48 protein-coding genes (2 of these 48 running past the window's edge) are annotated in these 57671 nt (G+C 61.0%); 28 read left to right on the top strand and 20 right to left on the bottom strand.

What is annotated here, in order from left to right:
• Both ASD95_RS15400 and ASD95_RS15395 read right to left on the bottom strand, forming a co-directional pair.
• Positions 1 to 571 carry the beginning of an ATP-dependent DNA helicase gene (locus ASD95_RS15400; RefSeq protein ID WP_056724779.1) on the bottom strand. It extends 1718 nt beyond the left edge of the window, so the window shows 571 of its 2289 coding nt (coding positions 1-571); it begins with the start codon at positions 569 to 571; its stop codon lies beyond the left edge, outside the window.
• A complete protein-coding gene (locus ASD95_RS15395) occupies positions 568 to 2235 on the bottom strand; it encodes a VRR-NUC domain-containing protein (RefSeq protein ID WP_056724777.1) in 1668 nt (555 codons plus the stop codon). The genes ASD95_RS15400 and ASD95_RS15395 overlap by 4 nt, the downstream gene beginning before the upstream one ends.
• A 195-nt stretch (positions 2236 to 2430) precedes the next feature.
• Between ASD95_RS15395 and ASD95_RS15390 the strand changes: the two genes are divergently transcribed.
• A complete protein-coding gene (locus tag ASD95_RS15390; RefSeq protein WP_056724775.1) occupies positions 2431 to 2655 on the top strand; it encodes a YgdI/YgdR family lipoprotein in 225 nt (74 codons plus the stop codon).
• A 137-nt stretch (positions 2656 to 2792) separates the two neighbouring features.
• The gene (locus tag ASD95_RS15385) at positions 2793 to 3470 is read left to right on the top strand and encodes an MliC family protein (protein ID WP_056724773.1); all 678 of its coding nucleotides are present in this window, start codon (positions 2793 to 2795) and stop codon (positions 3468 to 3470) included.
• Between the two features lie 45 nt (positions 3471 to 3515).
• On the opposite strand, the gene ASD95_RS15380 is transcribed toward ASD95_RS15385, so the two are convergent.
• The 4 genes from ASD95_RS15380 to ASD95_RS15365 form a co-directional block, all read right to left on the bottom strand.
• Positions 3516 to 4601 (bottom strand): polyamine ABC transporter substrate-binding protein, encoded by a 1086-nt coding sequence (locus ASD95_RS15380; RefSeq protein WP_056724771.1) that lies wholly within the window; start codon positions 4599 to 4601, stop codon positions 3516 to 3518.
• Between the two features lie 74 nt (positions 4602 to 4675).
• Complete coding sequence (locus ASD95_RS15375) at positions 4676 to 5017, bottom strand: cupin domain-containing protein (RefSeq protein WP_056724769.1); 342 nt, start codon at positions 5015 to 5017, stop codon at positions 4676 to 4678.
• Positions 5018 to 5045: 28 nt separating this feature from the next.
• Positions 5046 to 6452 carry an NAD(P)/FAD-dependent oxidoreductase gene (locus ASD95_RS15370; protein WP_056724767.1) on the bottom strand — a complete coding sequence of 469 codons (1407 nt, stop codon included), beginning with the start codon at positions 6450 to 6452 and terminating at the stop codon, positions 5046 to 5048.
• A gap of 50 nt (positions 6453 to 6502) precedes the next feature.
• Entirely contained in the window at positions 6503 to 7318 is an 816-nt protein-coding gene (locus ASD95_RS15365; RefSeq protein WP_056724765.1) for a helix-turn-helix domain-containing protein, read from the bottom strand.
• 265 nt (positions 7319 to 7583) lie between these two features.
• Here ASD95_RS15365 and ASD95_RS15360 point away from each other — a divergent pair, with 265 nt between their 5' ends.
• Positions 7584 to 7856, top strand: a complete 273-nt coding sequence (locus ASD95_RS15360; protein ID WP_008050083.1) for a DUF1652 domain-containing protein — start codon at positions 7584 to 7586, stop codon at positions 7854 to 7856.
• A gap of 60 nt (positions 7857 to 7916) precedes the next feature.
• On the opposite strand, the gene ASD95_RS15355 is transcribed toward ASD95_RS15360, so the two are convergent.
• Positions 7917 to 10391: a UvrD-helicase domain-containing protein gene (locus ASD95_RS15355; RefSeq protein ID WP_056724763.1), complete on the bottom strand. Its 2475-nt coding sequence runs from the start codon at positions 10389 to 10391 to the stop codon at positions 7917 to 7919.
• Positions 10392 to 10670: 279 nt separating this feature from the next.
• On the opposite strand from ASD95_RS15355, the gene ASD95_RS15350 reads away from it, so the two are divergent.
• Positions 10671 to 11366 carry a pirin family protein gene (locus tag ASD95_RS15350; RefSeq protein ID WP_056724761.1) on the top strand — a complete coding sequence of 232 codons (696 nt, stop codon included), beginning with the start codon at positions 10671 to 10673 and terminating at the stop codon, positions 11364 to 11366.
• 79 nt (positions 11367 to 11445) lie between these two features.
• Here the strand turns inward: ASD95_RS15350 and pgm are convergent, their stop codons facing one another.
• From pgm to ASD95_RS15330, 4 genes are all read right to left on the bottom strand, one after another.
• On the bottom strand, positions 11446 to 13092 hold the full coding sequence (gene pgm, locus ASD95_RS15345; protein ID WP_056724759.1) for a phosphoglucomutase (alpha-D-glucose-1,6-bisphosphate-dependent): 1647 nt from the start codon (positions 13090 to 13092) through the stop codon (positions 11446 to 11448).
• Positions 13093 to 13203: 111 nt separating this feature from the next.
• Complete coding sequence (locus ASD95_RS15340; protein ID WP_056725106.1) at positions 13204 to 14604, bottom strand: aminotransferase-like domain-containing protein; 1401 nt, start codon at positions 14602 to 14604, stop codon at positions 13204 to 13206.
• A gap of 40 nt (positions 14605 to 14644) precedes the next feature.
• Complete coding sequence (locus tag ASD95_RS15335) at positions 14645 to 16135, bottom strand: hypothetical protein (protein WP_056724757.1); 1491 nt, start codon at positions 16133 to 16135, stop codon at positions 14645 to 14647.
• Positions 16136 to 16688: 553 nt separating this feature from the next.
• Positions 16689 to 17711, bottom strand: coding sequence for a zinc-dependent alcohol dehydrogenase family protein (locus tag ASD95_RS15330; RefSeq protein WP_056724755.1), 1023 nt, complete (start codon positions 17709 to 17711; stop codon positions 16689 to 16691).
• A 270-nt stretch (positions 17712 to 17981) separates the two neighbouring features.
• Here ASD95_RS15330 and ASD95_RS15325 point away from each other — a divergent pair, with 270 nt between their 5' ends.
• The 16 genes from ASD95_RS15325 (at position 17982) to ASD95_RS15250 (ending at position 34560) form a co-directional block, all read left to right on the top strand.
• A complete protein-coding gene (locus ASD95_RS15325; protein WP_056724753.1) occupies positions 17982 to 18896 on the top strand; it encodes a LysR family transcriptional regulator in 915 nt (304 codons plus the stop codon).
• Between the two features lie 162 nt (positions 18897 to 19058).
• The gene (locus ASD95_RS15320; RefSeq protein WP_236709744.1) at positions 19059 to 19730 is read left to right on the top strand and encodes a GntR family transcriptional regulator; all 672 of its coding nucleotides are present in this window, start codon (positions 19059 to 19061) and stop codon (positions 19728 to 19730) included.
• A gap of 114 nt (positions 19731 to 19844) precedes the next feature.
• Positions 19845 to 20777, top strand: a complete 933-nt coding sequence (locus ASD95_RS15315) for a 4-hydroxyproline epimerase (RefSeq protein ID WP_056724749.1) — start codon at positions 19845 to 19847, stop codon at positions 20775 to 20777.
• Positions 20774 to 21889 carry an NAD(P)/FAD-dependent oxidoreductase gene (locus tag ASD95_RS15310; protein ID WP_056724747.1) on the top strand — a complete coding sequence of 372 codons (1116 nt, stop codon included), beginning with the start codon at positions 20774 to 20776 and terminating at the stop codon, positions 21887 to 21889. The genes ASD95_RS15315 and ASD95_RS15310 overlap by 4 nt, the downstream gene beginning before the upstream one ends.
• Positions 21882 to 22118 (top strand): 2Fe-2S iron-sulfur cluster-binding protein, encoded by a 237-nt coding sequence (locus ASD95_RS15305; RefSeq protein ID WP_056724745.1) that lies wholly within the window; start codon positions 21882 to 21884, stop codon positions 22116 to 22118. Before ASD95_RS15310 ends, ASD95_RS15305 begins: the two co-directional genes overlap by 8 nt.
• Positions 22115 to 23371: an NAD(P)/FAD-dependent oxidoreductase gene (locus ASD95_RS15300; RefSeq protein ID WP_056724743.1), complete on the top strand. Its 1257-nt coding sequence runs from the start codon at positions 22115 to 22117 to the stop codon at positions 23369 to 23371. Before ASD95_RS15305 ends, ASD95_RS15300 begins: the two co-directional genes overlap by 4 nt.
• Before the next feature lie 74 nt (positions 23372 to 23445).
• Positions 23446 to 24195 (top strand): AraC family transcriptional regulator, encoded by a 750-nt coding sequence (locus ASD95_RS15295; RefSeq protein WP_056724741.1) that lies wholly within the window; start codon positions 23446 to 23448, stop codon positions 24193 to 24195.
• Between the two features lie 344 nt (positions 24196 to 24539).
• The gene (locus tag ASD95_RS15290; RefSeq protein WP_046042020.1) at positions 24540 to 25358 is read left to right on the top strand and encodes an ABC transporter substrate-binding protein; all 819 of its coding nucleotides are present in this window, start codon (positions 24540 to 24542) and stop codon (positions 25356 to 25358) included.
• A 10-nt stretch (positions 25359 to 25368) separates the two neighbouring features.
• Positions 25369 to 27147 (top strand): cis-3-hydroxy-L-proline dehydratase, encoded by a 1779-nt coding sequence (lhpI, locus tag ASD95_RS15285; protein ID WP_056725104.1) that lies wholly within the window; start codon positions 25369 to 25371, stop codon positions 27145 to 27147.
• The gene (locus tag ASD95_RS15280) at positions 27140 to 27805 is read left to right on the top strand and encodes an amino acid ABC transporter permease (protein WP_056724739.1); all 666 of its coding nucleotides are present in this window, start codon (positions 27140 to 27142) and stop codon (positions 27803 to 27805) included. The genes lhpI and ASD95_RS15280 overlap by 8 nt, the downstream gene beginning before the upstream one ends.
• A gap of 10 nt (positions 27806 to 27815) precedes the next feature.
• Positions 27816 to 28466, top strand: a complete 651-nt coding sequence (locus ASD95_RS15275) for an amino acid ABC transporter permease (RefSeq protein ID WP_056724737.1) — start codon at positions 27816 to 27818, stop codon at positions 28464 to 28466.
• Positions 28459 to 29181: an amino acid ABC transporter ATP-binding protein gene (locus tag ASD95_RS15270; protein ID WP_008018646.1), complete on the top strand. Its 723-nt coding sequence runs from the start codon at positions 28459 to 28461 to the stop codon at positions 29179 to 29181. Before ASD95_RS15275 ends, ASD95_RS15270 begins: the two co-directional genes overlap by 8 nt.
• Before the next feature lie 115 nt (positions 29182 to 29296).
• Positions 29297 to 30325: a trans-3-hydroxy-L-proline dehydratase gene (locus ASD95_RS15265; RefSeq protein WP_056724735.1), complete on the top strand. Its 1029-nt coding sequence runs from the start codon at positions 29297 to 29299 to the stop codon at positions 30323 to 30325.
• A 126-nt stretch (positions 30326 to 30451) separates the two neighbouring features.
• Positions 30452 to 31369, top strand: a complete 918-nt coding sequence (locus tag ASD95_RS15260; protein WP_056724733.1) for a dihydrodipicolinate synthase family protein — start codon at positions 30452 to 30454, stop codon at positions 31367 to 31369.
• 73 nt (positions 31370 to 31442) lie between these two features.
• On the top strand, positions 31443 to 32840 hold the full coding sequence (abaF, locus tag ASD95_RS15255; RefSeq protein ID WP_056724731.1) for a fosfomycin efflux MFS transporter AbaF: 1398 nt from the start codon (positions 31443 to 31445) through the stop codon (positions 32838 to 32840).
• Positions 32841 to 32979: 139 nt separating this feature from the next.
• The gene (locus ASD95_RS15250; RefSeq protein WP_056724729.1) at positions 32980 to 34560 is read left to right on the top strand and encodes an aldehyde dehydrogenase (NADP(+)); all 1581 of its coding nucleotides are present in this window, start codon (positions 32980 to 32982) and stop codon (positions 34558 to 34560) included.
• Positions 34561 to 34708: 148 nt separating this feature from the next.
• Here ASD95_RS15250 and ASD95_RS15245 read toward each other — a convergent pair whose 3' ends face one another.
• The gene (locus ASD95_RS15245) at positions 34709 to 35716 is read right to left on the bottom strand and encodes an Ldh family oxidoreductase (RefSeq protein WP_056724727.1); all 1008 of its coding nucleotides are present in this window, start codon (positions 35714 to 35716) and stop codon (positions 34709 to 34711) included.
• 314 nt (positions 35717 to 36030) lie between these two features.
• On the opposite strand from ASD95_RS15245, the gene mexE reads away from it, so the two are divergent.
• The 3 genes from mexE to ASD95_RS15230 are packed head-to-tail and all read left to right on the top strand — an operon-like array spanning position 36031 to position 41897.
• The gene (gene mexE, locus ASD95_RS15240; protein ID WP_056724725.1) at positions 36031 to 37284 is read left to right on the top strand and encodes a multidrug efflux RND transporter periplasmic adaptor subunit MexE; all 1254 of its coding nucleotides are present in this window, start codon (positions 36031 to 36033) and stop codon (positions 37282 to 37284) included.
• Between the two features lie 12 nt (positions 37285 to 37296).
• A complete protein-coding gene (locus tag ASD95_RS15235; RefSeq protein ID WP_056724724.1) occupies positions 37297 to 40476 on the top strand; it encodes an efflux RND transporter permease subunit in 3180 nt (1059 codons plus the stop codon).
• The gene (locus ASD95_RS15230; protein ID WP_056724721.1) at positions 40476 to 41897 is read left to right on the top strand and encodes an efflux transporter outer membrane subunit; all 1422 of its coding nucleotides are present in this window, start codon (positions 40476 to 40478) and stop codon (positions 41895 to 41897) included. The genes ASD95_RS15235 and ASD95_RS15230 overlap by 1 nt, the downstream gene beginning before the upstream one ends.
• Positions 41898 to 42098: 201 nt before the next feature.
• Here ASD95_RS15230 and ASD95_RS15225 read toward each other — a convergent pair whose 3' ends face one another.
• From ASD95_RS15225 to ASD95_RS15215, 3 genes are read right to left on the bottom strand one after another with little or no spacing between them, the layout of a single operon-like run.
• The gene (locus ASD95_RS15225; RefSeq protein WP_056724719.1) at positions 42099 to 43046 is read right to left on the bottom strand and encodes an HlyD family secretion protein; all 948 of its coding nucleotides are present in this window, start codon (positions 43044 to 43046) and stop codon (positions 42099 to 42101) included.
• A gap of 4 nt (positions 43047 to 43050) precedes the next feature.
• Positions 43051 to 43251 carry a DUF1656 domain-containing protein gene (locus ASD95_RS15220; RefSeq protein WP_056724717.1) on the bottom strand — a complete coding sequence of 67 codons (201 nt, stop codon included), beginning with the start codon at positions 43249 to 43251 and terminating at the stop codon, positions 43051 to 43053.
• Positions 43241 to 45376, bottom strand: coding sequence for an FUSC family protein (locus ASD95_RS15215; protein WP_056724715.1), 2136 nt, complete (start codon positions 45374 to 45376; stop codon positions 43241 to 43243). Before ASD95_RS15215 ends, ASD95_RS15220 begins: the two co-directional genes overlap by 11 nt.
• 184 nt (positions 45377 to 45560) lie before the next feature.
• Between ASD95_RS15215 and ASD95_RS15210 the strand changes: the two genes are divergently transcribed.
• From ASD95_RS15210 to ASD95_RS15200, 3 genes are all read left to right on the top strand, one after another.
• The gene (locus ASD95_RS15210; RefSeq protein WP_056724713.1) at positions 45561 to 46616 is read left to right on the top strand and encodes a tetratricopeptide repeat protein; all 1056 of its coding nucleotides are present in this window, start codon (positions 45561 to 45563) and stop codon (positions 46614 to 46616) included.
• A 116-nt stretch (positions 46617 to 46732) separates the two neighbouring features.
• Complete coding sequence (locus tag ASD95_RS15205; protein ID WP_056724711.1) at positions 46733 to 48235, top strand: ATPase domain-containing protein; 1503 nt, start codon at positions 46733 to 46735, stop codon at positions 48233 to 48235.
• The gene (locus tag ASD95_RS15200) at positions 48232 to 49902 is read left to right on the top strand and encodes a response regulator (protein WP_056724709.1); all 1671 of its coding nucleotides are present in this window, start codon (positions 48232 to 48234) and stop codon (positions 49900 to 49902) included. The genes ASD95_RS15205 and ASD95_RS15200 overlap by 4 nt, the downstream gene beginning before the upstream one ends.
• A gap of 4 nt (positions 49903 to 49906) precedes the next feature.
• Here the strand turns inward: ASD95_RS15200 and ASD95_RS15195 are convergent, their stop codons facing one another.
• From ASD95_RS15195 to ASD95_RS15175, 5 genes are all read right to left on the bottom strand, one after another.
• The gene (locus ASD95_RS15195) at positions 49907 to 50284 is read right to left on the bottom strand and encodes a response regulator (RefSeq protein WP_007970583.1); all 378 of its coding nucleotides are present in this window, start codon (positions 50282 to 50284) and stop codon (positions 49907 to 49909) included.
• Between the two features lie 77 nt (positions 50285 to 50361).
• Positions 50362 to 51543 (bottom strand): hybrid sensor histidine kinase/response regulator, encoded by a 1182-nt coding sequence (locus tag ASD95_RS15190; RefSeq protein ID WP_056724707.1) that lies wholly within the window; start codon positions 51541 to 51543, stop codon positions 50362 to 50364.
• Positions 51537 to 52130, bottom strand: a complete 594-nt coding sequence (locus ASD95_RS15185) for a chemotaxis protein CheB (RefSeq protein ID WP_056724704.1) — start codon at positions 52128 to 52130, stop codon at positions 51537 to 51539. Before ASD95_RS15185 ends, ASD95_RS15190 begins: the two co-directional genes overlap by 7 nt.
• A complete protein-coding gene (locus ASD95_RS15180; protein ID WP_056724701.1) occupies positions 52127 to 52960 on the bottom strand; it encodes a CheR family methyltransferase in 834 nt (277 codons plus the stop codon). Before ASD95_RS15180 ends, ASD95_RS15185 begins: the two co-directional genes overlap by 4 nt.
• Complete coding sequence (locus ASD95_RS15175) at positions 52960 to 56451, bottom strand: response regulator (protein WP_056724699.1); 3492 nt, start codon at positions 56449 to 56451, stop codon at positions 52960 to 52962. Before ASD95_RS15175 ends, ASD95_RS15180 begins: the two co-directional genes overlap by 1 nt.
• A gap of 246 nt (positions 56452 to 56697) precedes the next feature.
• Here ASD95_RS15175 and ASD95_RS15170 point away from each other — a divergent pair, with 246 nt between their 5' ends.
• Complete coding sequence (locus ASD95_RS15170; RefSeq protein WP_056724696.1) at positions 56698 to 57060, top strand: response regulator; 363 nt, start codon at positions 56698 to 56700, stop codon at positions 57058 to 57060.
• A 74-nt stretch (positions 57061 to 57134) separates the two neighbouring features.
• A protein-coding gene (locus tag ASD95_RS15165) for a glycosyltransferase (RefSeq protein WP_056724694.1) crosses the window boundary here: on the top strand, positions 57135 to 57671 show its start. Its footprint extends 762 nt past the window's final position; the window shows 537 of its 1299 coding nt (coding positions 1-537); it begins with the start codon at positions 57135 to 57137; its stop codon lies beyond the right edge, outside the window.

Below are 57671 nucleotides of genomic sequence, written 5' to 3'. Positions count from 1 at the left end.
CCAGATGGCGCTGCCCTGGTCGAAAACCGGCATGGGGAAAGGCCAGGCCCTGGGCGGCCAGATTGCGCCCTTCACGATGGGCGACTTCCTGTTCGGCCCATTGCAGGAACAGCGCGCAATGCCGCTCGAAGAATTGTTGCAGCTCGATGGCGTCGAAAGGCTCGACCAGGCAGGTTTCCTTTTCGCTGACGATGTCGAAGTACACCAGAGCCAGATTGATCCGAGCCAGATCCAGTTTCCGGCACATCAACCAGCCATAGATTTTCACCTGGGCCCAATGCAATTGACGGTGGTTGGCCGGTTGCTTGCTCAAGTCGCCGCGGTAGGTCTTGACCTCTTCCAGGCAATTTTGCCCGGGGTCATAGCCATCCGCCCTGCCCTTGACCGTCAAGGTCTGATACTGGCCCTCAAGGGCGACTTCGCTTTGGTAGCCCTCGCTGCGCCGGGAGGCCACCGTACGGTGACCGACGATACCTTCCTGTGCGGTCGGTGACGGAGTGAAGCGCAGGTCGAGGTCGCCGACCTTGGCGGTGAACTCGCACAGCGCCCGCACCGCAATGCTGTAGCTCAATCGCCCTGCTCCGTCCATTGCACATGGCACACGGCAATGGGCATCTGGTGTTCGTGACAGAATTCCAGCCAGCGCAACTGGTTGTCCTGCAGGCGATCGCCCGGGCCTTTGACTTCGATCATGCGGTAGGTCTTTTGCTGCGGCCAGAACTGGATCAGGTCCGGCATGCCGGCGCGATTGGCCTTGATGTCCAGCAAGAGGCGGTTGAACCAGTGCTTGAGGTGCTCGGCCGGGAGGCAATCGAGGGCTTGTTCCAGCAACTCTTCGCTGAGCACGCTCCAGAACACGAACGGCGACTGCACGCCCCACTTGGCGGCATAACGTTCGCGAATGGTCTGCCGGTAGCGCCCGTCGTCAAGTTCGGCCAGGCACGCCTGAAACAGTTCGGCCCGGCGGACCTGGAAGTCTTCGCTGAGCAGATCCACCGGCCCGCGCTGGAATGGGTGAAAAAACGCCCCCGGCAACGGCGCGAAGATCGCTGGCCAACACAGCAGGCCAAACAGTGAATTGACCAGGCTGTTTTCCACATAGTGCACCGGTGCCGACTCTTGCCCCAGATGCGCCTGAACGTAGAACTCCACCGATAACGCCGGGTCTGTCCTGGGCAATTGCAGGTCCAGACGCTGCATTGCCCGAGGCGCTGCCCGCTTGATGGGCGGCCCGCCGAGCTTGCGCCGCAGGCGTGGCAGCACACGCAGCAGCTGCTGGAGTTCGGCTGCGCTTTCCGGTGCCTGTTCGGCCTGCTCGGCCAGGTCCATGGCCTGCTCAAACTGACCGCTGCGTTCCAGCACGCGAATGATCCGCGCCCGCGCACCCGGATAAGCGCATTCGCGGTACAGGCTCAGGGCCATGGAGAAATCCGCGATGCGTTCGCAGTACTGGGCCATCTGGAACAACAGCTTGCCGCGCCGGCGTTGCAACCACGGATTATCCAGCGCCAGGCCCTTGATTCGCTCGGCCACCTCTTCCAGCGCTTCACCGGCTTCGAATTGTTGCTGGTACGCGTGCAGGAGGACGCAGGCATCCACGTCTTCGCGGCTGCGCAAGCCACGGGACTCGGCGCAGAATTCGACTTTTTCGTAGGTGTAGATACCGAGGTCCGCCAGCACGAACTCCGACCAGTCCTGATACAGGTTGCCGAAAAACATCAGGCGCAGGCGATCGCACAATTGCATGATGGTCAGGCTGAACAGGCGCTCGTCCAGGGTCGGGCACCAGTCGTTGAAGCTTTTTACCTGGGGAAACTGCTCGCACAGCGCTGGCAACCAATCGGCTTTCTTGCCTTTGGGTTGATCGATTGCCGGGCCAAAGGCCTGGAGGATTTCACCCTTGAGCAGCACCTCGAACAGTGCTTCGACCGTCAACGGCATTCGCTCATCGACCCAACCGAGCGCTAACAGCGGCCCGACGGCGCTGCCGGTATCGCCGATTTCCTCGTAATGCAGTTTGCTCACCCTGAAATGAACGCCCTTGCGCATGACCATTCTGACCAGCAGTGCCTGCGATTCACGGGGCAACCGCTTAAACTGATTAATGAAACGCAGTTCGTCGACGCTCAGCACATCGGCAAAGCGCTGCTCAAGCCAATCAAGCACTTGCATGAAGTTGTTCAAGTAGTAGAACGGGTCGTCGAGGGGATTTGCGGTCACTGGAAAATGGGCCATGTCGAGGGGTACTGGTTATGCATACAGATACCAGTTCCACGCCGCGTGGCGCAATCGGAAAAGGATAAATGGCGGCGCTGTACGGAATTTTCCCCGGGCAGTAGAACTTTCTGCCCCCTGGCGGCACCAACCGCCATACAGATGCAGTGACAGCCTCGGGCTGATGGCGCTGCTTTAAACGAACGGGAGGTGATCATGGACATCAAGACATTGGGCTTGCCCCTGGCTGCAGCGGCCCTGCTGGCGCTGGCCGGTTGCTCGACGCCAACGGTGGTGACGCTGCAGAACGGCACTCAATACCTGACCAAGGACATGCCGAAGACCAAAACCAAGGACGGGTTCTTTGAGTTTGAGGACATTTCCGGAGCGATGGTGAAAGTCAGGGCCGATGAAGTGGCGACGATTCGTGAGGAAGACTGACGTTTCTCCTGGCACGATGTGGCAGGTTTCGAGCACTGCTTTACACTCGATAGACCCCGTGCGACCGAATGACTGTGCAGCGCTTCGACACAGGCGTTGCAATACGGGCTTCACGCAAAGACTCAGGTGACGCCGAAATGAAAATGGTCATGCCACTTCTGGCCTCTGTGCTCGCCGTCAGCACGTGCGTGACGGCGAGCCTGTGTGATGCCGCCACAAAGGCAAAACCAAAGCCAAGGCCCTTGCCAACGTACAAAACCAGTTTCGATTGCGCCAATCCCCAGGCCTCCGCCGAAAGGCTTATCTGTCATGACGCCCAACTGGCGAGCATGGATCTGGAACTCAATCGCCTTTATCTCCTGGCACTCTCTGACGACCATTCAGTGCCGCGCCCGAATAAAGTCGAGATTGATCAGCGATTCTGGATTGAGTCACGCAACCAGTGTGGTGGCGGGCCGCAAGACAAGGCGTGCGTCATCCGAAGTTATGCCGAGCGTGCGTTCCAACTGCGCCAGGGTTCGGCCATTGCGCGAACCAAGGACCCCAGCAGGCTCACCGAAGGGCCGTTGGCTTATCGTTGCGCGGGGTTTAACGCATTGGTTGCCGCGACCTTCTTTACGGTCGAACCGGGCGTGGTGCTCCTTAAATGGGCCAACACCTCGGTGACCTTGAACCAGGTGCCGAACAATTCCGGAACCCAGTACACGGGCAAGGACTACAAAGGCAGCTACAGCTTCTGGCAACTCGGCGATGACGTGTTTTTCCAGATACCCGGCTCAGGCCAGATGAGTTGCGCAGCCGAGCCGGTCAGCTGATAAGGGTGGCAACGGGACGTCCTGTCCCGAATGCCTGACCAGGTTTCAGCTGCCGGTGCGAATCTTGTTCCACACTCGTGTGCGAATCCGGTCGATATTTAACGGCATGGCTTCCAGGGCAAACAGCTTGCCCATCATTTCCGGACTTGGGTACACCTTGGTGTCGTTCTTGATGGCCGGGTCGATGAGGCTGTCGGCCTGTTCATTGCCATTGGCGTAATGCACATGGTTACTGATGCCGGCCATGACGTCCGGGCGCAGCAGGTAGTTCATGAAGGCGTAACCGGCCTTTTCATCCGGGGCATCGACCGGCATGGCAACCATGTCGAACCAGATCGCGGCGCCCTCCTTGGGAATCGAATAGCCGATGTCGATACCATTCCTGGCTTCCCTGGCGCGGTTCTCCGCCTGCAGGATGTCACCGGAGAAGCCGACCGCGACGCAGATATCGCCATTGGCCAGGTCGCTGGTGTACTTGGACGAGTGGAAGTAGCTGACATACGGCCGCACCTTCATCAGCAGGGCTTCGGCCTTCTTGTAGTCTTCCGGGTTCTTGCTGTGATGGGGCAGCCCGAGGTAGTTCAACGCCGCCGGTAGCAGCTCCGGACCGTTGTCGAGGATGGCCACCCCGCACTTCTGCAACTTCTGCATGTTCTCGGGCTTGAAAATCAGGTCCCAGGAGTCCACCGGGGCGTTGTCCCCCAGCACGGCCTTGACCTTGGCGATGTTGTAACCGATGCCGGTGCTGCCCCACAGGTACGGGAAGCCATGCTCGTTGCCCGGATCGTTGGTCTGCAACGCCTTGAGCAACACAGGGTTGAGGTTCTTCCAGTTCGGCAGCTGACTCTTGTCGAGTTTCTTCAGCGCGCCGCCTTCAATCTGCCGGGCCATGAAGTGGTTGGACGGGAACACCACGTCGTAGCCGGATTTGCCGGTCATCAACTTGCCATCGAGGGTTTCGTTGCTGTCATAGACGTCATAGGTGACGTCGATGCCGGTTTCTTTCTGGAAGTTTTTCGTGGTGTCTGGCGCGATGTAATCCGACCAGTTGTAGATCTTGACGGTTTCGGCGGCCTGGCTGATCGATGCCACGAGCATCAGCGGGGCCAGGGTCAGTGTCTTTCGGATCATGGGTCGATTCCTGTAGTTTTTTTTGTTGGCAGGCAATCAAAGGATCAGCTTTCAAATTTCAAAGAATTGAAAACTCAAAAAATCAGCACGTAGGTCTTGCGCACGGTTTGCTGGATGTCCCAGATGCCCAGGCTGTTGGCCGGCAACATCAGTGCGTCGCCGGCTTCTATGTGCAGGGGCTCGCCGCCGTCCGGGGTGAAGGTGCAGCGGCCCTGGATGAAGTGACAGAATTCCTGGGCGACGATCTGCCGCCGCCAGCGCCCCGGGGTGCACTCCCAGACGCCGGTCTCGACGCCGTCGTCGCGTTCGACGCTGGTGGTCGACGCCACGGCCACGGTGGTGCCCAGGGGCACGGCGACCGGATTGGATTCGTCCAGTTTCAGGGTTGCGGTGTTCTTGAACTGCGTGATGCTCATGGGAATACCTGTCGATGTAGAAGCGCGTTTAGTGCATGAAACCTTCCATGAAACCGGCGACCCCGCTGGCCAGCTTGCGCCGCCAGGGCGCAGTGGCCGGGTTGGCCAGGGTCTGGTCTTCATGGACAAAGCTGCGGATGATCGCGTTGTAGCCGAGCCAGCGGATTGGCTCCGGCTCCCAGGCCCGCAGTGCGTCGAGGCCGCGCTGGGGGATGACCCACGGCTGGCGCACCAGTTCGGTGTCGCGCCCCAGGATCAGGTCAGCCAGCGTGCGGCCCCCCAGGTTGCTGGCGCCAACGCCCTCCCCGCCATAACCGCCAGACAGGGCAATGCCGTTGGCCCGGTCGCAAAGCATGTGCGGCTGGAAATGCCGGGACATGCCCAGGTTGCCGCCCCAGGAATGGGTGATCTGCACGTTCTTCAACTGCGGGAACAGTTCGCCGAACAGGTAGCGCCGCAGCTGTATTTCGTCAGCGGTCAGGTCGAAGTCGTGGCGCAGCTTGCCGGCGAACTGGTAGCCGCCACGGGCGCCAAAAATCAGTCGGTTATCAGCGGTGCGTTGACCGTAGGTGACCTGGCGACTGGCCTCGCTGAACGCCTGGCCGCGACTCAGGCCGATTTCGTCCCAGGTGGCCGCGGGCAATGGCTCGGTCGCGACAATCAGGCTCTGCACCGGCATCTGGTAACGCCCCAATGGCGGCAGCGTCACGGAGTAGCCTTCCACCGCCGGCACCACCCAGCGACTGTGCACCGAAGCTTTCGCCGTGCGCAGGCTGCCGGACTGCCAATGGGTGACCGGGCTGTTTTCGTAGATTCTGACGCCCAGCCGCTCCACCGCCCGGGCCAGCCCCCGTACCAGCCTGGCCGGGTGGATGGTCGCCACGTGCGGCGCGTAGATGCCGCCGTAAGGTTTCGCGACGCGGATCTGTTGCGCCAGTTGCTCCGGGCTCAACCAGCGATAGTGGCTGTCGTTGAGGCCCTGGCGGTGGAGATCGTCCAGGTAATGACGCAGGCTGGCCTCCTGCTCCGGATAGCGTGCGGCGCAATACAGCACCCCGCCTTTACGGTAATCGCAGTCGATCCCCTCTCGTTCGAGGACAATTTCCACTTCATCCGGAATGCTGTGCAGCAAATCGTAGGAGGCACGTCGTTCTTCGGCTGAGAGATTGGCCAGCAGGCGATCCTCCCCCAGCAAATTACCCATCAGCCAGCCACCATTGCGCCCCGACGCGCCGAAACCGGCGGTTTGCGCTTCGACAATGGCGATGTTCAGGTCTGGTTTGTGCTGCTTGAGGTAGTACGCGGTCCAGAGCCCGGTGTAGCCCGCGCCGATGATCGCGACGTCGACATCCAGGTCCCGCTCCAGCGCCGGACGCGCCAACAGCGGCTCGTCGAGCTGGTCCATCCACAAACTGATAGTGCGCCACGCCGGCATGCAAGACTCCGCCACTCAAACTTCGATGGCGTCGATCCTAGTGCGTGGGCTCAGGCGCTGTCTTGCGCGCGTGCACGCAAAGAAATTTGTTTGACGTAAGCCTTGGGTGACTGGCCGGTATGCTGGCGGAAACAGCTGTAGAACGCCGACAGCGAATTGAATCCGGCAGCGAAGGCCAGTTCATCGATGCGCACTGGCGGTGTGGCGGCATCCAGCGCCGCAAGCAAATGTTGCAGGCGTGCCTGGTTGACGTAGCGGTAGAAGCTCTGGCCCAGCACCTGGTTCAACAGGTAGGAAATCTGGTTGCGGCTGTAGCCACACTCCTTCGCCACCCGTTGCAGATCGAGCTCCGGGTCCAGATATGGCTGTTGACCCTGGAAATACTGCTGCAGGTCATCGGCCATGAAGCTCAACTGGCGCGGCGACAGGCCGAGCCGGCTGACCGCCGGGCGATGGTTGCCGGACGTTTTACTGCCGGGTTGTTCATGCACCAATGAAGCATATTCATTGACCCGCCAGATCAGCCCGTCCTTGACGGTGATCGCTTCGCTGGCGCGGAACGACACCAACCCTTCACCGCCGCGCAGGGTGATGCGGTACTGAATGAACGCGGTATTGCCGTCCAGTCGAATGCGGTCGGAATGCTCCAGCGCCTCATCCGGGTCCCGGGGCATGCTGCTGCGTACGTACTCGCGCAATTCAGCCAGGCCCATGAGCTTGTTCTGGAAGAAATCGTTGTACTGGACCTCAGGGTGATAAAGCGCCATGACGCCGTCCAGATCCCGGTGCTTCCAGCGCAAGTGATAGCGCATGACCGTATCGCCCGTGGCCTGGGTTTGCAGCGGGCCATCATCATCGGCGTGCATTGAACATCTCGACGAAAAAACACCGAGCTTGCCCAACTTGCGCTTTGTCTTCAACGACTAACCGATGATGGCAGGCGCCCGCAAATGGCCGACAAGCGTGAGCTGGATCAAAAAAAACGTTGGCAATCGCCAAACGACCTGAAAAATCCACAATATTTTCACAACCGGATGCTACTTTTAAAACCTGTCACTGGTTGAACCAATGAAGGTTCTTCCCTCCTACCATGAGCTAAAGGAAGCGCTCGATAATGAAGGTGGGCAACACATGAATAAAGGGTTCAGCAAAGTCACGTTTCCAAACGCCTGCCAGCTGATGCGCTGGCATTTTCATCCCATGGGTTTCGAGGCGAGCATGGACGCGCCGGGCAGCATGATTGCCCGTCTGTTTGATCGTGCCACTGGCGAGACCATGATCGCCATTGCCGGCATTCCGTGCGCCACCGTCATGAATGCCGCGGATGTAGAGCGAATAATCGAAGCGGTGGAGGATGAACTTGAAGCTTTCGTACCACCACAAGCCCTCAGAAGTTATGCCTGAAGGCTGAACACCCACAAAAAAGCCCACGTCAGGTGGGCTTTTTTGTGGGTGAACAATCGCTCAAGTAGAAGCTTTGCCCTGCCGATGGTCGACAAAGAACGCCTTGCCCTTGCCGATCCGGTCGGAAGCCTTGGGCATGTTCGCGGCCTGGGTGTCTTGTGCGTCAACGTACCAGTAGCAATGGCTGACGGCGCGGGTAATCCCTACATAGGCCAGCCGCAGGATCTCGTCCTTCTGGGCGTTGTCGTAGGGTTCGCTGTCACCTGCCTTGCCCAGGCCCGCCATGCGGTAAACCTGATTCTTGTAAGGCGAGCTGGTCAGGTGCTGGCAATCGCCCAGCAAAAACACCGCATCGGCCTGGAGGCCCTTGGCACTGTGATAGGTCAGTTGCTTGAGCCTGCGAGCCTCATACGGCAAGCTAGAATCAACATTAACTACAGACTGAATATGCTCTTCTATCAATAACTTATCGCTGCTTTTTCGATAAAGCATCAAGATCGAATCGCCCTTTCGGTAATGCTCCATCAGGCGTTGGGCCATGCCTTGGTCATCACGATCGTGGACGTTCACCGGCAGCAACGCCTTGGGTTCGCCGCTGGCCTTGGCTTTCTTCCCGGCAATCGCCGGTGCTGCACGCACGATGTGCTCGGCGGCATCGATGATGTGTTGGTGGCTGCGGTAGTTGTCGCTGAGCATGACCTTGGTGGTGCTCGGCGACGGAAACTCCTTGTTGAACTCCATGAAGTAGCTCGGCGAACTGCCGCGCCACCCGTAGATGGACTGCCAGTCATCGCCCACACACAGCAGCGAGGAGCGCTGGGCGCCGCGCCCGACGTGCATGGCCGGCCCGCGACTGCGGATCTCTGCCAGGCTGGCCCTGATCCAGGAGACGATCTGCGGCGAGACATCCTGGAATTCATCGATCATCAGGTGCGACAGCGGCCGCAGCAGCTCATCGCCGAGCAGCTTGAGGTTCTCCGGCGAATGCTCGCTGAACAGGGCGAACATCCGGTTGTAGGTCATGATCGGCGGCTTCTGATCCAGCAAGTGATCTTCCAGCGCCCGCCAATAAAGGCTCAAGGCTTCGAAGAAGAACCGGTCGGGATCGTCCTTGGCGAAACTCATCTGGCCTACCGCGCTCGGCACATCCAGCCCGAGGTTTTCGATGAACCCGGCGGCGGCGACAAAGCAATCGAGCAGCGGCGCGGAAGCGAGCTCGCCCTTGACCTTGTAATCGAAGCCCGGCCCGGCGCTGGCATCGCCGGCAAGCGAGGCCAGAACACGTCTGGATGATTCGTAACTATCTAGCCATATCAAAGGCTTACGACAGAAAGCTTGAAACAGGGTGCGCTTTACTGCCCACTCTGCGCGCACCGTCAGCTTGGCGTTCGGTCGCGTAACCTGCGGGTTTTCCCGAGGATCGAACCCCAGCACCACCCAGGCATCCAGGGACGGGATGTGGCCGTGGCAATGGAATGTCGAACCGTTGATATCGAACGACTGGCGATTCGGTTCAATGCCCTTGATCGGCCAGGCACCGGCGCGAAACCACAGGTCCTCGATGGCATCGCACAGTTCTTCATCGCGTTTGGCCGCCAGTTCGGTAACCCCCATGCGTTTCTGCACATCGGGGTGATCGCGCTCCAGTTCCTTGAGTTGCAGGGCATGCCGGGACAGTGGCTTGATCAACTCGCGAAAACGCTCATCGACACTGTGCAGGCGGTGATAGCAGGCGTTGAGCTGTTGGCGTTGAGCGTCGTTGATGCGCAGATCGAACGGATTGCTGTCGGCCTCCTCATCGCCCTGTGCGGCCCGCAGGCTGAGGTTCTCGAAAGCCTGCAAACGCTCGAAACCCGCAAGGCTGCGCACCATCGGCAGGATCCGCGAGTGAAAGGTGCGTACCAGATCACGTGCCTCCTTGAAACTGATCGCGCGGCCCCAGAGCGCAAACAGTTCGATCAGCTTGTTGATGAAGTCCTTGCGCGACTCGCGGGTGAAGGTCACCACCGTCATCGAACTCAGTTCAAAGCCCAGGTAGTGGGTCAACAGCAGGATTCGCAGCACCAACGTGGTCGATTTGCCAGCACCGGCACCCGCGATCACCGAGGTGGACGGCGTATCGCTGAAGATCATTTTCCACTGTGCGGCGCTGGGCTGGGCATGGGCCGGCAACAAGCGGGCGACATCGGCCTTCATGGGCTTCTTCAACTCGGCGCTCAACGGCAGGCGCCAATCGTCGAACAACAGGTCATCGACATTCGGCGGTCGGTGTTCAGTGCAGCGCGAGTCGCGGATCAGCAGGACCTGCCGACCCTCTTCCAGCCCTTCGAGCTTGCCTTCCTTGTAGCCGTAATCGACCCCGGCGCTGTGACCGCTGCGAAAACCGTCGGCCTGGCCATGCAGCCACGACGCACGATGCTGCGCGTGCAGGCGGGTCAGACTGTAGCCGAAGAATCGGGCGAGCAATCGCTTGATCAGCGGCATCTCGGCCAGGGGGCGAAGTTCAGGCGGAAGATCTGGGGTGTGTTGCGGCACGCGGACTGACTCCAGGGTGTGAGGCTGTTGGGCGCTATGGTGTCTGCATTTGCCGTCGAGTTCTAGTCAATTGCTTATGTCTCATTGGCTTATGCGATGAAGTGAAAGCTGGATGACAAAATTTCGAGCTCGTTTTATATCAATCCATTCGATGGGAATGCTGCATTTTTTACGCTTTTTATCGATTGTTACCTGTTGGATGATGGCCGTCATCACTCACCGGTCTCGCTTCGTGGCTCAGGCACCTGGCCCCATGACGAACCTTTCCTGGAGACGATCATGCTTGAACTCAGACCCTTCAACTCCCTCGGCGGCGCTCACCACGGCTGGCTGGATGCCCACCATCATTTTTCGTTCGCCGAATACTACGATGCCAAGCGCATGAACTGGGGCAACCTGCGGGTCTGGAACGACGACGTGATCGCCCCGGGCACCGGTTTCCCGCAACACTCGCACCGCGACATGGAAATCATCACCTATGTCCGCGAAGGCGCCATTACCCACCAGGACAACCTTGGCAACAAGGGCCGCACCGAAGCCGGTGACGTCCAGGTCATGAGTGCCGGCACCGGGATCGCCCACAGCGAGTACAACCTGGAAGCGACGCCGACCCGGATTTTCCAGATCTGGATCATCCCGAACGAGTCCGGCCTGGCGCCGTCCTGGGGCGCCAAGCCGTTCCCGAAAGGCGACCGCGAAGGCTTTGTCACCCTGGCCAGCGGCAAGGAAGGCGACGACCAGAGCCTGCGTATTCGCGCCGATGCCCGGCTGGTAGCGGCCAATCTGAAGGCCGGTGAGTCTGCCGAATACCCGCTGGACAAGGGGCGTCGTGCGTACCTGGTGCCGGCTACCGGGATCATTGAAGTCAATGGCTTGCGTGTACAAGCTCGAGACGGTGTAGCGGTTGCCGATGAGCAAGTGCTGCGGGTGACGGCCATCGAGGACAGCGAGATTGTTCTGGTGGATCTGGCCTGATTCGGTAAATGCCGGGCGGCACAAAAAAAGGGGCGGCCGTGAATGGTCGCCCCTTTTTAGTTGCTGCAGGGTTGTGTGTTTATTTCGCGGAAATGGCACCATCGACCAGCGTTTGCGCCTCGGCCACCAGTTGCTTGAGGTGGTCGTCGCTGACAAAACTTTCGGCGTAGATCTTGTAGATGTCTTCCGTGCCCGACGGACGTGCCGCGAACCAACCGTTCTCGGTCATGACCTTGAGGCCGCCAATGGCCTGGTCATTGCCCGGTGCGTGGCTGAGGATGCTCTGGATCGGCTCGCCGGCCAGCTGGGTCGAGGTGACCTGTTGCGGCGAGAGTTTGCTCAACAGCGCCTTCTGCTCCGGATTGGCCTTGGCGTCGACCCGTACCGAGAACGGCTCACCCAGTTCGTCGGTCAAGGCACGGTACGCCCGGCTCGGGTCGCGACCGGTGCGGGCGGTCATCTCGGCGGCCAGCAAGGCCGGAATCAAACCGTCCTTGTCGGTGCTCCAGACGCCGCCGTCCTTGCGCAGGAACGAGGCACCGGCGCTTTCTTCACCGCCGAAACCCAGGGAACCGTCAAACAGACCATCGGCAAACCATTTGAAACCGACCGGCACTTCGTACAGGCGACGACCCAGGCGCTTGGCCACGCGATCGATCAGGCCGCTGCTGACCACCGTTTTACCTACTGCAGCATCGGCGCGCCATTGCGGACGGTTCTGGAACAGGTAGTCGATGGCCACGGCGAGGTAGTTGTTCGGCGCCAGCAAGCCACCGGACGGGGTGACGATGCCATGGCGGTCGTGGTCCGGATCGCAGGCAAACGCCACATCGAAGCGTTCTTTCAGGCCGATCAGGCCTTGCATGGCGTGGCTGGACGATGGGTCCATGCGGATCTGGCCATCCCAGTCGACAGTCATGAAGCGGAAGGTCGGGTCGACCTCTTTGTTCACCACGTCCAGGTCCAGGCGGTAATGCTCGGCAATCGCCGACCAGTAGCGCACCCCTGCTCCACCCAGCGGATCGACACCCAGGCGCAGCTTGGCGTCGCGGATGGCGTCGAAGTCGATCACGTTGATCAGGTCGGCGACATAGGTGTTGAGGTAATCGTGGCGATGGGTGGTGCCGGCCTTCAGTGCCTGCTCGTAGCTGATGCGCTTGACGCCAGCGAGCTTGTTGGCCAGCAGTTCGTTGGCCTTGGCTTCGATCCACTTGGTGATGTGGGTATCGGCCGGGCCACCGTTGGTTGGATTGTACTTATAGCCACCGCTTTGCGGCGGGTTGTGGGACGGCGTGATGACAATGCCGTCGGCCAGGCCGCTGGTGCGTCCGCGGTTGTAGCAGAGAATCGCATGGGAAATGGCCGGTGTCGGCGTGTACTCGTCACCTTCGGCGATCATTACAGTCACGCCATTGGCCGCCAGTACTTCGAGGGCGCTGGCGCCGGCCGGCGTGGACAGCGCGTGGGTGTCGATGCCGACAAACAGCGGGCCGTCGATGCCTTGAGCTTCGCGGTACAGGCAGATCGCCTGACTGATCGCCAGCACGTGCCATTCGTTGAAACTCAAGTCGAACGAGCTGCCCCGGTGCCCGGACGTGCCGAAGGCAACGCGCTGGGTCGAAATCGCGGCATCAGGCTGGCCGGTGTAATAGGCCGTTACCAGTCGCGGGATGTCGACCAACAATTGTGCCGGTGCCGGTTTACCCGCAAAAGGACTGAGTGTCATGCAAAACCTCTGGAATAGAGTGGTTCAGGAGATGGGTCGCAGTTTACTGGCAGTTGGACCGCAAGGCGATGGAATCGATCCAACACAGTGGCGGTTGTTATTTTTTGTCACTCACTCGATCGATTCCAGGCGCAGCGCATCCCCCAGCAGTCCCAGCGCGGCCGCCAGGTTGTGATCGCCACCGAAGGTATGGCTCAGGCGAAAATGCTGTCCGTGCAGACCGTGGAGGCTGAACAGCTCCCCCGGTGCAATGACCACCTGATGCGCCAGCAGACGCTGGAACACACGACGGACATTGACCCGACGCAAAGAGCGCACCCAGACCGTTGCACCACCTTCTGGCTCGACGAAACGCAAGGCATCACCCAAGCGCTCCTGCAACAACTGGGTCAGTTGATTCTTGCGTTCATTGAGCAGCCGCCGCAGCACCAGCAGGTGTTGATCGATGCGACCGCTGCTGTACAAGCGTGCGATGGCTTTCTGGCGAATCGGCGAGAGTCGGAAGGAACGCAGCAGAAAGTGCCGTTGCAGATCAGCGCTCAAATGCCTTGAAAGCAGATAGCCATAGGGCGCTTCCGGCCCGATGATTTTCTCGAACGTGGAAAACACCATCAGCCGTTCAGGGTCCAGCAAGTCTCGAAAGCGCACGCCGCCCAGGTCGAATCCAAGTTCGCCATAACAGTCGTTCTCCAGCACCCAGCTGTCGTACGCGGCCAACAGTCGGGCAATGGTCTGCCTGTTGTCGTCAGGCGCCAGGCTGCCACGGGGCATGTTGAGGGCCGATGACAACAGCACCAGCCTTACCGGCTCGGTATCCAGGAGCATTTTCAACCGTTCCGGGTCCAGGCCACCATCGGCTTGCACAGGCAATTCGATCACCCGCACACAGGCGGCCTGGAACAAACGCAGGATCGTCCAGTCGCACGGCGATTCGACCACCACCGTGGCGTCTTTCAAGCCCAGCACGGCGATCAGGATTTCCAGTACACCGCGCAGGTCAGCGCCGATATAGACATCGTCGGCGTGCCAGTAACGCATGGGAGACGTGGTGTAGCGTGCTGCCAGGGCGGTACGCAATTCGAGTTCGCCGCAGGGTTGCGAAGGCGACTGCGGCTGGCGGGGATACTGGCGCAGCAACTCCCTCTCCAGCAGCAACAAAGGACTGTCGAGCGGTTGCAGCAACGCCGGTTCATCGGCGCTCAGGACCAGCATCCCCGGGCGCCTGGCATTGACGTAGACCGCTTCCAGCAAGTCGCTGCCGCTGTCCTGCAGGTTGATCGAGGACACCGGCAACGCGTAGTAGCCGGACTTGGCCACCGAATAGACGCGCCCTTCTTTCTCCAGCAGCGAATAAGCGTACTGAATGGTCGAAATCGACACATTGAGGCGCTCAGCCAGATGCCGCAGCGACGGCAGGCGGATGCGCGAATCCCCTTCAGACTCGTTGATCAGGCTGACCAGGTATCGATAAACCGCCTGATAGGCGAAATCCGTTTCTCGTGGACCTTTCATCGGCGAAGGCCAGCCACGCTGGCTGAAAATCCGCCCACGCTCAGTGACCCGCTGACCATTCATCCTCCATCGTGATGCCGGCGTCAGGATCGTCCGGCGTATTGTGCGACGCAGCCCTTTGGATGATTGCCCCTGGCGCCCCGCCATCGACTGCGGGCGTCCACTCCATGCGGTAAAGCTGGCCAATCAGGCTCAGGGGTAATCCACTGACATCAATCATCCATTGCATGATCTGTTCGGCGACCGGGTGCCCCTGCATGGCCTTGTGCAACTCGGGCATGGCCACCAGCATGCCCGGATGGCACTGACGCAGAAAAGGCTCGAGCCCCGCGCCTTTATCGATAAAAGGCGAAAACAGCAGGCACACCAGTTGTGCTTCGCTCAGGCCCAGGTTCTTTTGCGCCTCGGCTGCCGCCCGGGCGCGCAGTTCGGTCATTGTCGCCGGATTGCCGAAGACCTCGATGGCCTGCTCGCACAAACGCTCGGGCACGCGCTTGCGGCGCATCATCACCAGGGCGCGTTGCAGGTATTGCGCAATGCCGGATTCGTAATTGCGGCCCTGCACGTAGCACGCTTGCAACCCCCTGACGTGCGCCGAGATCGACGGGCTGACAAACTCGTTGTCGCTGATCTGCGCGGACAGTTCGTCGGGCTGGAAGCCGAGAAATTCAGTCAGCATTGGCCAGCGTTCTTCCAGGTTGCTGACCAGCAAATCGTGAATGTCGATGCAGGCCGTACGGCGACAGGTCTCGAAGCGCTCTTGCGGACGCCACGGGGCCTGGGCGTAATCGGCGTAGAACCCCTGATAACAGTCGCTGCCCAGTTCATCGAGCAATGCAAACAACCCCGCATAACCGGCCTCGCCCGTGTGGGAAAACTGCAGCCCGGCCTTGGTGGCGGCACGTTTCAAACCCTCGATGAATTGCTTCTGCTGACGCGGCGTGTCACTGATGAGCAACGCGTCGACACCTCCGTCCCAGCGGGCGATTTGTCCGTAGAACTCTCCCGTGGCCAGATAACCGTCATCCCACAGGTCGAACCCGCCGCGCCATTCCCGGCGATGGCCGATCAGCAGCAGGTTCAGGCGGCCGGACTCGCGACCGGCGTCGGAGACCGGCGTCAGATGATTGAACGGCAATACCTCCCGATCATCGACCATCAACACCTCGACCCGGGGATCGTCATAGACAAACAATGCGCTGTTGGTCCGGTGCATGTTTTCCACGGCCGCGCAGTTTGCTCCGTTCAACCGTAACGAGGCGATGCGCAACTGGAATGTCGCCGGTGTACGGGTAGCAATGGTCAACTGCGCAGCACGCAACAGCGCCAGCGTGTAACAGTTGTCACGAGCCCCGGACTGGATCGCCAACACCTTGTAATCGCCAATGCGCTCCATGCCCCCGGCCGCTACCGCCAGGCGCTGAATCAACAATTGCAATGCAGTGCGTTCGGCCCGGGAGAAAAAACCCAGTAATCGCTGCAGCACTTGTTGATAGACATAGTTCATCGCTTGGTCATGGATGCTGGTCATCTTTATTTACCTGATACTCGTAAGTTCAATATCGTGCAGACAGCAAATCCCGTTGGACTGTCGGCGCGAATGGAGTCATGGACTTTATTGCCAAATGCTAACACTTGAATTTTCTTGAAATTATTTGAAACGTTCGCAGCGCCCCCTCGTTTTAAAGACAAAGGAAAGACCGGAGTGCCCAGCTGGCAAGGGCTTGCTCGTTTTAAACGGGAGTCCTAGGAAATGTCCGACAAGGTCCCACAGACACTTAATACAAGAAATAAGGAAGAAAGTTTTCGCTGTCTTTTTGGCAACTAAAAAACAACCAACTAATTTGCAGATTTGCACCGATGGCGCACAGTGAAAAGTTCCAGCCTGATACCCAGCCATGACTCATTCCTTGAGATGAAAGTAATCATTCAATTATCAGGGCTTAGTGGCTGATTAGAAGCTACAGATTACGGGCAAAAACCAGTTCAGTTGCTGGACCGGCCTGCGGATCGACGGGTTTCGGGGGGTTGAAACGAAAGAGTCCGTGCGGGCACGGACTCTTGGGAGGACTGTTGGATAAGTGCTACGCCGGTTCGACCTGCAGCGCGACCCGTTCGCGACACGGGCATTCGTCCATGTAGCGGTGTGCTTCGACAAACTCGGCAAACGGGAAGACCCGGGTCTTGAGCGGCAGCAGAACGCGGTCGGCGGTCAGCTGATTGATGTCGCGCAAGGCACGTTGCAGTGCGGCCTGGTCCTGGGTGATGCCCAGTTCCGGCTTGCCCGTGAAGTTGCCAATGCAGTGGACGAAGAACTGAATATTTTTCTGGAACGCTGCGCAGGCCGGGAAAGGCGTCTGGTTGCCACCTTGCAGGCCGTACAGCACCAGGCTGCCGCGAGGTGCCAGCACATCGCCCAGCAACGACATCTGCGGACCGCCCAAACCATCGAACACCACGTCCACGCCGCGGTTATCGGTGATCTTGTTGATCCGCATCAGCAGATCTTCTTCCTCGGTGACGATCACTTTATCGGCACCCAGCGACAGCAGGTATTCACGTTCCTCCGCGGTCTTGGTCGCGGCGATCACTCGAACACCCAAGGCCTTGCCCAGTTGTACGAACGAAGGTCCGGCGCAATGACTGGCGTCGGTCACCAGGGCGAATTGCCCGGGCTTGACCCGTGCCAGATCGGCATAGGCGAAATAGGCAATCAACAACGGCGTGTAGTGCACGCTGGCTTCAATCGGGCTGAGCACATCCGGATAACGGGTGACCGCCGAGCGTGGCAGAACGATCAGCTCACCGTAGACCGGGTAGTCGTTCGGGCTTTGGGCCGGGAAGCTGGCGACCTTGTCACCGACTTCCAGGTCATCGACGCCATCACCGACAGCGGTGACGATACCGGCCATCTCCTGGCCAAGGCCTGAAGGCAGACGGGCATGGGACGGGGCCAGGTTCTGGCGCCAGAGAGTGTCATACCAACTGATGCCGATCGCTTCGACGCGCACCTGCACTTCGCCCGGTGCAGGCAGAGCCGTCGCATGCTCTTCGCATTTGAGCACCTCGGCTGGACCAAACTTGTGAAAACGGATCGTGCGGGACATCGCAAACCTCGCCAAATGAACCTCTAATGCCTTGAACTCTAGCTGGGCTTTCAACCCAACACTATCTGTGGCTATTAATAGTCGACATGCCTGTCATTGATTCCGCAGCGGCGGCAACATCGTCAAATGTCGTAAGAAACCGAAGCAGCCTATGTAGGAAAAACTGAATTACCCGGTGCAGAGTACCAGCCTTTCCCCGTAATATTCCTGCTGGCCATTGTTCTCATATGGCCGCCCACGTCAAGTTTGCTGACTCTGCCAGGACTCCAGATGAATCGTAATGACCTGCGTCGTGTCGACCTGAACCTGTTGATCGTTTTCGAAACGTTGATGCACGAACGCAGCGTGACCCGCGCTGCGGAAAAACTGTTCCTCGGCCAGCCTGCCATCAGTGCGGCGCTCTCGCGCCTGCGCGGGTTGTTCGATGATCCTTTGTTTGTGCGTACCGGCCGCAGCATGGAACCGTCCGCCAGAGCGGTCGAGATCTTCGCCCTGCTCTCGCCGGCACTGGATTCGATTTCCACCGCCGTCAGCCGTGCGGCCGAGTTCGATCCTGCCACAAGTACCGCCGTGTTCCGCATCGGCCTTTCGGACGACGTCGAGTTCGCCTTGCTGCCCATGCTGCTCAAGCGCCTGCGTGCCGAGTCGCCGGGGATCGTGCTGGTGGTGCGTCGGGTCAACTACATCCTGATGCCGGGACTGCTGGCATCCGGCGAGATCTCCATCGGTGTCAGCTACACCACCGACCTGCCGGCCAACGCCAAGCGCAAGGTACTGCGCCGCAGCCAGCCGAAGCTGTTGCGCGCCGACACCGTGCCGGGGCCGTTGAGCCTGGATGATTACTGCGCTCGCCCCCATGCACTGGTGTCATTCGCCGGCGACCTCAGCGGCTTTATTGACGAAGAACTGGAAAAACTCGGGCGCAAACGGCATGTGGTGCTGGCTGTGCCGCAGTTCAACGGGTTGAGCACCCTGCTCGCGGGCACAGATATTGTGGCGACGGTGCCGGACTACACAGCTGAGGCACTGACCGCCGCGGGCGGTGTGCGGGCTGAAGATCCGCCGCTGCCGGTGCGCAGTTTCGAGTTGCACATGGCTTGGCGTGGTTCGCAGGATAATGATCCGGGCGAACGCTGGTTGCGTTCGCGGATTCAGATGTTCTTCGGGGATCCGGACAGCCTCTGAGAAGGCGACGCAGGCCTGAATGAAAACGGGTGCCTTTACAGGCGCCCGTTTTGTTGTCGCGGGTTGCATGACCGACACTGGGTGCATCGACGTCGAACCGGGGAAGATCAGCAAAAGAATTTCGTATACCCTAGCGCTATCTCACTCCAAATGACCGCCGCCGTGAACTTACCCAAACTCAACGCACCCGACCTTGGTAACACGCCTTCGACTTCGGAAATCATCACCCGCCATCTGCGCGATGCGATTGTCGCCGGGCATTTTGCCGAGGATGAGCCGATCCGCCAGGACGACATCGCCCGCCAGTTCAATGTCAGCAAGATCCCGGTGCGCGAAGCCCTCAAGCGGCTGGAGGCCGAAGGGTTGGTGATGTTCCAGCGCAATCGCGGGGCGATGGTCACGCGGGTTTCCGATGCGGAGCTGGCGCAGATGTTCGAAGTGCGGATGCTGCTGGAGGACAAGATTCTGCGCCTGGCCATTCCGAACATGACCGAAGAGACCTTCGCCCGTGCCGAGCGCATCTGTCAGGAGTTTGTCGGCGAGGACGACGTGGGGCGCTGGGCCGAGCTCAACTGGGAGTTGCATTCCTGCCTGTACGAGCCGGCGCAGCGACCGTTTCTGGTGAGTCTGATCCGTTCGGTCAACGACAAGCTGGAACGTTATCTACGCATGCAGATGAGCTTGTCGGCCGGTAAGGAACGGGCCGATCACGAACACCGCGAGATCCTGGCGGCCTGCCGCGCCGGGGATGTGGACCTGGCGGTGAAGCTTCTGGACGAGCACATTGCCGGCGTCTGCACGACCCTGTTCGAGCACCTGCCCCATAGCCACTGACAGCGACGAATGCTGTGCCGATTTCGTCATCGACACAGACTAAATCCATCAAGCCGACACCCCGCCGCACGGGCCACTCTTGCGTTCACTCAACCGAATGGACGTGGCCCTCCCATGAAACGCATCTCAGTGATCGACTCCCACACCGGCGGCGAACCGACCCGCCTGGTGACCGCCGGCTTTCCTGACCTGGGCACTGGCAGCATGGCCGAACGGCGCAAGGTACTGGCCGAACAGCATGACCAATGGCGCGCCGCCTGTGTGCTGGAACCACGGGGCAGTGACGTACTGGTGGGCGCCCTGCTCTGCACGCCGGTGGACCCTGGCGCCTGTGCCGGGGTGATTTTCTTCAACAACACCGGTTATCTGGGCATGTGCGGCCACGGCACCATCGGCCTGGTGGCGTCGTTGGCGCACCTGGGCAAGATCGGCCCCGGTGTGCACAGCATCGAAACGCCTGTGGGCACGGTGCAGGCAACCCTGCACGAAGACCATTCGGTGAGTGTGCGCAACGTGCCGGCCTACCGTTATCGCAAGGCGCTGGCGGTGCAGGTGCCGGGCATCGGCCAAGTGGTCGGTGATATCGCCTGGGGCGGCAACTGGTTTTTCCTGATCGTCGAGCATGGACTGCGGGTGGCCGGCGACAACCTCGAAGCGCTGACCGCTTACACCTTCGCTGTGCAGCAAGCCCTGGAAGCCCAAGGCATTCGCGGTGAAGACGGCGGTTTGATCGATCACGTCGAGTTGTTCGCCGATGACGATCACGCCGACAGCCGCAACTTCGTGCTCTGCCCCGGAAAAGCCTATGACCGTTCGCCCTGCGGCACCGGCACCAGTGCCAAACTGGCATGCCTGGCGGCCGACGACAAGTTGCAACCGGGGCAGATCTGGCGCCAGGCCAGCGTCATCGGCAGCGAGTTCGAGGGGGCCTACGAACTGCAGGGTGAGCGCATCGTGCCGACCATTCGTGGTCGCGCGTTCATCAGTGCCGAGGCGAGCCTGATCATCGAACAGGACGACCCGTTCGCCTGGGGCATTCGTCCATGAACGAGGGCCAGGTGGCCGATGTGATCGTGATCGGCGCCGGCATTATCGGCGCCGCCTGTGCCCAGGCGCTGGCCCGTCGCGGCTTGCAGGTGCTGGTGCTGGACGCCGGCCTGCACGGCGCCACGGCCGCCGGCATGGGCCACTTGCTGGTACTCGACGACAACCCCGCCGAACTGGCCCTGAGTCAATATTCATTGCAGCGCTGGCGCGAACTGGGCGCGGACCTGCCCGACAGCTGTGCCTATCGCTGCAACGGCACGCTGTGGCTGGCGGCGAATGCCGAAGAAATGGCGGTGGCCCACAGCAAATTCCTGAACCTGCAAGCCCAGGGCGTGGCTTGCGAACTGATCGGCGCCAGTGCCCTGCGCCAGCGCGAACCGGAACTGAGCGAAGGACTGGAAGGCGGTTTGCTGATCAATGGCGACGGCATTCTATACGCCCCGGCGACGGCCGGATGGATGCTCGAAACACCGAACATCCGCCAGCGCCGGGCACGGGTCAATGCGGTCGATGGCAACCGCGTCTGCCTCGATGATGGTCACTGGTTGAGTGCCGATGCCGTGGTGTTGGCCAACGGTATCCAAGCCAACGAACTGTGCCCGGAATTGCCCATCGAGCCGAAAAAAGGCCACCTGCTGATCACTGACCGTTACCCCGGCAGCGTCACCCATACGTTGGTGGAACTGGGTTACGTCACCAGTGCCCACAACGCCACGGGGCCGTCGACCGCCTGCAACATCCAGCCGCGCCCCACCGGGCAACTGTTCATCGGCGCCTCGCGGCAATTCGGCACCACCGACCCGCAGGTCGAAGGCTGGATGCTCGCGAAAATGCTCAAGCGTGCCGCCGAGTACATGCCGGGGCTGGCCCGGCTCAATGGCATCCGTGCCTGGACCGGCTTTCGCGCCGCCAGCCCCGACGGCTTGCCGCTGGTGGGCCAACATCCACAATGTCAAGGCTTGTGGCTGGCAGTCGGTCACGAAGGACTGGGCGTTACCACCGCCCCCGGCACCGCCGATCTACTGGTGGCGCAACTGTTCAACGAAACCCCGCCACTGGCCGCACAACCTTATCTGCCCCAGCGTTTTCTCGGAGAACCGGTCTATGCCTGAATTGTTGCTGGACGGCCACGCCCTGAAAGTCGCCGAAGGCACCAGCGTCGCCGCTGCCCTGGCGTTGGCCAGTGACGGCTGCACGCGCACCTCGGTCAGCGGTCAGCGCCGTGCGCCGCTGTGCGGCATGGGCATTTGCCAGGAATGCCGGGTGATCATCGATGGCCGGCGTCGCCTGGCTTGCCAGACCCTGTGCCGTGACGGCATGCAGGTGGAGACTCGCCCATGAATGAATACGCTGATCTGTTGATCATTGGCGCTGGCCCTGCCGGGATGAGCGCCGCCCTTGCCGCTGCCCGCAGCGGCGCCCGCATTGTCATGCTCGACGATAACCCGCTGCCGGGCGGGCAAATCTGGCGCGACGGACCTCAAGCCAACGTGCCCGGTCAGGCCCGGCGCCTGCGCGAGCGTCTGGCGTCGTGCAACAACATCCGCCATCACGCCGGTACCCGGGTGATCGCCAACCCCGGCGCGAAACAACTGCTGGTGGAAGATGACGACCACGGCTGGTTGATCAGCTACGACAAACTGATTCTGTGCACCGGTGCCCGTGAATTGCTGCTGCCCTTCCCCGGCTGGACCCTGCCGGGCGTCACCGGTGCGGGTGGTTTGCAGGCGCTGATCAAGGCCGGTTTGCCGGTGCAGAACGAGCGCGTGGTGATCGCCGGCAGCGGCCCGCTGTTACTGGCCAGTGCCGCCACCGCCAAACAGCATGGCGCGCAAGTGCAACGCATTGCCGAACAAGCCAGCCTTGGCGCCGTCGCCGGTTTCGCCGCGCAACTGCCGCGCTGGCCCGGCAAATGGCTGCAATCGTTCAGCCTGTTCGACCACCATTACCGCACCGCCACCCACATACTGGCGGCGCTCGGCACCGACCGAGTGGAAGGCGTGCGCCTGCAACAACAAGGCAACATCGTCGAACTGGAATGTGATCGGCTGGCCTGTGGATTCGGGTTGATTCCCAATATCCAGTTGGGTCAGGCACTGGGTTGCGCCATCGAAGATCAAGCCATCGCGGTGGATGCCTGGCAGGCCAGCAACCGCGCCGATCATTATGCGGCGGGCGAATGCACAGGGTTCGGCGGCAGTGAACTGGCCTTGGTGGAGGGTGCGATTGCCGGCCACGCTGCGGTCGGCAATCTGCAAGCCGCCAGGCAATTGTGGCCGCGCCGGGCGCGCTGGCAGGGTTTCGCCAAGGCGCTGAACAGCGCGTTCGCCCTCGACCCGCGACTCAAGTCCCTGGCCCGCCCCGACACCCTGGTTTGCCGCTGCGAAGACGTGCCCTACGCGGCATTGACCGGTCACTCTGACTGGCGCGAAGCCAAACTCGCCAGTCGCTGCGGCATGGGCGCCTGCCAGGGCCGGGTGTGTGGCGGCGCAGTGCAGCATTTGTTTGGTTGGCAGCCCTCTGCACCGCGCCCACCCTTCAGCCCGGCGCGGATCGAAACCTTGATGTCCCTGGACGATATCCCGCCAGCGTGATGACCACGCCAGGGCTTTCGGCCACGCTGGCGAGCCTCTATGATCCCGGGGGTCACCCTCAGACCCCCGGCGCCATGTATCCCTCGCTCACTACCTTTAAACCTTGCGATCTGCCGACGCTGCTGAACAGCCTTCAGCCCATCGCGCCGTTGCTCGATACCCTGTCGGACGTGGTGTTTTTCATCAAGGACGGCGAGGCCCGCTACGCCTTCGTCAACCAGACCCTGGCCCGGCGTTGTGGTTTCAAACACAGGGACGAGCTGCTGGGGCGCACCGCCGAAATGGTCTTCCCGGAACGCTTCGGTCCGCTGTACACCGAGCAGGATCGGCGAGTGCTGTCCAGCGGTCGCGAACTGGCCGATCAGCTGGAGTTGCATTTGTATTATGGCAATCAGCCGATCTGGTGCCTGACCCACAAACTCGCCTTGAAGGATGAACAGGGTCGAATCGTCGGCCTGGCCGGTATCTCCCGCGATCTGCAATCGCCGCAGTCGAACCATCCGGCGTTCCAGAAACTCGCCGCCGTGGATGCCCATATCCGTCGCCACTTCGCCCGCTCCATCAGCCTCGCCGAACTGACCGCCATCGCTGGCTACTCCGTGGCGCAATTGGAGCGGCACTGCAAACGGGTGTTCCAGCTCACCCCGCGGCAAATGATTCACAAGGCACGCCTGGAAGAAGGTTCGCGGTTGTTACTGCACACCGGGTTGCCGATCACCGAGATTGCCTTGCGCTGTGGTTACACCGACCACAGTGCCTTCAGCCGGCAGTTTCGGGCGCTGACCAGTTTGTCGCCGAGCCAGTATCGCGATAATCAGCGCTGAAGATCAAAAGATCGCAGGCTGCGCCAGCTCCTACGCCGACCGCGTACACCCGTGATTAAAGGGCGTACACCAATCCCGTAGGAGCTGCCGAAGGCTGCGATCTTTTGACAGCCAGTGTTCCTTAAAGGGGCGCCCGCGCTACCGCTGCTCCCATATGTAACACCTGCCCCCGATACCTTGGCGTCACCACATCTCGGGTTGCACCGCTATAAAACCTCTACGCCAAGGCCTGACAACTAATTCACCCATCGGACTGGAAATAGGCACGTTGATTGCTATTGTTAATATCGTATACGAAATCCCCAATACGATATTTAACAGCACTCCACATCAACGAGGCCTCTATGAAAAACCCCGCATTTGCCGTAGCCCTCAGCGCTGTTCTCAGTACCTCCTTTATCGCCACTGCCCAGGCCGACAAGCTCGACGACATCATCGGTTCGGGCAAGCTGCGCTGCGCCGTGACCCTGGATTTCCCGCCCATGGGCTTTCGCGATGCCAGCAACTCGCCGGCCGGCTTCGATGTGGACTATTGCCGCGACCTGGCGAAGATCCTCGGGGTCGAGGCCGAAGTGGTGGAAACGCCCTTCCCGGATCGCATTCCGGCACTGGTCTCCGGGCGGGCTGACGTGATCGTCGCATCCACCTCCGACACCCTCGAACGCGCCAAGACCGTTGGCCTCACCGTGCCCTACTTTGCCTTCCAGATGGTGGTGCTGACCCGCGACGACACCGGCATCAACGGCTTCGACGACCTCAAGGGCAAAGCAGTGGGCAACACCAGCGGCACCTATGAGGCCATCGCCCTGGAGAAAGACGTAAAGAACTGGGGCTCGGGCAGTTTCCGAGCCTACCAGTCGCAGAGCGATACCCTGCTAGCGGTCGCCCAAGGCCACATCGATGCCACCGTGGTCACCAACACCGTGGCCGCGGCCACCCTCAAGTCGGGCAAATACAAAAACCTGAAAGTCGCCGGTAACGCCCCGTACGTCATCGACTACGTGTCCCTGGGTGCCAAGCGCAGCGAGTTCGGCCTGCTCAACTACCTCAACCTGTTCGTCAACCAACAGGTGCGCACCGGTCGCTACAAGGAGCTGTTCGTTAAATGGGTCGGCACCGAGATCCCGCCGACCAACCTGACCGTGCCTCAGGTCTATTACTGAGATGTCCGGCATGCCTAGGCCAATTTCTCTGACCGGGCGCAGCCTGGTGGCGGGTGCCGCGCAAGGCGCCCTGCTGTTCGCCGATGTCGGCTTGAGTTTCTGGGGCGGAGTCGATCCCTGCACGGGTGAAGTCATCGACCGCCATCACCCGCTCAGCGGCCAACACCTGGCCGGCCGCGTGCTGGCGATTCCCAGTGGTCGCGGCTCGTGCACCGGCAGCAGTGTGTTGATGGAACTGATCAGCAACGGCCATGCACCGGCGGCATTGGTGCTGGCCGAAGCCGACGAAATCCTGACCTTGGGCGTGCTGGTGGCGCAGACCATTTTTGCCCGTTCCCTGCCGGTACTGTGCATCGGTCGGGAGGCCTTCGCCGCCTTGCGCGGCCAGGCCTTCGCCCGGGTCGAAAATACAACGCTGAGCCTGTTCGATCACCTGCCGGGCGACGCCTGGCAGGCGCTCGACGGCCCACTGCCAAACACTGACAGCACCGCCTCGATCCGGCTCACCGAGCACGATCGGGCGCTGCTCGATGGTCGGCATGGCAAGGCCGCGCAAATGGCCATGCAGATCGTCCTGCGCATGGCCGAACTGCAGGGTGCCGAGCACTTGGTGGATGTCACTCAAGCACACATCGACGGCTGCATTTACACGGGACCTGCGAGCCTGCGCTTTGCCGGGCAACTGGTGCAATGGGGAGCAAAAGTGCGAGTGCCCACCACCCTCAATTCAATTTCCGTCGACCAGCGCCGTTGGCGCGAACTGGGGATCGACCCGGCACTGGGTGAACCGGCCAGTGCCTTGGGCGATGCCTATATGGCGATGGGCGCACAGCTCAGTTTCACCTGCGCCCCGTACCTGCTCGACACTGCACCGAAGGCTGGCGAACAAATCGTCTGGGCCGAATCCAACGCAGTGGTCTACGCCAACAGCGTGCTCGGTGCACGCACCCTGAAATACCCGGATTACCTGGACATCTGCATCGCCCTCACCGGTCGCGCGCCGCTGATCGGTTGCCACCTGGACACGCAACGCAAGGCCCGGTTGCAGATCGAGTTGCCTGCCCTCGGTGAACTGGACGATGCCTTCTACCCGCTGCTGGGTTACCACATTGGTGCCCTGGCCGGCAGTCGCGTGCCGCTGGTGCGGGGACTGGAAAAACGCAAGCCGAGCCTGGACGACCTCAAAGCCTTTGGCGCGGCCTTCGCCACCACCTCTGCGGCGCCACTGTTCCACATCGCCGGGGTCACCCCGGAGGCCATTGACCCGGCGCAGGTGCTGGATGCGGACATTTCCATTGCCGTGGAAAAGATCCGCCTGAAGGACCTGCTGTCGAGTTGGCGCGCACTCAACAGTGCTCGCGATAACCGGGTGGATGTGGTGTCGCTGGGTAACCCGCACTTTTCCCTCAGCGAGTTCGCTCACCTGGCGCGACTGTGCCGGGGACGACAAAGACACCCGGATGTGGTGCTTGCCATCACCTGCGGCCGTGCCGTGTTGGAGCAGGCCCGCGAGGCCGGGCACATCGCCGTGATCCAAGGGTTTGGCGCGACCCTGGTCACCGACACCTGCTGGTGCATGCTCGGCGAACCCGTAATCCCCCTGGCGGCCAAAACCCTGATGACCAACTCGGGCAAATACGCCCACTACGCACCGGGCCTGGTCGGCCGCAAGGTGCACTTCGCCAGCCTTGCCGAATGCGTCGACGCGGCCTGCACCGCAACGGCCAGTGGACGTTTGCCGGCCTGGTTACAACCTGCTGCCCTACTGGAGAGCCCTGCGCATGTTTGACTACAGCTTCCAATGGCGCGCCGCCCTGCGCGCCCTGCCGGACATGCTCGGCGGTGCCATCGTCACCTTCGAAACCGCCGCGCTGTCGATGATCTTCGGCGTGCTGATCGCCCTGGCCCTGACGGTGATGCGCGAGGCCAAACACCCATTACTGCGCGGGTTCGGCAACGGTTGGGTATCGATTGCCCGCAACACCCCGTCGCTGTTCCAGATCTACATCCTCTACTTCGGCCTCGGCTCGCTGAACCTGCACGTCAGTTCCTGGTTCGCCCTGCTGGCCGGGATTACCTTCAACAATGCCGGGTATCTGGCGGAGAACTTTCGCGGCGGCCTCAAGGCCGTGCCGAACACGCAGGTGCGTGCGGCGCGTTCCCTGGGCATGAGTGCCTTCCAGGCCTACCGCATGATCATCGTCCCGCAACTGCTGCGGATCGTGTTCTACCCGCTGACCAATCAGATGGTCTGGGCGGTGTTGATGACGTCGCTGGGGGTGATCGTCGGGCTGAACAATGACCTGACCGGCGTGACCCAGGAATACAACGTCAAAACCTTCCGCACCTTCGAGTATTTCGCCATCGCAGCGGTGCTGTATTACTTGATTGCCAAGGCGATCGTCGCGGCAGCCCGGCTGATGGCCTGGCGGTTGTTCCGTTACTGAGGAGCTGTCCATGTTTTTCACCGATTTTACCTCGAATGACCTGATGTTCCTGCTCAACGGTGCGTGGGTCACGATGCAACTGACGTTCTGGTCGATCATTCTCGGCTCCTTCGCAGGGTTGTTCTTCGGCCTGCTGAGGGCCTTGTTGCCACGGGCCAGCCTGCCGCTGGCCTGGGTGCTGGACGTGTTTCGCAGCGTGCCGTTGCTGATCCAGTTCGTGCTGTTCAACTCACTCAAAAGCATCGTCGGCTTGAACATCAGCGCCTTCAGCGTCGGCTGCATTGTGCTGGGGGTTTACGCGGCGGCGTACTTCACCGAGATCGTGCGGGCCGGCGTGCTGGCGGTGCCGTTCACCGTGCGCCGGGCCAGCCGTTCGCTGGGGCTGAGCTTCTTGCAGGACTTGCGCTGGATCGTCCTGCCGATGGCCACCCGGGTAGCGTTCCCCGGCTGGCTGAACCTAGTACTTGGTGTCATGAAAGACACCGCGCTGGTGATGTGGATCGGCATCGTCGAACTGCTGCGCGCCTCGCAAACCATCGTCACCCGCATCCAGGAACCGTTGCTGGTGCTGTGCATCGCGGGCCTTATCTACTACGTCATGAGCCTGGTGGTCGCACGCCTGGGCGCTCGTCTGGAAAGAAGGTGGCAAGAAAATGATTGAGATCGACAACGTACATAAATCCTTCGGCAACCTCGAAGTGGTCAAGGGCGTCAACCTGACGGTGAACAAGGGCGAAGTGGTGTCGATCATCGGCGGCTCCGGCTCCGGCAAATCGACCTTGCTGATGTGCATCAACGGTCTGGAACCGATCCAGAAAGGCAACATCCGCGTTGACGGCGTCGAGGTCCATCACAGCGCCACCGACCTCAATCGCCTGCGGCAGAAAATCGGCATTGTGTTCCAGCAATGGAATGCCTTCCCGCACCTGACGGTACTGGAAAACGTCATGCTTGCGCCGCGCAAAGTGCTGGGCAAAAGCAAGGCTGAAGCTGAAGAACTGGCGGTCAAGCAACTGACCCACGTCGGTCTGGGCGACAAGCTCAAGACCTTCCCCGGCAAGCTGTCCGGTGGACAGCAGCAACGCATGGCCATCGCCCGCGCCCTGGCCATGTCACCGGACTACATGCTGTTTGACGAAGCCACCTCGGCCCTCGACCCGCAGTTGGTCGGTGAAGTGCTGGACACCATGCGCATGCTCGCCGAAGACGGCATGACCATGGTGTTGGTGACCCACGAAATCCGCTTTGCCCGGGACGTGTCCGACCGTGTGGCGTTCTTCCGCAATGGCCTGGTGCATGAGATTGGTTCGCCGGATCAGGTGATTGGCAATCCGGTGCGTGCGGAGACTGCAGAGTTTCTGAAATCAGTGAAATAGCCACTGTCCCCATCGCGAGCAAGCTCGCTCCCACCCTGATCTGTGTACGCCGCAAACCCTGTGGGAGCGAGCTTGCTCGCGATGAGGCCTTCACAGGCGAAACAAGGAGCAAACCATGCGTTCATCGAAAGTCATTCATGTAGTCAGCTGCCACGCCGAAGGCGAAGTCGGCGACGTGATCGTCGGCGGTGTCGCCCCGCCGCCCGGTGCCACCGTGTGGGAACAGTCGCGCTGGATCGCCCGGGACGAAACCCTGCGCAACTTCGTCCTCAACGAACCCCGCGGCGGCGTGTTCCGCCACGTCAATTTGCTGGTGCCGGCCAAAGACCCACGGGCGCAAATGGCCTGGATCATCATGGAACCGGCCGATACCCCGCCGATGTCCGGCTCCAACTCGTTGTGCGTCGCCACCGTATTGCTCGACAGCGGCATCCTGCCCATGACCGAGCCGCAAACCCGCCTGGTGCTGGAAGCGCCCGGTGGCCTGATCGAAGCCGTGGCCGATTGCCGCGATGGCAAGGTCCAGCGAGTGGAGGTCAAGAACGTGCCGTCCTTCGCTGATCGCCTGGATGCGTGGATTGAAGTCGAAGGCATCGGCTCGCTGAAGGTTGATACCGCTTATGGTGGCGACAGTTTTGTGATTGCCGATGCCAAAGGCCTGGGTTTTTCCATCAGCCCGGATGAAGCCGCCGATCTGGTGGCGGTCGGTCTGAAAATCACTCGAGCGGCCAACGAACAACTGGGCTTCGTGCATCCGCTGAACCCCGAGTGGTCGCACATTTCCTTCTGCCAGATCGCTGCGCCCATCGTCCATGAGAACGGCATCGCCACCGGTGCCAATGCGGTGGTCATCCAACCAGGCAAAATCGACCGCTCCCCCACCGGAACTGGTTGCTCGGCGCGCATGGCGGTGTTACAGGCCAAAGGCTTGATGCAGGTTGGCGAGCGCTTTATCGGCCGTTCGATTATCGGCTCCGAGTTCCACTGCCGCATTGATTCGTTGACCGAAGTCGCCGGCCGCGCCGCGATTTACCCGTGTATTTCCGGCCGGGCCTGGATCACCGGCACCCATCAATTGCTGCTCGACCCAAGCGATCCGTGGCCACAAGGCTATCGCCTGTCCGATACCTGGCCCGGCGCCTGATCGCGGCATGCCCGAACACCGGACCAACGGCGCATAAACAACCCCTGAAAACTGAAAAAAGCACTAGCCGAAATTTGTCATTTTAAATATCGTATACGAAATACAATTAACGAACCGGAGGCAACAATGAGCAAGCGCATTAACTGGAGTGGCGTCTTCCCTGCAGTGACCACTCAATTCAACGATGACTTCACGATCAACCTGGATAAGACACACCAGGTGATTTCCAATGTGATTCGCGATGGCGTCTCAGGCCTGGTGGTCTGCGGTTCGGTGGGAGAGAACACCTCGCTGACCGCCGAAGAGAAAATCGCCGTGACCGAAGTCGCTGTCGATGCCTCCCGCGGTCGCGTACCGGTGATTTGCGGCGTGGCCGAGTTCACCAGCATACAAGCGGCCAAGGTCGCCAATGCCGTACGCCGGGTCGGCGTCGATGGCGTGATGCTGATGCCGGCGCTGGTCTACGGTTCCAAGCCGTTCGAGACCGCCGAGCATTACCGCTACGTGGCGAAAAACGCCGACGTGCCACTGATGGTCTACAACAACCCGCCTATCTATAAGAATGACGTCACCCCGGACATCCTCATTTCCCTGGCCGACTGCGACAACGTGGTGTGCTTCAAGGATTCTTCCGGCGACACCCGCCGCTTCATCGACGTGCGCAACGAAGTCGGTGACCGTTTCGTGCTGTTCGCCGGCCTCGACGACGTGGTGCTGGAAAGCATCGCCGTGGGTGCCGAAGGTTGGGTCTCGGGCATGTCCAACGTGTTCCCGAAAGAAGGCGAAACCATCTTCCGCCTGGCCAAGGCCGGGCGTTTCGCCGAAGCCATGCCGATCTACGAATGGCTGATGCCGATCCTGCACCTCGATGCCCGTGCCGACCTGGTGCAGTGCATCAAGCTGTGTGAAGCCATCGCCGGTCGCGGCAGTGCCTTGACCCGTCCGCCACGCCTGGCCCTGCCGGAAGCCGACCGCGTATTCGTCGAGCAGATCATGGCCAAGGCACTGGCCAACCGCCCGGAACTGCCGGACGTCGGTCTCTGAGTGATTGTCGGGCGGGCCTTTACCGGCCCGGCCCGGCTGCCCGCTTTTTTGCGCCTTAACAAGGTACGTCAGCATGTCGAATCCTCAACACACGCAAAGCGCAACCTCACCCTCCGGACTCAAACGCGTAGTAGCCGCCGCCATGGCTGGCACCGTCGCCGAATGGTATGAATTCTTTCTCTACGGCACCGCCTCGGCATTGGTTTTCGGCAGGCTGTTCTTCCGCCAGACCGACAGCCCCATCGACGGCATCATCGCCGCCTTCGCCTTGTACGCGGTCGGCTTTCTCGCCCGGCCGTTGGGCGGGTTGGTATTCGGTCACTACGGTGACAAATTCGGCCGCAAACGCCTGCTGCAACTGAGCCTGGTCGTGGTCGGCATCACCACCTTCCTGATGGGTTGCCTGCCTGGCTTCGACCAGATCGGTTACGCAGCGCCGGTGCTACTGGTGCTGTTGCGGTTGATCCAGGGCTTCGCTTTCGGTGGCGAATGGGGCGGCGCGATTCTGCTGGTGTCCGAACACTGCCCGGACAATCGTCGGGGCTTCTGGGCCAGTTGGCCGCAAGCCGGAGTGCCGGCCGGCAACCTGGTGGCCACGGCCGCCCTGCTGCTGTTGTCGTCGAACCTGTCAGAGCAACAGTTCCTGGCCTGGGGCTGGCGCGTGGCGTTCTGGTTCTCGGCGGTAGTGGTGTTGATCGGTTACTGGATTCGCACCAGCGTCGATGACGCGCCGATCTTCAAGGAAGCCCAGGCCCGTCAGGCACAGACCCAACAGCAACAGCTCGGTGTGGTGGAGGTGCTGCGTCATCACTGGCGCTCGGTGTTGGTGGGAATCGGTGCACGCTTTGCCGAGAACATCCTCTACTACACCGTGGTGACGTTCTCGATTACCTATCTGAAACTGGTGGTGCACAAGGACACTTCGCAAATTCTGCTGCTGATGTTCGGCGCGCACCTGGTGCACTTTTTCCTGATTCCGCTGATGGGCTATCTGTCGGACATTGTCGGGCGCAAGCCGGTGTACCTGACCGGCGCGGTGCTCACAGCGTTCTGGGGTTTCATCGGTTTCCCGATGATGGACACCGGCAACAACTGGCTGATCATGGCCGCCATTACCCTGGGCCTGGCCATCGAATCGATGACTTATGCGCCTTACTCGGCGCTGATGGCTGAACTGTTCCCGACCCACGTACGCTACACCGCTCTGTCTCTGTGCTACCAGGTGGCGCCGATCTTCGCCGGTTCCCTGGCACCGCTGATCGCCATCACCTTGCTCAACAAGTACAACAGCTCGACTCCGATCGCCTGGTACCTGGTGGGCGCCGCGCTGATTTCCGTGGTGGCGGTCGGCCTGACCCGCGAGACCCGTGGCAAGTCATTGCGCCAGGTGGATGCCGAGTCGGCGGCGCGGGTTGCTGCCGTGGACGCAGCCTTGCCAGCCACCCCGTGCCGGGGTGATTCGTTGGCTTGAGTGCCTCAAAAGATCGCAGCCTTCGGCAGCTCCTACAGAAATGGTGTCCATCCGTTAATGCCGGGTGAATACGGTCAGTGTAGGAGCTGCCGAAGGCTGCGATCTTTTGCCCTTTATCTTTCCAGACCGGAGATTTTCAATGCTCGAAATCCTTGGCCACAACTACATCGGCGGAGCGCGCAGCGCCGTCGGCGGAATCATCCTGAACAGCCATGACGCCAGCACCGGCGAAGCACTGCCCTACTCTTTCGTGCAAGCCACCGCGCAAGAAGTCGACGCGGCCGTCCAGGCCGCTGCGGCCGCCTACCCGGCCTTTCGCAACCTGCCGGCGACGCGCCGGGCGCAATTCCTTGAAGCCATCGCCGCGCAACTGGATGCCCTGGATGACGAGTTCGTTGCCCTGGTGACCCGTGAAACCGCCCTGCCCAGTGCCCGGATACAGGGCGAGCGCGGCCGCACCAGCGGCCAGATGCGTCAGTTCGCTCAGGTCCTGCGTCGGGGCGATTTCTACAGCGCGCGCATCGACCGTGCCCTGCCGGAGCGTCAGCCGCTGCCACGGGTTGACCTGCGCCAGTACCGGATCGGCGTCGGCCCGGTGGCCGTGTTCGGCGCCAGTAATTTTCCGTTGGCCTTTTCGACGGCTGGCGGCGATACCGCAGCGGCCCTGGCCGCCGGTTGCCCGGTGGTGTTCAAGGCCCACAGCGGGCACATGGCAACCGCCGAATGCGTGGCCAATGCGATCCTGCGCGCCGCCGAGCAGACCGACATGCCCAAGGGTGTGTTCAACATGATCTACGGCGCGGGTGTCGGTGAAGCGCTGGTCAAGCACCCGGCGATTCAGGCCGTCGGTTTCACCGGCTCGCTCAAAGGTGGCCGTGCCCTTTGCGACATGGCCGCCGCACGGCAACAACCCATCCCGGTGTTCGCCGAGATGAGCAGCATCAATCCAGTGTTGGTGTTACCCGAAGCCTTGCGTGCGCGCGGCGAGAAAATCGCCGGTGAACTGGTGGCATCGGTGGTCCAGGGTTGCGGGCAGTTCTGCACCAATCCGGGGTTGGTCATTGGCATTCGCGCCCCTGAATGGACGGCGTTCATTGCGCGACTAAGCAACCTGATGGCCGAACAACCGGCACAAACCATGCTCAATGCCGGCACCCTCGGCAGCTATGAAAAAGGGCTGCGGGCCTTGCTCGAGCATCCGGGTGTGACGCACCTGGCGGGCCACGACCAGCAGGGCAATCAGGCGCGGCCGCAACTGTTCAAGGCCGACGTCAGCCTGCTGCTCAATGGGGATCCGCTGCTGCAGGAAGAAGTGTTCGGGCCGACCACCATTGTCGTTGAAGTGGCGGACAAGGTTGAACTGCGGCAGGCGTTGAACAGCTTGCACGGGCAACTGACTGCGACATTGATTGGCGAAGCATCGGATCTTCAGACCCATGCGGACCTGCTGATACTGCTGGAACAAAAAGTCGGCCGGGTACTGTTCAACGGTTACCCCACCGGGGTCGAGGTCTGCGATGCCATGGTCCATGGCGGGCCGTACCCTGCAACTTCCGACGCCCGTGGCACGTCGGTTGGCAGCCTGGCCATCGAGCGCTTCCTGCGTCCGGTGTGCTACCAGAATTGCCCGGACGCCTTGCTACCCGACGCCTTGAAAAACGCCAACCCGCTGGGGATTGCACGGTTGGTGGATGGCAGCAGCCAACGCGACTCAATCTAGAAAACCACACAAATACCTGTAGGAGCTGCCGCAGGCTGCGATCTTTTGATGTTGATTTTTAAGATCAACAGATCGCAGCCTTCGGCAGCTCCTACGCAAAATATGTGATCGCCACCAATCAAATGTGGAAGCGGGCACGTTGATTCAATCAGGCGAGCAATGCCTTGAGGTCGTTGTACAGCGCCTCGGGAATTTGCACGCCTTCCACCAGGCTGCGTACCCGCGCCGCGTAACGTCGTTGCGACGGTAAGCGTGCGCCCTGCCCTTCAATGCCCTGGAACAACGTTTCGGCCCGGGCCAAATGTTCTTCAGTGGCGTCCCCCAGAAAGCGCCGAGGGTCCAGGGCGATGATCAATTCGCCATGGTACGGCGACGACTTGCTGCCTCCATCGTAAGCCAATGACTCGGCACTGGTCAGGTCACCAATCAGCGGCCCGGCAATCAACTCCACCATCGCCGCCAGCGCCGAACCCTTGTGCCCGCCGAACGTCAGCATCGCGCCGCTGTCGAGCACCACGTTGGCGTCGGTGCTCGACTGGCCTTGGGCGTCGACGCCCCAACCCTCGGGAATCGCCTTGCCGGCACGCCGGTGCAGTTCGATATCACCACGGGCAATCGCGCTGGTGGCGAAGTCGAACACAAACGGATCTTGCCCCGCACGGGGCCAACCGAAGGCAATGGGATTGGTGCCGAACACCGGCAGTCGTCCTCCGGCCGGCGCCACCCAGGCGTGGCTCGGATTACACGCCAGTGCCACCAGACCGGCAGCCGTCAGCTGCTCGATCTCCACCCACAGCGCCGAGAAATGCACACAGCGGTTGATTGCCAACGCCGCAATGCCGTTGGCCCGAGTTTTCTGCGCCAGCAACGGCAACCCCGCCTGAAACGCCAACTGCGAAAACCCACCGCCTGCATCCACCCGTACAATCGACGGCGCCTGGTCGATCACCTGTGGCTCGGCATCGGCTGACACCTTGCCGGCCCGCAGGGAATTGACACACCCCAGAATCCGGTACAAACCGTGGGAGGCACAGCCATCACGTTCGCCAGCAATCACCGTCGCCGCCACCGCTTGTGCATGGGCCAGATTAAAACCGTTGTGCAACAGGATCGATTCGGCCAACTCACGGGCTTCGATCAGGGTCAGTCGGATCATGGTCATCTCCTTGGACAGACCGGTCAGAGTGGTCTATCCGAGGCGTCATGGCTTGATGGGTTTGGGCATTGGCGGTGACGAAATTGGCACAGTTCGGGCCGTTGTGGCCCGTTGAACCAACTGACTATTGCATCCAAAGCAACACACAATTGTCATCAATCCAGTTGATGACGACCAAGCGCAAGGCGCAGGCTAGAGGGCTGGCTTGGGTCTTATATCATTCCGGATGATAGTTACCTTCGCCCCATTCGATTCGTGAGATACAAACCCGCCGCGCATCATTCGCCAATCTCAACACATTGGCGGATGCATCCATGGAACAGTCACTCAAACATTTGCGCTTCCCGTTGGCTCTGTTGGCCGTCGTGGTGATCAGCGCGTGCGGCAAGGCCCCGGAAACCGCCGCCAGTATGCCAGCGGCCAAGGTCAGCGTGGCCAAGGTGCTGGAACAACCGGTCAACGAGTGGGACGAATTCACCGGCCGCCTCGAAGCGCCGGAAACCGTCGAGATTCGTCCACGGGTCTCCGGCCAGATCGATGAAGTGGCCTTCACTGAAGGCGCCCTGGTCAAGAAAGGCGACCTGTTGTTCCAGATCGACCCGCGTCCGTTCCAGGCTGAGGTCCGCCGCCTCGAAGCCCTGGTTGCACAATCGCGCGCCAACGCCACCCGCAGCGAAAACGAAGCCCAGCGCGGTGAGCGCCTGCGCACCAGCAACGCCATTTCCGCCGAGCTGGCCGATTCGCGCACCAGCGCCGCCCAAGAAGCCCGCGCCGCCGTCGGTGCCCTGCAAGCGCAGCTTGATCTAGCGCGGCTGAACCTGAGCTTCACCCGCGTGACTGCTCCCATCAGCGGCCGCGTCAGCCGTGCCGAAATCACCGCCGGCAACCTGGTGACCGCCGACACCACCCCGCTGACCAGCGTGGTCTCCACCGACAAGGTGTACGCCTACTTCGACGCCGACGAGCGCGTATTCCTCAAGTACACCGAGCTCGCTCGCCAGGGCAAGCGCGGCGCCACCACCCCGGTCTACATGGGCCTGTCCAATGAGGACGGCAACCCGCACCAGGGTGTGATGAACTTCGTCGACAACCAGGTCAACCCGAAGACCGGCACCATTCGTGGTCGCGCCGTGTTCGACAACAGCGACGGCAGCTACACGCCGGGCCTGTATGCACGCCTGAAACTGGTGGGCAGCGGTACCTACAGCGCCATGCTGATCAACGATGAAGCGGTCGGCACCGACCTGGGCAAGAAGTTCGTGCTGGTGATGGATGCCGACAACAAGACCGCCTACCGCGCGGTGGAGCTGGGTCCGAAGATCGAAGGCCTGCGCATCGTGCGCAACGGCTTGAACAAGGACGACACCATCATCGTCAAGGGCCTGCAACGGGTACGTCCTGGTTCACCGGTCACCCCTGAAGTGATTCCGATGGCCAGTGAACAAACCCTCGCGGCACTCGCACAACAACGCCAAGCGCTGGAAGCCAGCAACCTGCCCCAAGTCGCGCCTGCCAAGGTCGCGCCGGGTACGGCTGTGAAACTGGCTGCCACGACCCCACGCGGTTAAGGGATTTTTACGATGAATTTTTCCCAATTCTTCATTTCGCGGCCGATCTTCGCGGCGGTTCTTTCGCTGCTGATCCTGATCGCCGGTGCGATCTCGCTGTTCCAGCTGCCGATCAGCGAATACCCGGAAGTGGTGCCGCCGACCGTGGTGGTCCGCGCCAACTTCCCGGGTGCCAACCCGAAAGTCATCGGTGAAACCGTGGCCGCTCCCCTGGAGCAAGCCATCACCGGCGTCGAGAACATGCTGTACATGTCCTCGCAGTCGACTGCCGACGGCAAGATCACCCTGACCATCACTTTTGCCCTGGGTACCGACCTGGACAACGCCCAGGTGCAGGTGCAGAACCGTGTGACCCGCACCGAGCCGAAACTTCCCGAGGAAGTGACGCGCATCGGTATCACCGTGGACAAGGCGTCGCCCGACCTGACCATGGTGGTGCACTTGACCTCGCCGGACAAACGCTACGACATGCTGTACCTGTCCAACTACGCCCTGCTCAACATCAAGGATGAGCTGGCGCGCCTGGGCGGTGTCGGTGATGTGCAGCTGTTCGGCATGGGCGATTACTCGCTGCGAGTGTGGCTCGATCCGAACAAGACCGCTTCGCGCAACCTGACCGCGACCGATGTGGTCACCGCGATTCGCGAGCAAAACCGTCAAGTCGCGGCCGGTGCGCTGGGTGCGCCTCCTGCACCGAATGCCACGGCCTTCCAGTTGTCGGTCAACACCCAGGGTCGTCTGGTTTCCGAGGAAGAGTTCGAGAACATCATCATTCGCTCTGGCGACAACGGTGAAATCACTCGCCTCAAGGACATCGCCCGCGTCGAACTGGGCTCCAGCCAGTACGCCCTGCGTTCGTTGCTGAACAACCAGCCGGCGGTGGCGATCCCGATCTTCCAGCGTCCGGGTTCCAACGCCATCGAAATCTCCAACGAAGTTCGGGCAAAAATGGCCGAACTGAAGAAGAGTTTCCCCGAAGGCATGGACTTCAGCATCGTCTATGACCCGACGATCTTCGTGCGCGGTTCCATCGAGGCGGTGGTTCACACCCTCTTCGAAGCGCTGATCCTCGTGGTACTGGTGGTGATCCTGTTCCTGCAAACCTGGCGCGCCTCGATCATTCCACTGGTCGCTGTGCCGGTATCGCTGATCGGTACCTTTGCCGTGATGCATCTGTTTGGCTTCTCGCTCAATGCCCTGTCGCTGTTTGGCCTGGTACTGGCCATCGGTATCGTGGTCGACGATGCGATCGTGGTGGTGGAGAACGTCGAACGGAACATCGAGCTTGGATTGACCCCGGTTGAAGCCACCAAGCGCGCCATGCGTGAAGTGACCGGCCCGATCATTGCCACCGCGCTGGTGCTGTGTGCGGTGTTTGTTCCGGCGGCGTTCATTTCCGGCCTGACCGGGCAGTTCTACAAGCAGTTCGCCCTGACCATCGCGATTTCCACAGTGATTTCGGCCTTCAACTCCCTGACCCTGTCGCCGGCACTGGCCGCGGTTTTGCTCAAGGGTCACGACGCGCCGAAAGACCGTTTCTCCAAGGTGCTGGACAAGATTTTCGGTGGCTGGTTGTTCCGTCCGTTCAACCGCTTCTTTGAAAAGGCCAGCCATGGTTACGTCGGCACCGTTGCCCGCGTGATCCGTTCCAGCGGTATCGCCCTGCTGCTGTACGCCGGCCTGATGGTCCTGACCTTCTTCGGTTTCTCCAGCACTCCGACCGGTTTCGTACCCGGCCAGGACAAACAATACCTGGTGGCCTTCGCGCAATTGCCGGATGCCTCGAGCCTTGACCGTACCGAAGACGTGATCAAGCGCATGTCCGAGCTGGCCCTTAAACAACCTGGCGTGGAAAGTGCGGTGGCCTTCCCTGGCCTGTCGATCAACGGTTTCACCAACAGTCCGAACGCCGGCATCGTGTTCGTGACCCTCAAGCCGTTCGACGAACGTAAAGACCCGAGCATGTCCGCAGGGGCCATTGCCGGTGCCTTGAACGGCCAGTACGCGAACATCCAGGAAGCCTACATGGCGATCTTCCCGCCGCCGCCGGTACAAGGCCTGGGCACCATCGGTGGTTTCCGCCTGCAGATCGAAGACCGGGGCAACCTGGGCTACGAAGAGCTGTACAAGGAAACCATGAACATCATCAACAAGAGCCACAACGTGCCGGAACTGGCCGGCCTGTTCACCAGCTACACGGTGAACGTGCCCCAGGTCGATGCCGCCATCGACCGCGAGAAAGCCAAGACCCACGGCGTGGCCGTCAGCGACATCTTCGACACCCTGCAGATCTACCTGGGTTCGCTGTATGCCAACGACTTCAACCGCTTCGGTCGCACCTATCAGGTCAACGTCCAGGCCGAGCAACAGTTCCGCCTCGAATCCGACCAGATCGGCCAGCTGAAAGTGCGTAACAACAAGGGCGAGATGATCCCGCTGGCGACCTTCATCAAAGTCAGCGACACCTCGGGGCCCGACCGCGTGATGCACTACAACGGCTTCATCACCGCTGAAATCAACGGTGCGGCAGCCCCCGGCTACAGCTCCGGCCAGGCGGAAAAAGCCATCGAGAAACTGCTCAAGGAAGAATTGCCCAACGGCATGACCTACGAATGGACCGACCTGACCTACCAGCAGATCCTGTCCGGCAACACCGCGTTGTTCGTGTTCCCGCTCTGTGTGCTGCTGGCGTTCCTGGTACTGGCGGCGCAGTACGAAAGCTGGAGCCTGCCACTGGCGGTGATCCTGATCGTACCGATGACTCTGCTGTCGGCCATCACCGGAGTGATCGCCTCTGGCGGTGACAACAACATCTTTACCCAGATCGGCTTGATCGTATTGGTGGGACTTGCCTGCAAGAACGCGATCCTGATCGTCGAGTTCGCCAAGGACAAACAGCTGGAAGGCCTCAACCCGCTGGCAGCGGTCCTGGAAGCGTGCCGCCTGCGTCTGCGGCCGATCCTGATGACCTCCTTCGCGTTCATCATGGGTGTGGTGCCGCTGGTGTTCTCCAGCGGTGCCGGTGCCGAGATGCGTCATGCCATGGGTGTGGCGGTGTTCTCCGGGATGCTCGGGGTGACCTTCTTCGGTTTGTTGCTGACACCAGTGTTCTACGTACTGATCCGTAACTTTGTCGAGCGCGGCGAGAAGCGCAAAGCTGCCAAGGCCACCCTGAAGCTGGAGTCGCACTGATGAGTTTGAAAGCCTTCCTGCCGAGCCTGCTGGTACTGGCCCTGAGTGCCTGTGCCGTGGGCCCGGACTACAAGACGCCAACCACCGAGGCGGCCAACATCACGGCCGCCACCGATGGCGCCGCCGGCCAGAAGAACTTTGACCGTTCGCGTTTCGAAGGCATCTGGTGGCAGCAGTTCGAAGACCCGACCCTCAACCAGCTGGTGACGAAATCCCTGCAAGGCAACCGCGATTTGCGCGTCGCCTTCGCCCGCTGGAAAGCCGCACGGGCGATCCGCGATGATGTCAGCAACGACGCCATGCCGACTGTCACCAGCCGCGTCAGCAGTGACCTGGGCAAAGGCCAGATTCCGGGCCAGACCACCGACCGGGTCAACAGCGAACGCTATGACCTGGGCCTGGACATGGCCTGGGAAATCGACCTGTTCGGCCGCATCCAGCGCAACCTGGAGTCGGCCAACGCCGAGCAACAGGCGTTCGAGGCCGACCTGTACCAACTGCAAGTCACCATGATTGCCGAACTGGTGGATTCTTACGGTCAACTGCGCGGCGCGCAGCTGCGGGAGAAAATCGCCCTGGCCAACCTGGAGAACCAGCAGGAATCGCGCAAGATCACCATCAGCTTGCGTGATGCCGGTGTCGGCGACCAACTCGATGTGGAGCGCGCCGATGCGCGACTGGCGTCGGTCGAGGCCAGCGTGCCGCAACTGCAGGCCGAGCAGATCCGGCAGAAAAACCGCATCGCCACCCTGCTGGGTGAGCGTCCGGACAAGCTGACCGTGGACCTGAGCCCGAAAGACCTGCCGGCGATCGCCAAGGCTTTGCCGATCGGTGATCCGGGTGAACTGCTGCAACGCCGTCCGGACATTCGCAGTGCCGAACGCCAACTGGCTTCGGCCACGGCGCGTATCGGCGTGGCCAAGGCGGATCTGTTTCCTCGGGTCAGCCTTAGCGGCTTCCTTGGCTTTACCGCCGGGCGCGGTTCGCAGATCGGCTCCTCGGCGGCCAACGCCTGGGCGCTGGGCCCGAGCATCACCTGGGCGGCGTTTGACCTGGGCAGTGTGAAGGCCCGTTTGCGCGGCGCCGATGCCGATGCCGAAGGCGCCCTGGCAACCTACGAGCAACAAGTGTTGCTGGCCCTGGAAGAATCGGAAAACGCTTTCAGCGACTACGGTAAACGCCAGCAGCGCCTGATCTCGCTGATTCGCCAGAGCGAGTCCAGCCGCTCGGCCGCCGACCTGGCGGAAATCCGCTACCGCGAAGGCACCGCCGATTTCCTCGTGCTGCTCGACGCCCAGCGTGAACGCCTGGCGGCCGAAGACACCCAGGCCCTGGCCGAAGTCGACCTGTATCGAGGGATCGTCGCGATCTACAAGGCCCTCGGTGGCGGCTGGCAGCCGGAGACGGTCGCCAGCAAGTAATGCGGTTTCAAAGTGCTCCTTTGGTTGGCCGCAACCAACCAATTTCCTTGCCCTGCGTCTCATTCGGTCGCGGGGCTTTTTTTGCACACAATACATATCCCTGTAGGAGCTGCCGAAGGCTGCGATCTTTTGACCTTTTTGTGTACTTGACCCGCGAAGATCAAAATCAAAAGATCGCAGCCTTCGGCAGCTCCTACAGGGTTAGCGCTGTTCTTCGACGGTCACAGTAGCCGTGGTCCCCGCCCGCAGATTGTTTTTACCCGCATAGTCGGCATCTATCTCGATCCGCACCGGTACCCGTTGCGCCAGTTTGATCCAGGTGTAACTGGGGTTGATGCTGGCCAGCAGGCGACCGCCCGGCAGGTTTTCCCGGTCGGCAATGGCGAAGGCAATGCTCTGCACTTTGCCGCCAAATGTCTCGCCACTCATCAACTCGATCCTGACTAGGTCGCCCTCCCCGATCCGCGGCAACTTGGTTTCTTCGAAGTAACCGCTGACATAGAACGATTCGCTGTCCACCAGCGCCAGCAAGGGACCGCCGGCCGAGGCGTAATCACCCTCCCGGGTCAGCAGATTGGTGACATAGCCGGTCACCGGTGAAACGACGTGAGTACGCTGCAAGTCGAGCTCGGACTGGGTCAAGGCCGCAATGGCCAGTTGCACGTTGGCCTGGGCCAACACCATATTGGCCTGGTTACGCAGCAAGTCGGCCTGGGCCACCGATACATCGGTGTTGGCCTTCTCCCACTCTTCGCCGGAAATCGCCGAACGATCCTTGAGCGTGCGCCGGCGCTGCTCCTCGCTCTGACGTTGCTTGAGCAACGCTTCGCTGGCGATGATGGCCGCCTGGGCCTGCCCGAGCGAGGCTTTCGCCACCTCCACCGCGCGCTTGGCATGTTCCACCGCCAGGGTGTAACGCGCCGGGTCGATCTCCAGCAGCGCCTGGCCTTTGTTCACATGCTGGTTGTCCTGTACGGCCAGGCTGACGATTCGCCCCGATACGTCGGCGGACAAGGTCACCACATCGGCACGCACTCGCGCATCCCGGGTCCAGGGCGCACGGGTGTAATGCTCCCAGGCGAACCAGCCCAGGATAAAGGCCAGCAGTACCACCGCCACCGTCGTGAGTCGGGAAAGGATGTTCTTCATGGCATCAAGCTCCCATCACCAGAATCAACGTGGCGCAGACGCAGGCGTAAAGCGCGCCTTCGAACAACGCCTCGTGCCAGATGAACTGCAGCACGCCGAGGCGCCGCAACGCCCAGTCCAGCAGCAGGAAAATCGGCAGGCCCAGTAGCAGCGCCTGGGCAATCGGGGGCAGATAGGCACCGCCCACTTCAAGATCAATGGGCAAGGACAGGGTCTCCTTCAAGGCCTGATGGTTGAAAGTAGCCGCGATAGCGTTCGACGAACGACACCACGATCAACAGCGCCACACGCATGCGGAACACCGACCACAAGTGCTCATGAACATCGGTATGCAGGGCATCCAGGTCGTCGCCCAGGGTGTGCAGGCTATCGAGCACCTGCGCCACTTCGACCCCGGGCCGGCCGGCGACCAGCCTGCCGGTTTCCCGGACTGTCGAAAACAGGCGACTTTGCAGATCAGGAGTCAGCAATGCGTTGTTCTGCCCCTGCTGCCTGAGCTGATTCAAGGCAATACCCAATGCCATGCAGGCCAGGCTGACTTGAAACAGCTCACGGGATTGTGGCTCCCGGGTCGCCGGCAGCAGCCCCAGCATCATGGTCAGGCGATCAACCATGCGGCTCTCGAAGGCAAACTGCTGTTCATCGCTCGCCGAGGTTTTCAGCAAGGCATACACCTGCTCGCCGTTCTCTTTGTGGAGCCGGCGCATGCGCAAATCCGGCATGAACGGAAAGACCAGCGCATAGACACTCAACGCCAGTGCGGTCGCGCAGGTATAGGCACCCGCAAACTCAAACCACTGGATGGCGGTGTTTTGCCCAATCCCCACGTTCAACGGGCCGAGCAACAGAAAGGTCGTGAGCCCCAGGCCAATGCCGGTACCGGTGGTGGCTGGACTGGCCAGCCCCACCGCGACCGCGTAGAGCAAGGGCGCCAGCAGCAAGGCCAGCATCTCGAAATTGCTGATCATCGGCACAAACATGAACTGAAGGAGCGCCGAGGCCACCAGTGCCAGCCCGAACCCCCTGGCATAGCTTTGCACCGCCAGCAGCGGCCGGGGAAACGTCGACATCAGCGAACACAGGATCCCCACCAGCACCATTCCGCCTCGGGCACCGTCCCAACCGGTTTCGATCCAGATCAGGCCGGCGATCAACAGCGCGCAAAAGGCCCGGACGGCATTCATGGTCGCCAGGGTGAAGTCCAGGTGCAGCGGGTTTTCCCGCCCGCGATACACGCTGCTGGCCGGTCGCCCGCTCTGGATGGCATCACTCAATTCCAGAATCTGCTCCAATTGCTGCAACAGACGCGCCTGCTCCCAGCGCAGCGACCAGGCCAGCGAACGCAAGGTGGCCGGCAGCGGTTCGGTCAATTGTTCGGCCCTGTAGGCCAGCTCATCAAAGCGTTGTTGCAGCGAAGTGAAATGCTGGCGCTTGTCACTCGACAGCGAACGGCCCTCCCGCGCCAGTTCATCGAGAAAGGCCAGTTCTTCGCCGCGCAACCGTTGAATCTCTTCAGGCAACTCGCCCTCCCAGCGCTCGGTCAATAACAGTCGCTGGTGGCGCAAGGCGGTCAACCGCGCGGTCAATAGCACCAATTGGTTGCCCAACAGTTGCACCAGACCGTTGGCACTGCGCAAGCGCGGAGCATCGAAGTACAGGTGCCGGCGCACGCCTTCCAGGCCGCTGATCTGGCCCAGCAGCTGCATTTGCCGCTGCTGGAACTCGGCTTCGCTCTCTTCGGTGCGGATGACGGCGCTGGCGTGGGTGGCCAGCAAACGGGTGATTTGATCGATCCTGGCGAAGTAATCCCGGGCCACGGCTTGTGGCCTGGCGGTGAGCAGGCTGACCACGCACACGCAGGCAACCGCCAGCAGCGTCTCGGTGACACGGGTGACCGCCAGCAAAAACATGCCGTCCGGGTCCGGCACCGCCAGCAAGGCCACCACCACGGCGGTGTAGCCGCTGAGGACAAACGCCCCGGAACTGGTATAGCGCAACAGGGTGCCACCGGCGGTGCACAGCGCCAGCCACAGCGCCAGGGTGGTGATGAACGGCAGCGGCGCCTGGGGAAAGATCGCCATGATCAGCACCGCCACGGCCGCGCCCACCGTGGTGCCGATCACCTGGCCAAAGCTGCGGGCCAGCACCATGCCGCCAAGGGGCTGGCTGATGATGACCACGGCCATGATCGACCACTTGGGCTGGTCCAGGTCGAACAAAAACGCCAGGTACAGGGTCAACAATCCGGCTGCGATGGTTCGCAGGGCAAACAGCAACACCCCGGGCCCGGGGTTGAGAATGGCCTTGAAGTACTGTAACAACCCTTGCATGGAAGCACCCGTCGAGACACCTCCAGCAAGCGTAGTCACTGCCGCGCTGCCTCGAGAGGTTTTGCTGTCGACGCAGCTTGCTGGTCCATTGAATCGTCAGTGAACGTCGTCAAGGTTTGACTCAAAGCCTGGCCTGACCGAAGCTGGCGCCTTTGCAAAAGCTTGCCAGCTTCCGGATTCCTGCATGCCCAAGTCCCGCCGCCTCCTGTTTATCAGCGTCTTTGCCCTGCTCGTCATCGGCCTTGTGTGGTTCTCCCTGCGCGATACCACCCCGGTGGTTCCCGAAGCCATCCAGCATGGCTACAGCGAAGCGCTGGCGGCTGCCCGGGGCGGTCAACCGGGTGCCGCGCGGGTGCTCTACCAGCAATTGGCCCGTCCGGACCTGTCCCCCAAGCGGCGTATCTGGTTGCATGCCGAGCTGCCCAACTATCCAAGCTCGGTGGCCCTGAAGCTGGCGGATGCCGACTTGCAGAACGAGTCGCCCGAAGTACGTATCGCGGCGATCAGGAGTATCAGTGGCCTGGTACCGAACGGCCAGCGCAGTCTGCTGCTGGGGCCATTGCTCGATGACAGCGAACAAAGCGTGCGGCTGGCGGCGATCAACGCGCTGCTGGGGTTGTCCCCGGATGAACTGGGTTTGTATTTCGGGCCGCTGGAACAAGCCATCGATGCCTGGGAACAAGTGCTCAAGAGCGAGCCGCAAAGCGCCGCAAACCAATTCCAACTGGCCCGGTTGCACCTGCACAACGCCGAGCTCAAGCAAGCGCAACAGGCGCTGGATAACACCCTGCGCCTGGCGCCGGAGAACCTGCCGGCGCTGGTGCTGCAAATCGAGGTGCTGGATAAACAGGGCCAGAACGACGCCGCCCGGCAGCTGTTGGCCAGGCAACTGCAGACACAACCCAACTCGGCCTACCTGCAACACGCGCTGGGGCTCTGGCTGCTGCATCACGAGCAAAGCGAATTCGCCCTGCTCGGCCTGTCCAAGGCCGTAGAGCTTGAGCCTGACAACCGGGATTACCGCTACGACCTGGCCACCACGTTGCACGGTGAACATGAGCTCGAAGCGGCACAGAACCAGTTGCAGGAAGTCGTTCAGCGCCATCCGAACGATCGCAAGGCCCGGGTGCTGCTGATCAATTACTGGAAGGAAAGCGGGCAGCTGCAAAACGTGCAGATCCTGTTGGCCCAACTCGAACAGATGAACCCCGATGATCCGGCGTTGCAACAAGGGCTTTGACCCCGACTGAAATTTCGTTGAACCGTCGTCCTGGCCAAGGGTCAAGTGAACAAGCAGCCCGTTGCGGCACTTCGCAGCGGCTGCTTCGTTGACCCTGGCCATATGAGGACGCTTGTTTGTCTCTATCCGACGATTTGAACCAAGCCAAGGCCGCCACCGGTATCGAAGGTCTGGACGATATCCTCGACGGCGGATTGTCCCGCGGACATGTGTTTTTGCTCGAGGGCGAGCCGGGCACCGGCAAGACCACCGTGGCGCTGCACTTCCTGCTGGCGGGCGCGCAAGTCGGTGAGCGCTCGTTGTACATCACGCTGTCCGAGACCGAACGCGAACTGCGCCAAGGCGCCTTGTCCCATGGCTGGGAGATGGACGAAAACGTCCATATCTTCGAGCTGACGCCCCCGGAAAGCCTGCTCAATGCCGAACAGCAGCAGACACTGCTCTACTCCTCCGACCTGGAACTTGGCGAAGCCACCCGCCAGATCTTCGAAGTGGTCGAGCGGCTCAAGCCGACCCGCGTTGTCTTGGACAGCCTTTCGGAGATTCGCCTGCTGGCGCAAAGCTCGCTGCGCTACCGCCGGCAGATTCTGGCCATCAAGCATTATTTCGTGCGTTACGACGCCACAGTGCTGCTGCTCGATGACCTGACCGCCGAGTCCCTCGACAAAACCGTGCACAGCGTGGCCCACGGCGTGATTCGCCTGGAAGAACTGACGCCAAACTACGGCGCCGAGCGACGTCGCATCCGCGTGGTCAAGTACCGTGGCCAGAAGTACCGCGGCGGCTTCCATGACTTCACCATCATGGGCGACGGCGTGCATGTATTCCCGCGCCTGGTGGCCGCCGAACATCGCGGTCAATACCTGCGTCAGCAATTGACCAGCGGCATCCGGGAAATGGATGCGCTGCTGGGCGGTGGTATCGAAACCGGTTCCAGCACCTTGATCCTCGGTCCGGCAGGGACCGGCAAATCGCTGATCTCCATGGTGTTCGCCGCCGCAGCCGTGGCCCGGGGCGAAAAAGCCGCGCTGTTCATTTTCGATGAAGAGTTGGGGTTGCTGTTCGAGCGCATGAAGAACATCGGCATCGACCTGCAGGCCCTGCAAGACAGCGGCAATTTGCTGATCGAACAAGTGGACGCGGCTGAACTGTCCCCCGGCGAGTTCTCCCACCGGGTCCGGCGCTGCGTCGACGAAGGCAATATCAAGACTGTGGTGATCGACAGCATCAACGGCTATCAGGCGGCGATGCCGGAAGAAAACGCCCTGGTGCTGCACATGCACGAGTTGCTGCTGTACCTCAATCGCCAAGGCGCCGCGACCTTCATGACGGTGGCCCAGCACGGCCTGGTCGGCGATATGCAGGCGCCGGTGGACATCACTTACCTGGCCGATACGGTCATTCTGCTGCGTTACTTCGAAGCCCTGGGCAAGGTGCGCCGGGCCATTTCGATCATCAAGAAGCGTACCGGCAGCCATGAGTCGACCATCCGTGAATACCGCATCAGCGGCCTGGGCATGACCATCGGCGAACCGCTGGAAGCCTTCCAGGGCGTATTGCGTGGCGTCCCCACCTATCTCGGGGCCAGCAACCCGTTGCTCGCGGATGAAATCCGGTGACGGCCATGCTAGCCACGCCCGAACGCACAATCATCCTTGCACCGCGAGGGCGCGATGGCCAGATCGCCCTGATGATGCTCAACGAGGCCGGGTTTCACGGGGTGATCAGCTCCGACCTGCCAGGATTGTGCGCCGAACTGGAACAGGGGGCCGGCCTGCTGCTGATCTCCTCCGAGGCACTATTGGGTGCCGATCTGGAACCGCTGATCCGCCTGATCGAACACCAGCCCGCCTGGTCGGATCTGCCGATCGTGGTGATGACGCACCACGGTGGCCCGCAACAGGACCTGGCATCACGCTTCGGCCCGCAATTGGGCAACGTCACCTTCCTTGAGCGGCCGTTTCACCCGGTCACACTGATCAGCCTGGTCACCACGGCCCTGCGCGGGCGGCGACGACAGTATGAAGCCAGGGACCGGCTGATCGACCTGAGCCAGAGCGAATTGCGCCTGCAGAATACCCTCGAAACCCTTGAGCAACAGGTGGAAGAGCGCACGGCGCAACTGCGTCACAACGAAGAGGCATTGCGTCAGTCGCAGAAAATGGAAGCCGTCGGCCAGCTCACCGGCGGCATCGCCCATGACTTCAACAACATGCTGACCGGTATCATCGGCAGTCTGGAGTTGTTGCGCCGACGCCTGGCCCGGGGGCGAACCGAAGACCTCGACAGCCTGATCGACCTGGGGGTGACGTCGGCCAACCGCGCGGCGGGCCTGACCCACCGCCTGCTGGCGTTTTCCCGGCGCCAGTCGCTGGATTCGAAACCCGTGGAGATGAACAGTCTGGTGATCTCCATGGATGAACTGCTGCAACGCAGCATCAACGAAACCATTCGCCTGGACATGCAACTGGACGAGCAACTGTGGGTGGCCGAAGCCGACCCCAATCAACTGGAAAGCGCCCTGCTCAACCTGGTGATCAATGCACGCGATGCCATGCCCAATGGCGGACGGCTGCTGGTCTCGACCGCGAACCAGCACTTTGACGAGGACTTCACCCAGGGCCAGAACAGTCTCGATGCGGGTGACTACGTGGTGCTCAGCGTCACCGACACCGGCTGTGGCATGCCGCAAAGCACCATCAACCGCGCCTTCGACCCCTTCTTCACCACCAAGCCCATCGGCCAGGGCACCGGGCTGGGGTTATCGATGATCTATGGTTTCAGCAAGCAGTCGGGAGGTCACGTCGCCATCCACAGCGTCGTGGGCGAAGGCACCACGGTGAGCCTGTTCCTGCCACGCTTTAGTGGAGACCTGCCCCTGGAGCGTCCATTGGACGTCGAACATTCACCTTTGGCCAAGCATGGCGAGACGGTGTTGATCGTCGAGGACGACCCGGCGGTGCGGGTGCTGGTCAGCACGGTGTTGAGCGACCTGGGGTATGCCTACGTCGAGGCCTGTGATGGCGATAGCGCGGTGCCGATACTCGACTCGGCCCAGCGCATCGACCTGCTGATCAGCGATGTCGGCCTGCCCGGCATGAATGGCCGGCAACTGGCGGAAATCGGCCGGCAACTGCGACCCGACCTCAGGGTGCTGTTCATCACCGGCTACGCCGAGCACGCCGCAGTGCGCGGCGGGTTCCTTGATCCGGGCATGCAGATGATCACCAAACCGTTTACCTTCGACCTGTTGACGGCGAAGGTCAGGGAGATGATCAGCGCCTGAGCGCTCAGGAAAGCATGTCCTGCATCAGTTCCTGCAATTTATCCAGATCGAAGGGTTTGTCGAGGATCGGCGCCTTGCGGGTGATCGGGCTGTCGGTCTCACGGATTTCCTGGGCATAGCCACTGATGAAAATCACCTTGAGCTCCGGTCGCAGCTTCACGGCGGGCTCGGCGATCTGCACGCCGGAGATTCCCCCGGGCAGGCGGAAGTCGGTGATCATCATGTCCAGGTGCGGTTTGCTCGCCAGGATCTCGAAAGCCTGCTCGCCGTTTTCGGCCTGCAACACGCGGTAACCCTCGCCCGACAGATAAGCGGACAGCACCATCAGAATCGAGGGATCGTCCTCGACGACGAGTACTACATCTTGTGCATCTTCGCTCATGGGAAGCCTTTGTTCGGTCAATTGCTGCTGATACGACCGTGGTGTCGATCAGAGGTTGCGTTTACCTGGCTGTTTTCCTACAGCGGCAGACAAACGCGAAACAAGGCGCCTTCGCCAATCCTGCTCTGGACGGTAATAGTACCGCCATGGGCGGCCACAATCTGCTCAGAAATAAACAATCCCAGACCCAGTCCGGCGACGGCGTGCCTGGCCGATACCCGCTCGAACTGCTGGAAGATCCGCTTCTGGTTTTCCTCGCTGATGCCGATCCCTTGATCCTGAACATCCACCAGTGCCTGGCCACCCTCACTGTAGACCTTCACCGCGATCGGGCTCTTGGCCCCGTAGCGCAAGGCGTTGGTCAACAGGTTGGAAATGACCTGTTCAATACGAAACTCATCCCAGTTTCCGATCACCGGTTGCGCGGCATCGAGCGAAACCGAAGCCTCTGCGGCGTCGATCTGCTGGGAGAAGTTGTGCAGCACGTCGCGAACCAGCGTCGAAAGATCAACGCGCTTGGGCCGGATCGACAATTTGCCGGTACGGATGCGCGAGACATCGAGCATGTCTTCGATCAAGCGAATGAGGCTTTTGATCTGCCGCTCGTCGCGGTCGACCATGGCATGCATCTTGTCCAGGGTGAAGGCGGCGGCGTTGTCCCGGGCCAGGTGCATCTTGCGCAGCTGGGTCTCAAGGATCAGACCGTTGAGCGGCGTTCGCACTTCATGGGCGACGATGGACATGAAGTCATCGCGCATGCGCACCGCCTGCTCCAGTTCCAGCTGGGTGTTTTGCAGTTGCTCGAGCAGCGCTTCCTGTTCGCGGCGGCTTTGCTCAAGGGCCAGCACTTGTTCCTTCATCGCCTTGCTCTGGCGATACAGGTCGACGAACACATTGACCTTGCTCTTGACCGCCTGGACGTCCAGCGGCTTGTGCAGGAAGTCCACGGCTCCGCTTTCATAGCCCTTGAATGCATAGTTCAGTTCACGCCCGGCGGCGCTGACAAAAACGATCGGGATGTTCCTGGTCTTTTCCGTGCCGCGCATCAACTCGGCCAGCTCGAAGCCATTCATGCCGGGCATCTGCACATCGAGGATGGCCAAGGCGAACTCGTGTTCCAACAGCAGGGACAAGGCTTCGTCGGCGGACAGCGCCTTGTACACGATGCGGTCTTCACGCTTGATCAGCGCTTCGAGCGCCAGCAGATTCTCCGGCAGATCGTCCACGATCAGCAGTTTGGCCTGGATATTACTCAACATGCGATTCGTTCCAGCTCGACAAGCAAACGGCCGATGCCGCGTACAGGAAGTATGTGGTCCGGCTGGTGCATGTCCAGCGCGGCCTGGGGCATGGTGGCAACCTGAGCCTCCTGCGGGTCCTGCACGATGGTCATGCCACCGCGCTGCTTGACCTGAGCCAGGCCGCGCGCGCCATCGCGGTTGGCGCCGGTAAGCAACACTGCAGCCAGATGGGCGCCGTACGCATCGGCGGCCGATTCGAACAGGTAATCGATGGCGGGTCGCGAATGATGCAACCGAGGCTCCAGGCTCAGCGAAAAGCTGCGGTCCCGCTCCACTGACAGGTGATAACCGGGCGCGGCGAAATACAGCGTGCCGGCCTCGACCGGGGTCTTGTCGCAGGCCTCCCGCACCGGCAGGGCAACCCGGCGGGAAAACACGTCCGCCAGCTGGCTGCGGCGCTCGTCCGGCATGTGCAGCACGACAATGATCGGCAGTGCGAAGCCTTCGCGCAGCGGGCCGAGGATGCTCAACAGCGCCTCGACGCCACCGGCGGAGGCACCGATAACGATCGCTTCGATCGCCGGTAATTTCCTTGCACTGTTCATGTTTTTCGATAAATCCGTTCTTGTTTGACCAACGGCTCGAACTGATCGCCGAAGGCTGAGAAATCCGGGGTTTCCTTACTGCCCAGCACCAAAAAACCGCGATGACAGAGGGACTCATGAAACAGTCCGAATGCCCGATCCTGAAGTTTTTTATTAAAATAAATCAATACGTTACGGCATGAAATTAATTGAGTTTCCGAGAATACGCTGTCCGTCGCCAGGCTGTGATCGGCGAAGGTCACGTTCTCGCGCAGTGTCTTGTCGAAAATCGCGTACCCATAGGCCGCCGTATAGTAGTCGGCAAACGAACTCTGGCCACCGGCCTGCTGATAATTAGCAGTGTAGGCGCGGACGTTCTCCATCGAGAAAATCCCTTGCTTGGCCTTTTCCAGCGAGCGCGGATTGATATCGGTTGCATAGATGATCGTGCGGTCCAGCAGGCCTTCTTCGCGCAGCAGAATGGCCATTGAATACACCTCTTCTCCGGTGCTGCATCCAGCGATCCAGACCTTGATCGAGGGATAGGTTCGCAGCAACGGCACCACTTCCTTGCGGATGGCCAGGAAGTGCGAGGGGTCGCGAAACATCTCGCTGACCGGAATGGTCAGCAATTGCAGCAGTTGCATGAACGCGGCGGGATCGTGCAGGACCTTATCCTGCAATGCCGAGATGGTGTTGCACTCCAACTGGCTCAACGCATGGTTGACCCGGCGCTTGATCGAAGCGCCGGAGTAATCGCGAAAATCGTAGCTGTACTTGAGATAGATCGCCTCGATCAACAACCGCAGTTCGATTTCGCTGTTTCGCTCCACTGGGAAATTGCGCTCCACTAGATCCGTTCCATCTTCGGTAACCACACACGGATCAGCGAAAACAGGCGATCGAGGTCAATGGGCTTGGCCAGGTAATCGTTGGCGCCGGCCTGCAGGCAGCGCTCCTGATCGTCCTTCATGGCCTTGGCCGTCACCGCGATGATCGGCAGCTTGCGCCAGCGCGGGTCCTTGCGGATTTCAACGGTGGCTTCAAAACCATCCATTTCCGGCATCATCACGTCCATCAACACTAGATCGATGTCTTGCACCTCATTGAGTCGTTCTATCGCTTCGCGGCCATTGCGGCCAATGACCACGACTGCGCCCTTATGCTCCAGCGCACTGGTGAGGGCGAAAATGTTGCGCACATCGTCATCCACCAGCAGCACCTTGCGGCCTTCAAAGACCTTGTCGCGGCTGCGGGCAACCTTGAGCATCTTCTGTCGATCATGGGACAACCGTGATTCGACTTTGTGCAGAAAAAGCGTCACCTCATCCAGCAACCGCTCTGGCGAGCGTGCGCCCTTGATGATGATCGAACGCGAATACTTGCGCAGTTCGGCTTCTTCATCCCGGGTCAGGTTGCGCCCGGTATAGACGATGACCGGTGGAAAGGAGCAGATGTCTTCGGTGGACATGCGCTTGAGCAGGTCATTGCCGAGCATGTCCGGCAACTTGAGGTCGATGATCATGCAATCGAAGACCGACGTGCGCAGCAGGTCCAGCGCCTCCTGCGCCAGGCCAACGGCGGCGATCTCGATGTCATCGTCGCCGATCAGGCGGGCAATGCTGTCGCGCTGCAAGTCATCGTCCTCGACCAGCAGCACGCGCTTGACCTTCTGGGTCAGCTTGGCCTCGAGGCGTGCAAACACCTCCTTGAGTTCCTCGCGGCTGGTCGGTTTGACCGCATAGCCAATGGCACCCATGTGCATCGCCGCCTCGACCCGGTCTTCGACTGAAATCACATGCACCGGAATGTGTCGGGTTTCGGCGTGCTCCTTCAAACGTTGCAGCACGGTCAGGCCGGAATGATCCGGCAGGCGCATATCCAGCAGGATCGCATCGGGGATGAACGCCTTGGCCAGCTCGTAGCCTTCATCGGCACCATGGGCCACCAGGCATTGATAACCCAGTTCATGGGCCAGATCGTAGAGGATGTGGGCAAAGTTCGGCTCATCCTCCACCACCAGAATGCAGCGGGTGGTGAACGGACCCTTGTTGCGATCGTCATCGAAACGCGGAATGTCGACTTCGGCCACCCGTGGCGACAACGTGGGCGTCGGCACACTCGACGCCGCCACCACTGGAGCGGCTCGCATCGGTTCGACAGGCACTTCGCCCGGTTCCACGTACTGCCGCGGCAAGACCAGGGTAAATACACTGCCCTGCCCCGGCGTGCTGGTCACGCTGATGGAGCCGCCGAGCAAGGCCGCCAGGTCTCGGGAGATCGACAAACCCAGCCCCGTGCCGCCGTAGCGCCGGTTGGTGGTGCCATCGGCCTGACGGAACGCTTCGAAGATGCTTTCGTGATGATCCACCTCGATGCCGATCCCGGAATCGCCGATGCTGAACGCGATGCCGTCGTTCGGCGCCGAGGCGACGGATAGGCTGACGCTGCCGCTTTCCGTGAATTTCACGGCGTTGGACAACAGGTTCTTGAGCACTTGCTCCAGGCGCTGGCGGTCGGTGAATAGCATCAGCGGTGCGCCGTCCTGAATATCCACCTGGAAATCCAGCTGCTTGTCCATGGCCAATGGCTGGAACAGGCCGCGCAGGCCATCCACCAGACGCGCCACGCTGGTGTTCTCCGGATGGATCTCCAGCTTGCCGGCCTCGACTTTGGAGATATCCAGAATGTCGTTGATCAGGTGGAGCAAGTCATTGCCGGCGCAGTAGATCGACTCGGCGAACTTCACTTGCTCGGCGGTGAGGTTTTCTTCCGGATTTTCCGCCAGCAGCTTGGCCAGGATCAACGAGCTGTTGAGCGGCGTGCGCAACTCGTGGGACATGTTGGCGAGGAATTCGGACTTGTATTTGCTCGATCGCTGCAGTTCTACCGCGCGCTCTTCGAGCTGGATCTGGGCCTGATTGAGTTCGGTATTCTTCAGGTCCATGGCGTCGCGTTGTTCGGCCAGTATTTCTGCCTGCTCGGCGAGTTGTTCGTTGGTCTGCTCCAGCTCCACCTGCTGGGTTTCCAGGTGTGCCTGGGACTCCTTGAGAATCCGCGACTGCTCCTCGAGTTCTTCGTTGGCGGTCTTGAGTTCTTCCTGCTGAACCTGCAATTCTTCGTTGAGTTGCTGGGTTTGGGCCAACACCTCCTGCAAACGCTGGCGATAGCGTGCCGCCTCGATCGAGGTGCCGATGTTGCCGGCTATCAACTCAAGCAATTCAACGTCACGGTCGGTCAGTGGACGCAGGAAGCCCAACTCGATCACGCCATTGACCCGCTCGTCGTCGCTGGTGGGCACCACCAGCACACTGCGGGGCAAGCCGTCACCGAGGCCGGAGCAGACCTTGAAATAATCCCCCGGCACCTCGTCCAGGCGAATCAGCCGTGCCTGTTGCGCCACCTGGCCGACAATACCTTCGTCGCTGTAGATCTGCTGTTCACGCTCTTCCTGTTCACGGGAAAACCCGTAGGTGGCGATGCGCTTGAGGCCGCCGTGGTCTTCGCGCACATAAATGGCCGCCACGGCGCTGCCCAGGTACTGCGCACAGAATTGCAGGATGTTGCGACCGAGCATGGCCAGGCTCAATTGCCCCAATACCTGCTCGGCCAGTTCGGTCTGGCCGTTGCGCAGCCAGGCCTGTTGCTCCAGACGATGGGCGCTGGCCTGTTGGCCGGCAAGGTTGACGCTGTAGTTCTGCGACAGGGTCATCAAGTCGCGACGCCCGACATACGCCAGCAACCCGCTGACCCCGGCTATGAGCAACAGGTAGAGGCTGATGCTCATAATCGTGGTGCGCCGCACTTCATCATTGCGCGATGCGCGCAACTGTTGCTCGGTGTCGATCACCGCCTCGAACTGCTTGCGAATTTCATCGGTCAGGCGTTTGCCGCGTCCGGCCTTGACCACGGCGCGATAATCGCCGCTGCTGCGCTGCAAATCGATCATCGATTGTGCGTAGCTCGCCCACTCCTGCTGCAAGGCCTGCAACCGCAACAAGCGGTCGGTCTGCACCGGGTTGTCGTCAGTCAGTTCGAGCAAGGTGTTGAGCGCCACGGCGATGCGCGGCTTGGCGGTTTCGTAGGGGTCGAGGAAATGTTCATCGCCACTGAGCAGGAAACCGCGCATCCCGGTTTCCAGATCCACGGTCAGCTTGACCGCTTCATTGGCGTTATTGATCACCCGGTCGGTGTGCTCCACCCACTGGATCGTCGACAACAAATAGCTGATCAGCGAGACGAAGAACACGGCGCTGATGAAACCCAGCCCCAACGGCAGGCTGATGTTACGGCTCAGGAGTTTACGAAATCGTTGCTCATCAACCGAGGACGCTGAGGTCATGGGGCAGGCCTTGTCGAACTGTCAGGATGCAAGGAGTTTGCCCCAAAACTGGCACATCGATCCAATTATCTGACATGTTTGCGCGCAAGGTCCTAATTACGCTGTGTCCGCGCTATCCTTGCCTTTCCTGCGCCGTGAAAGCTTTTTCCAACGTGCTGGGAACTTGTCGGGATCCACCACTTACTCATGCAAGAGGCCGGTGATCTCCTGCGACCGGCAATACCAATCTTTTTCGGGAATTCGACCATGTCATCCGCCAACGCCTCCACCATCCTCGTCGTCGAAGACGATGCCATCGTGCGCATGCTGATCGTCGATGTACTGGAGGAACTGGAGTTCAAGGTGCTGGAAGCCGATGGCAGCGAACAGGCGCTGGAGACCCTCAAGGATGTGAACCTACACATTGACCTGATGATGACGGATGTTGGCCTGCCGGTCATGGACGGACGTGAACTGGCCACCCTTGCCCGCACGTTACGTCCCAACCTGCCCATCCTGTTTGCCAGCGGCTATGCCGAAAGCATCGAAGTCCCTGTCGACATGCACGTGATCGGCAAACCCTTCTCCATTGATCAGTTGCGCGACAAGGTCAAAAGCATTCTCGGGTGACCCTGGGCTGCGCTGTGGTTTAATGCGCGCCTTTTTCATCCCCGCCCTGTCTTCGCTTCAAGGAACGCCCGTACATGATTGAGTCCCGCGCAACCAAAGTCCTGGTCATTGGTTACGTCTGGCCCGAGCCCCGTTCTTCGGCGGCCAGTGGGCATGTCATGCAGATTCTCGAGGTTTTCCTGGAACAAGGCTGGGACATCACGTTCAGCAGCCCGGCAGGCTTCGGCGAGCAACGCGCAGACCTTACTGCGTTGGGTATCCGTGAAGTCCCCATCGAACTGAACAACAGCAGTTTCGATGCTTTCATCAGCGAACTGGCGCCGGACATCGTGCTGTTCGATCAATTCATGATGGAGGAACAGTTCGGCTGGCGAGTCGAGAAGCATTGCCCCGATGCCTTGCGCGTACTCGAAAGCTGCGACCTGCAAAGCCTCAGGCAGGGCCGGCATCAACGCCTCAAGGAGCGTTTGAAGGCCAGTGACGACAACAACGACTTCAGCGATCTGTTCGCCCCCGCGTCGCGTGAAGAGTTCGAACACATGGCCGATACCGATATGGCGAAGCGCGAGATCGCCTCGTTCTATCGTTGTGATTTGACGCTGATGGTTTCC

It is taken from the genome of Pseudomonas sp. Root71 (genome assembly GCF_001429045.1).
In the GTDB taxonomy this organism is placed as follows: Bacteria; Pseudomonadota; Gammaproteobacteria; order Pseudomonadales; family Pseudomonadaceae; genus Aquipseudomonas; species Aquipseudomonas monachiensis.
The sequence above is the reverse complement of the archived record's forward strand: the minus strand, read 5'-3'. Positions and strand labels throughout refer to the sequence as shown.

Coding starts and splice junctions, on each gene's coding strand:
- ASD95_RS15395 (WP_056724777.1), bottom strand. CDS start 2,235: ATGGCCCATTTTCCAGTGACCGCAAATCCCCTCGACGACCCGTTCTAC.
- ASD95_RS15390 (WP_056724775.1), top strand. CDS start 2,431: ATGGACATCAAGACATTGGGCTTGCCCCTGGCTGCAGCGGCCCTGCTG.
- ASD95_RS15385 (WP_056724773.1), top strand. CDS start 2,793: ATGAAAATGGTCATGCCACTTCTGGCCTCTGTGCTCGCCGTCAGCACG.
- ASD95_RS15380 (WP_056724771.1), bottom strand. CDS start 4,601: ATGATCCGAAAGACACTGACCCTGGCCCCGCTGATGCTCGTGGCATCG.
- ASD95_RS15375 (WP_056724769.1), bottom strand. CDS start 5,017: ATGAGCATCACGCAGTTCAAGAACACCGCAACCCTGAAACTGGACGAA.
- ASD95_RS15370 (WP_056724767.1), bottom strand. CDS start 6,452: ATGCCGGCGTGGCGCACTATCAGTTTGTGGATGGACCAGCTCGACGAG.
- ASD95_RS15365 (WP_056724765.1), bottom strand. CDS start 7,318: ATGCACGCCGATGATGATGGCCCGCTGCAAACCCAGGCCACGGGCGAT.
- ASD95_RS15360 (WP_008050083.1), top strand. CDS start 7,584: ATGAATAAAGGGTTCAGCAAAGTCACGTTTCCAAACGCCTGCCAGCTG.
- ASD95_RS15350 (WP_056724761.1), top strand. CDS start 10,671: ATGCTTGAACTCAGACCCTTCAACTCCCTCGGCGGCGCTCACCACGGC.
- pgm (WP_056724759.1), bottom strand. CDS start 13,092: ATGACACTCAGTCCTTTTGCGGGTAAACCGGCACCGGCACAATTGTTG.
- ASD95_RS15340 (WP_056725106.1), bottom strand. CDS start 14,604: ATGAAAGGTCCACGAGAAACGGATTTCGCCTATCAGGCGGTTTATCGA.
- ASD95_RS15335 (WP_056724757.1), bottom strand. CDS start 16,135: ATGACCAGCATCCATGACCAAGCGATGAACTATGTCTATCAACAAGTG.
- ASD95_RS15330 (WP_056724755.1), bottom strand. CDS start 17,711: ATGTCCCGCACGATCCGTTTTCACAAGTTTGGTCCAGCCGAGGTGCTC.
- ASD95_RS15325 (WP_056724753.1), top strand. CDS start 17,982: ATGAATCGTAATGACCTGCGTCGTGTCGACCTGAACCTGTTGATCGTT.
- ASD95_RS15315 (WP_056724749.1), top strand. CDS start 19,845: ATGAAACGCATCTCAGTGATCGACTCCCACACCGGCGGCGAACCGACC.
- ASD95_RS15310 (WP_056724747.1), top strand. CDS start 20,774: ATGAACGAGGGCCAGGTGGCCGATGTGATCGTGATCGGCGCCGGCATT.
- ASD95_RS15305 (WP_056724745.1), top strand. CDS start 21,882: ATGCCTGAATTGTTGCTGGACGGCCACGCCCTGAAAGTCGCCGAAGGC.
- ASD95_RS15300 (WP_056724743.1), top strand. CDS start 22,115: ATGAATGAATACGCTGATCTGTTGATCATTGGCGCTGGCCCTGCCGGG.
- ASD95_RS15295 (WP_056724741.1), top strand. CDS start 23,446: ATGTATCCCTCGCTCACTACCTTTAAACCTTGCGATCTGCCGACGCTG.
- ASD95_RS15290 (WP_046042020.1), top strand. CDS start 24,540: ATGAAAAACCCCGCATTTGCCGTAGCCCTCAGCGCTGTTCTCAGTACC.
- lhpI (WP_056725104.1), top strand. CDS start 25,369: ATGCCTAGGCCAATTTCTCTGACCGGGCGCAGCCTGGTGGCGGGTGCC.
- ASD95_RS15280 (WP_056724739.1), top strand. CDS start 27,140: ATGTTTGACTACAGCTTCCAATGGCGCGCCGCCCTGCGCGCCCTGCCG.
- ASD95_RS15275 (WP_056724737.1), top strand. CDS start 27,816: ATGTTTTTCACCGATTTTACCTCGAATGACCTGATGTTCCTGCTCAAC.
- ASD95_RS15270 (WP_008018646.1), top strand. CDS start 28,459: ATGATTGAGATCGACAACGTACATAAATCCTTCGGCAACCTCGAAGTG.
- ASD95_RS15265 (WP_056724735.1), top strand. CDS start 29,297: ATGCGTTCATCGAAAGTCATTCATGTAGTCAGCTGCCACGCCGAAGGC.
- ASD95_RS15260 (WP_056724733.1), top strand. CDS start 30,452: ATGAGCAAGCGCATTAACTGGAGTGGCGTCTTCCCTGCAGTGACCACT.
- abaF (WP_056724731.1), top strand. CDS start 31,443: ATGTCGAATCCTCAACACACGCAAAGCGCAACCTCACCCTCCGGACTC.
- ASD95_RS15250 (WP_056724729.1), top strand. CDS start 32,980: ATGCTCGAAATCCTTGGCCACAACTACATCGGCGGAGCGCGCAGCGCC.
- ASD95_RS15245 (WP_056724727.1), bottom strand. CDS start 35,716: ATGATCCGACTGACCCTGATCGAAGCCCGTGAGTTGGCCGAATCGATC.
- mexE (WP_056724725.1), top strand. CDS start 36,031: ATGGAACAGTCACTCAAACATTTGCGCTTCCCGTTGGCTCTGTTGGCC.
- ASD95_RS15235 (WP_056724724.1), top strand. CDS start 37,297: ATGAATTTTTCCCAATTCTTCATTTCGCGGCCGATCTTCGCGGCGGTT.
- ASD95_RS15230 (WP_056724721.1), top strand. CDS start 40,476: ATGAGTTTGAAAGCCTTCCTGCCGAGCCTGCTGGTACTGGCCCTGAGT.
- ASD95_RS15225 (WP_056724719.1), bottom strand. CDS start 43,046: ATGAAGAACATCCTTTCCCGACTCACGACGGTGGCGGTGGTACTGCTG.
- ASD95_RS15215 (WP_056724715.1), bottom strand. CDS start 45,376: ATGCAAGGGTTGTTACAGTACTTCAAGGCCATTCTCAACCCCGGGCCC.
- ASD95_RS15210 (WP_056724713.1), top strand. CDS start 45,561: ATGCCCAAGTCCCGCCGCCTCCTGTTTATCAGCGTCTTTGCCCTGCTC.
- ASD95_RS15195 (WP_007970583.1), bottom strand. CDS start 50,284: ATGAGCGAAGATGCACAAGATGTAGTACTCGTCGTCGAGGACGATCCC.
- ASD95_RS15190 (WP_056724707.1), bottom strand. CDS start 51,543: ATGTTGAGTAATATCCAGGCCAAACTGCTGATCGTGGACGATCTGCCG.
- ASD95_RS15185 (WP_056724704.1), bottom strand. CDS start 52,130: ATGAACAGTGCAAGGAAATTACCGGCGATCGAAGCGATCGTTATCGGT.
- ASD95_RS15175 (WP_056724699.1), bottom strand. CDS start 56,451: ATGACCTCAGCGTCCTCGGTTGATGAGCAACGATTTCGTAAACTCCTG.
- ASD95_RS15170 (WP_056724696.1), top strand. CDS start 56,698: ATGTCATCCGCCAACGCCTCCACCATCCTCGTCGTCGAAGACGATGCC.